57 protein-coding genes (1 of these 57 cut by a window edge) are annotated in these 56,616 nt (G+C 55.8%); 25 read left to right on the top strand and 32 right to left on the bottom strand.

The annotated features are described in order from the left end of the window. Positions 1-49: 49 nt before the first annotated feature. Positions 50-1,252, bottom strand: a complete 1,203-nt coding sequence (gene punC, locus NR302_RS08595; protein WP_258144994.1) for a purine nucleoside transporter PunC — start codon at positions 1,250-1,252, stop codon at positions 50-52. 110 nt (positions 1,253-1,362) lie between these two features. Here punC and punR point away from each other — a divergent pair, with 110 nt between their 5' ends. Continuing rightward, the gene (punR, locus tag NR302_RS08600) at positions 1,363-2,274 is read left to right on the top strand and encodes a DNA-binding transcriptional activator PunR (protein WP_008110311.1); all 912 of its coding nucleotides are present in this window, start codon (positions 1,363-1,365) and stop codon (positions 2,272-2,274) included. On the opposite strand, the gene purR is transcribed toward punR, so the two are convergent. After that, positions 2,271-3,296: an HTH-type transcriptional repressor PurR gene (gene purR / locus NR302_RS08605; RefSeq protein WP_008110309.1), complete on the bottom strand. Its 1,026-nt coding sequence runs from the start codon at positions 3,294-3,296 to the stop codon at positions 2,271-2,273. The two genes, punR and purR, sit on opposite strands and share 4 nt — an antisense overlap. 274 nt (positions 3,297-3,570) lie before the next feature. On the opposite strand from purR, the gene NR302_RS08610 reads away from it, so the two are divergent. Beyond that, positions 3,571-3,660 (top strand): YnhF family membrane protein, encoded by a 90-nt coding sequence (locus NR302_RS08610; RefSeq protein WP_007892756.1) that lies wholly within the window; start codon positions 3,571-3,573, stop codon positions 3,658-3,660. Positions 3,661-3,716: 56 nt separating this feature from the next. Here NR302_RS08610 and NR302_RS08615 read toward each other — a convergent pair whose 3' ends face one another. Next, positions 3,717-4,508, bottom strand: a complete 792-nt coding sequence (locus tag NR302_RS08615; protein WP_061716685.1) for a C40 family peptidase — start codon at positions 4,506-4,508, stop codon at positions 3,717-3,719. A gap of 364 nt (positions 4,509-4,872) precedes the next feature. On the opposite strand from NR302_RS08615, the gene NR302_RS08620 reads away from it, so the two are divergent. Beyond that, positions 4,873-5,208, top strand: a complete 336-nt coding sequence (locus NR302_RS08620) for a Grx4 family monothiol glutaredoxin (RefSeq protein ID WP_175501675.1) — start codon at positions 4,873-4,875, stop codon at positions 5,206-5,208. A gap of 35 nt (positions 5,209-5,243) precedes the next feature. Here the strand turns inward: NR302_RS08620 and rnt are convergent, their stop codons facing one another. From rnt to eptA, 5 genes are all read right to left on the bottom strand, one after another. Beyond that, positions 5,244-5,912: a ribonuclease T gene (gene rnt / locus NR302_RS08625; protein WP_154152440.1), complete on the bottom strand. Its 669-nt coding sequence runs from the start codon at positions 5,910-5,912 to the stop codon at positions 5,244-5,246. A 107-nt stretch (positions 5,913-6,019) separates the two neighbouring features. Continuing rightward, positions 6,020-6,427 carry a lactoylglutathione lyase gene (gloA, locus tag NR302_RS08630; RefSeq protein ID WP_007892766.1) on the bottom strand — a complete coding sequence of 136 codons (408 nt, stop codon included), beginning with the start codon at positions 6,425-6,427 and terminating at the stop codon, positions 6,020-6,022. A 101-nt stretch (positions 6,428-6,528) separates the two neighbouring features. Then, positions 6,529-7,626 (bottom strand): alkene reductase, encoded by a 1,098-nt coding sequence (locus NR302_RS08635; protein ID WP_258144995.1) that lies wholly within the window; start codon positions 7,624-7,626, stop codon positions 6,529-6,531. Between the two features lie 50 nt (positions 7,627-7,676). Further along, entirely contained in the window at positions 7,677-8,273 is a 597-nt protein-coding gene (locus NR302_RS08640; protein ID WP_258144996.1) for a TetR/AcrR family transcriptional regulator, read from the bottom strand. Positions 8,274-8,312: 39 nt separating this feature from the next. Then, on the bottom strand, positions 8,313-9,950 hold the full coding sequence (gene eptA, locus NR302_RS08645; protein WP_258144997.1) for a phosphoethanolamine transferase EptA: 1,638 nt from the start codon (positions 9,948-9,950) through the stop codon (positions 8,313-8,315). 228 nt (positions 9,951-10,178) lie between these two features. On the opposite strand from eptA, the gene NR302_RS08650 reads away from it, so the two are divergent. The 4 genes from NR302_RS08650 to NR302_RS08665 all read left to right on the top strand — a co-directional run bounded on the left by NR302_RS08650 (position 10,179) and on the right by NR302_RS08665 (position 12,584). After that, positions 10,179-10,418 carry a DUF1289 domain-containing protein gene (locus NR302_RS08650; RefSeq protein WP_008110296.1) on the top strand — a complete coding sequence of 80 codons (240 nt, stop codon included), beginning with the start codon at positions 10,179-10,181 and terminating at the stop codon, positions 10,416-10,418. 72 nt (positions 10,419-10,490) lie between these two features. Then, complete coding sequence (locus NR302_RS08655; protein ID WP_258144998.1) at positions 10,491-11,387, top strand: aldo/keto reductase family oxidoreductase; 897 nt, start codon at positions 10,491-10,493, stop codon at positions 11,385-11,387. An 80-nt stretch (positions 11,388-11,467) separates the two neighbouring features. Then, entirely contained in the window at positions 11,468-11,986 is a 519-nt protein-coding gene (sodC, locus tag NR302_RS08660) for a superoxide dismutase [Cu-Zn] SodC (protein ID WP_258144999.1), read from the top strand. A 130-nt stretch (positions 11,987-12,116) separates the two neighbouring features. Further along, positions 12,117-12,584, top strand: a complete 468-nt coding sequence (locus NR302_RS08665; protein WP_258145000.1) for a hypothetical protein — start codon at positions 12,117-12,119, stop codon at positions 12,582-12,584. Here the strand turns inward: NR302_RS08665 and NR302_RS08670 are convergent, their stop codons facing one another. From NR302_RS08670 to NR302_RS08680, 3 genes are read right to left on the bottom strand one after another with little or no spacing between them, the layout of a single operon-like run. Next, the gene (locus NR302_RS08670; RefSeq protein WP_258145001.1) at positions 12,585-14,585 is read right to left on the bottom strand and encodes an FUSC family protein; all 2,001 of its coding nucleotides are present in this window, start codon (positions 14,583-14,585) and stop codon (positions 12,585-12,587) included. Positions 14,586-14,592: 7 nt separating this feature from the next. Beyond that, positions 14,593-15,450, bottom strand: coding sequence for an HlyD family secretion protein (locus NR302_RS08675; RefSeq protein ID WP_258145002.1), 858 nt, complete (start codon positions 15,448-15,450; stop codon positions 14,593-14,595). A gap of 6 nt (positions 15,451-15,456) precedes the next feature. Continuing rightward, positions 15,457-15,693, bottom strand: coding sequence for a DUF1656 domain-containing protein (locus NR302_RS08680; protein ID WP_008110284.1), 237 nt, complete (start codon positions 15,691-15,693; stop codon positions 15,457-15,459). 151 nt (positions 15,694-15,844) lie between these two features. Here NR302_RS08680 and slyA point away from each other — a divergent pair, with 151 nt between their 5' ends. Beyond that, positions 15,845-16,282, top strand: coding sequence for a transcriptional regulator SlyA (slyA, locus tag NR302_RS08685; RefSeq protein ID WP_007892783.1), 438 nt, complete (start codon positions 15,845-15,847; stop codon positions 16,280-16,282). A 40-nt stretch (positions 16,283-16,322) separates the two neighbouring features. Here the strand turns inward: slyA and slyB are convergent, their stop codons facing one another. Further along, on the bottom strand, positions 16,323-16,790 hold the full coding sequence (slyB, locus tag NR302_RS08690) for an outer membrane lipoprotein SlyB (protein ID WP_007892784.1): 468 nt from the start codon (positions 16,788-16,790) through the stop codon (positions 16,323-16,325). 275 nt (positions 16,791-17,065) lie between these two features. Here slyB and anmK point away from each other — a divergent pair, with 275 nt between their 5' ends. The 5 genes from anmK (at position 17,066) to pdxY (ending at position 21,536) form a co-directional block, all read left to right on the top strand. Further along, positions 17,066-18,187 carry an anhydro-N-acetylmuramic acid kinase gene (gene anmK / locus NR302_RS08695; RefSeq protein ID WP_258145003.1) on the top strand — a complete coding sequence of 374 codons (1,122 nt, stop codon included), beginning with the start codon at positions 17,066-17,068 and terminating at the stop codon, positions 18,185-18,187. A 9-nt stretch (positions 18,188-18,196) separates the two neighbouring features. Beyond that, positions 18,197-18,526 (top strand): MliC family protein, encoded by a 330-nt coding sequence (locus NR302_RS08700; protein WP_179451100.1) that lies wholly within the window; start codon positions 18,197-18,199, stop codon positions 18,524-18,526. A gap of 22 nt (positions 18,527-18,548) precedes the next feature. Continuing rightward, positions 18,549-19,205 (top strand): pyridoxamine 5'-phosphate oxidase, encoded by a 657-nt coding sequence (gene pdxH, locus NR302_RS08705; RefSeq protein WP_258145004.1) that lies wholly within the window; start codon positions 18,549-18,551, stop codon positions 19,203-19,205. A 139-nt stretch (positions 19,206-19,344) separates the two neighbouring features. Further along, complete coding sequence (gene tyrS, locus NR302_RS08710) at positions 19,345-20,619, top strand: tyrosine--tRNA ligase (protein ID WP_154194163.1); 1,275 nt, start codon at positions 19,345-19,347, stop codon at positions 20,617-20,619. A gap of 56 nt (positions 20,620-20,675) precedes the next feature. Further along, complete coding sequence (pdxY, locus tag NR302_RS08715) at positions 20,676-21,536, top strand: pyridoxal kinase PdxY (protein WP_008110272.1); 861 nt, start codon at positions 20,676-20,678, stop codon at positions 21,534-21,536. A gap of 119 nt (positions 21,537-21,655) precedes the next feature. On the opposite strand, the gene gstA is transcribed toward pdxY, so the two are convergent. The 3 genes from gstA to dtpA form a co-directional block, all read right to left on the bottom strand. Continuing rightward, a complete protein-coding gene (gene gstA / locus NR302_RS08720; protein ID WP_179451782.1) occupies positions 21,656-22,261 on the bottom strand; it encodes a glutathione transferase GstA in 606 nt (201 codons plus the stop codon). A 99-nt stretch (positions 22,262-22,360) separates the two neighbouring features. Continuing rightward, positions 22,361-23,242: a LysR family transcriptional regulator gene (locus tag NR302_RS08725; RefSeq protein ID WP_258145005.1), complete on the bottom strand. Its 882-nt coding sequence runs from the start codon at positions 23,240-23,242 to the stop codon at positions 22,361-22,363. A 136-nt stretch (positions 23,243-23,378) separates the two neighbouring features. Beyond that, a complete protein-coding gene (gene dtpA, locus NR302_RS08730) occupies positions 23,379-24,884 on the bottom strand; it encodes a dipeptide/tripeptide permease DtpA (RefSeq protein ID WP_008110266.1) in 1,506 nt (501 codons plus the stop codon). Positions 24,885-25,536: 652 nt separating this feature from the next. Between dtpA and NR302_RS08735 the strand changes: the two genes are divergently transcribed. Beyond that, the gene (locus NR302_RS08735; protein WP_258145006.1) at positions 25,537-26,226 is read left to right on the top strand and encodes a CTP synthase; all 690 of its coding nucleotides are present in this window, start codon (positions 25,537-25,539) and stop codon (positions 26,224-26,226) included. A 32-nt stretch (positions 26,227-26,258) separates the two neighbouring features. Here the strand turns inward: NR302_RS08735 and NR302_RS08740 are convergent, their stop codons facing one another. From NR302_RS08740 to ydgT, 10 genes are all read right to left on the bottom strand, one after another. Then, positions 26,259-27,095, bottom strand: coding sequence for a zinc-dependent alcohol dehydrogenase family protein (locus NR302_RS08740; protein ID WP_258145174.1), 837 nt, complete (start codon positions 27,093-27,095; stop codon positions 26,259-26,261). A gap of 118 nt (positions 27,096-27,213) precedes the next feature. Beyond that, on the bottom strand, positions 27,214-27,849 hold the full coding sequence (nth, locus tag NR302_RS08745) for an endonuclease III (RefSeq protein WP_256696349.1): 636 nt from the start codon (positions 27,847-27,849) through the stop codon (positions 27,214-27,216). Next, positions 27,846-28,547 carry an electron transport complex subunit E gene (locus NR302_RS08750; protein WP_008110261.1) on the bottom strand — a complete coding sequence of 234 codons (702 nt, stop codon included), beginning with the start codon at positions 28,545-28,547 and terminating at the stop codon, positions 27,846-27,848. Before NR302_RS08750 ends, nth begins: the two co-directional genes overlap by 4 nt. After that, a complete protein-coding gene (gene rsxG, locus NR302_RS08755; protein WP_008110260.1) occupies positions 28,540-29,175 on the bottom strand; it encodes an electron transport complex subunit RsxG in 636 nt (211 codons plus the stop codon). The genes NR302_RS08750 and rsxG overlap by 8 nt, the downstream gene beginning before the upstream one ends. 2 nt (positions 29,176-29,177) lie before the next feature. Continuing rightward, complete coding sequence (gene rsxD / locus NR302_RS08760) at positions 29,178-30,236, bottom strand: electron transport complex subunit RsxD (RefSeq protein WP_258145007.1); 1,059 nt, start codon at positions 30,234-30,236, stop codon at positions 29,178-29,180. After that, complete coding sequence (gene rsxC / locus NR302_RS08765) at positions 30,237-32,426, bottom strand: electron transport complex subunit RsxC (RefSeq protein WP_258145008.1); 2,190 nt, start codon at positions 32,424-32,426, stop codon at positions 30,237-30,239. Beyond that, positions 32,419-33,000 (bottom strand): electron transport complex subunit RsxB, encoded by a 582-nt coding sequence (rsxB, locus tag NR302_RS08770; protein WP_008110257.1) that lies wholly within the window; start codon positions 32,998-33,000, stop codon positions 32,419-32,421. Before rsxB ends, rsxC begins: the two co-directional genes overlap by 8 nt. Further along, positions 33,000-33,581: an electron transport complex subunit RsxA gene (gene rsxA / locus NR302_RS08775; protein WP_008110256.1), complete on the bottom strand. Its 582-nt coding sequence runs from the start codon at positions 33,579-33,581 to the stop codon at positions 33,000-33,002. Before rsxA ends, rsxB begins: the two co-directional genes overlap by 1 nt. Before the next feature lie 123 nt (positions 33,582-33,704). Next, the gene (locus tag NR302_RS08780) at positions 33,705-34,148 is read right to left on the bottom strand and encodes a DUF2569 domain-containing protein (RefSeq protein ID WP_258145009.1); all 444 of its coding nucleotides are present in this window, start codon (positions 34,146-34,148) and stop codon (positions 33,705-33,707) included. 110 nt (positions 34,149-34,258) lie between these two features. After that, positions 34,259-34,474 carry a transcription modulator YdgT gene (gene ydgT / locus NR302_RS08785; protein WP_036650139.1) on the bottom strand — a complete coding sequence of 72 codons (216 nt, stop codon included), beginning with the start codon at positions 34,472-34,474 and terminating at the stop codon, positions 34,259-34,261. A 674-nt stretch (positions 34,475-35,148) separates the two neighbouring features. Here ydgT and ytfQ point away from each other — a divergent pair. Genes ytfQ through NR302_RS08810 form a run of 5 tightly spaced genes read left to right on the top strand, consistent with a single transcriptional unit; the run spans position 35,149 to position 39,912 of the window. After that, positions 35,149-36,105: a galactofuranose ABC transporter, galactofuranose-binding protein YtfQ gene (gene ytfQ / locus NR302_RS08790; protein ID WP_008110249.1), complete on the top strand. Its 957-nt coding sequence runs from the start codon at positions 35,149-35,151 to the stop codon at positions 36,103-36,105. A gap of 56 nt (positions 36,106-36,161) precedes the next feature. Then, positions 36,162-37,682 (top strand): sugar ABC transporter ATP-binding protein, encoded by a 1,521-nt coding sequence (locus NR302_RS08795; RefSeq protein ID WP_258145010.1) that lies wholly within the window; start codon positions 36,162-36,164, stop codon positions 37,680-37,682. After that, on the top strand, positions 37,675-38,691 hold the full coding sequence (gene ytfT / locus NR302_RS08800) for a galactofuranose ABC transporter, ATP-binding protein YtfT (RefSeq protein WP_008110246.1): 1,017 nt from the start codon (positions 37,675-37,677) through the stop codon (positions 38,689-38,691). Before NR302_RS08795 ends, ytfT begins: the two co-directional genes overlap by 8 nt. Beyond that, positions 38,688-39,674: a galactofuranose ABC transporter, permease protein YjfF gene (gene yjfF / locus NR302_RS08805; protein ID WP_154194186.1), complete on the top strand. Its 987-nt coding sequence runs from the start codon at positions 38,688-38,690 to the stop codon at positions 39,672-39,674. The genes ytfT and yjfF overlap by 4 nt, the downstream gene beginning before the upstream one ends. 19 nt (positions 39,675-39,693) lie before the next feature. Next, positions 39,694-39,912 (top strand): hypothetical protein, encoded by a 219-nt coding sequence (locus tag NR302_RS08810; RefSeq protein ID WP_258145011.1) that lies wholly within the window; start codon positions 39,694-39,696, stop codon positions 39,910-39,912. 72 nt (positions 39,913-39,984) lie between these two features. Here NR302_RS08810 and araA read toward each other — a convergent pair whose 3' ends face one another. Both araA and NR302_RS08820 read right to left on the bottom strand, forming a co-directional pair. Beyond that, on the bottom strand, positions 39,985-41,487 hold the full coding sequence (araA, locus tag NR302_RS08815) for an L-arabinose isomerase (protein ID WP_258145012.1): 1,503 nt from the start codon (positions 41,485-41,487) through the stop codon (positions 39,985-39,987). 12 nt (positions 41,488-41,499) lie between these two features. Continuing rightward, the gene (locus tag NR302_RS08820; protein ID WP_258145013.1) at positions 41,500-43,185 is read right to left on the bottom strand and encodes a ribulokinase; all 1,686 of its coding nucleotides are present in this window, start codon (positions 43,183-43,185) and stop codon (positions 41,500-41,502) included. Positions 43,186-43,550: 365 nt separating this feature from the next. Between NR302_RS08820 and NR302_RS08825 the strand changes: the two genes are divergently transcribed. The 5 genes from NR302_RS08825 to NR302_RS08845 all read left to right on the top strand — a co-directional run bounded on the left by NR302_RS08825 (position 43,551) and on the right by NR302_RS08845 (position 49,260). Continuing rightward, positions 43,551-44,534 (top strand): arabinose ABC transporter substrate-binding protein, encoded by a 984-nt coding sequence (locus tag NR302_RS08825; protein WP_061720153.1) that lies wholly within the window; start codon positions 43,551-43,553, stop codon positions 44,532-44,534. Between the two features lie 98 nt (positions 44,535-44,632). Next, positions 44,633-46,153 carry an L-arabinose ABC transporter ATP-binding protein AraG gene (araG, locus tag NR302_RS08830; protein ID WP_258145014.1) on the top strand — a complete coding sequence of 507 codons (1,521 nt, stop codon included), beginning with the start codon at positions 44,633-44,635 and terminating at the stop codon, positions 46,151-46,153. 17 nt (positions 46,154-46,170) lie between these two features. Then, positions 46,171-47,157, top strand: a complete 987-nt coding sequence (gene araH, locus NR302_RS08835) for an L-arabinose ABC transporter permease AraH (RefSeq protein WP_008110235.1) — start codon at positions 46,171-46,173, stop codon at positions 47,155-47,157. Positions 47,158-47,224: 67 nt separating this feature from the next. Next, a complete protein-coding gene (araC, locus tag NR302_RS08840) occupies positions 47,225-48,142 on the top strand; it encodes an arabinose operon transcriptional regulator AraC (protein WP_258145015.1) in 918 nt (305 codons plus the stop codon). Positions 48,143-48,219: 77 nt separating this feature from the next. Next, a complete protein-coding gene (locus NR302_RS08845; RefSeq protein WP_258145016.1) occupies positions 48,220-49,260 on the top strand; it encodes an oxidoreductase in 1,041 nt (346 codons plus the stop codon). Positions 49,261-49,326: 66 nt separating this feature from the next. On the opposite strand, the gene add is transcribed toward NR302_RS08845, so the two are convergent. From add to malX, 3 genes are all read right to left on the bottom strand, one after another. Further along, entirely contained in the window at positions 49,327-50,325 is a 999-nt protein-coding gene (gene add, locus NR302_RS08850) for an adenosine deaminase (protein WP_258145017.1), read from the bottom strand. 118 nt (positions 50,326-50,443) lie between these two features. Continuing rightward, positions 50,444-51,622, bottom strand: a complete 1,179-nt coding sequence (locus NR302_RS08855; protein ID WP_258145018.1) for a MalY/PatB family protein — start codon at positions 51,620-51,622, stop codon at positions 50,444-50,446. After that, a complete protein-coding gene (gene malX / locus NR302_RS08860) occupies positions 51,622-53,208 on the bottom strand; it encodes a maltose/glucose-specific PTS transporter subunit IIBC (protein WP_258145019.1) in 1,587 nt (528 codons plus the stop codon). The genes NR302_RS08855 and malX overlap by 1 nt, the downstream gene beginning before the upstream one ends. 174 nt (positions 53,209-53,382) lie before the next feature. On the opposite strand from malX, the gene malI reads away from it, so the two are divergent. Continuing rightward, positions 53,383-54,411: a Mal regulon transcriptional regulator MalI gene (malI, locus tag NR302_RS08865; protein WP_061720146.1), complete on the top strand. Its 1,029-nt coding sequence runs from the start codon at positions 53,383-53,385 to the stop codon at positions 54,409-54,411. Between the two features lie 26 nt (positions 54,412-54,437). Here malI and NR302_RS08870 read toward each other — a convergent pair whose 3' ends face one another. Together NR302_RS08870 and manA are read right to left on the bottom strand one after the other, a co-directional pair. Then, positions 54,438-55,937 (bottom strand): YdgA family protein, encoded by a 1,500-nt coding sequence (locus tag NR302_RS08870; RefSeq protein ID WP_008110227.1) that lies wholly within the window; start codon positions 55,935-55,937, stop codon positions 54,438-54,440. A 131-nt stretch (positions 55,938-56,068) separates the two neighbouring features. Then, positions 56,069-56,616, bottom strand: the 3' portion of a protein-coding gene (gene manA, locus NR302_RS08875; protein WP_258145020.1) for a mannose-6-phosphate isomerase. Its footprint extends 628 nt past the window's final position; 548 of the gene's 1,176 nt are visible here — the last part of the coding sequence; its start codon lies off the right edge, out of view — the gene reads right to left on this strand; the stop codon is at positions 56,069-56,071.

Raw genomic sequence — 56,616 nt, forward strand, 5'->3', positions numbered from 1 at the left:
GGTCAATATTCAACGGGTTATCGTTAGTTTGCTAACGAAAAGCGTTGGCTTAGAGATTATCTTCGCAGGGACGGGAAGTGTGGGCAATATCACTTTGTGCGTTTAGCGATCGCTGGCAGACAAAGCCCGCCCACGCCAGTACCACGGTAGCGACCATCACTAACGTGGTGTTGAACAACGCCTGCTCAAGACCGGCGGAGACCAGCAGGCTGGCAACAAAGCATAATCCTAACTGGAATAAGTTCTGTAATCCTGCGGCTTTACCGGTGGCGTGCGGGAAGGGCGCTAATGCGCTGGCAACCACAATCGGATAGATCGCACCATTGGCCAGCGCCATGCCGCAGAAGGGCATCAACAGCACAAACAGCGGCGCGGAAGGCATCAGGGCGATGACAAACAGACTCAGGATGCTCAGGCTATACAACACCAGCAACCACGGCAGCAGTTGCGCGCCCTGATAACGATTTAACAGCGTGCGGCAGCCAAAGCCGCCAATCAGAAACGCAATGGTCTGCGGAATATAGCTCAGGCCAATATCACCCGGCGTCAGGCCAGCAGCGGCGAGAATGAAAGGTGATCCCGTCAGCCAGGCAAAAAAGCTCGCTGAACACGCCGAGTAGATCAAGACGTTACCGCTATAAACGCGAGTACCCAGCAAGGTCAACCAGCCGGGTTGTTTTCCTGCCGCAACTTTCTCGCGCTTAGGCGAGGTTAACTGCAGCGTACCGATCAGCAACACCACGGCAACCAGCGTTAGCGTGATAAAGATGCTGCGCCAGTGGAAGTGGCCGATAAGCCAGGCGCCGAGTAGCGGTGCCAGCGCCGGAGACAGCGCAACCAGCGGCATAATCGTGGCAAACACTTTATTGGCTTTGGCTTTTGGATAGTGATCCACTACCAGCGCCTGCCAGCTCACCGCAGCCGCACACACACCAATCGCCTGCACAAAACGTAGCGCCAGCATCAGGCGGACATCGGTCACCCAAAGCATTCCCAGACAACCAAGGGCGAAGATGGCTAAACCGGCCAGCAAAATGGGTTTACGGCCGTAACGATCTGACAGCGGCCCCCAAAATACCTGTGCACAGGCGAAACCGCCGAGAAACAGACTCAGGCTGGCGCTAATGGTGCCAGGTGCGCTAGCGAAATCACGCTGCATATCGCCAAAGGCGGGTAAATACATATCCGTGGCAAGAAAGCCGAGCATGCTGAGCACGGCGAGATAAGGCATAAATGCTTTAGACGACAACATGGTGATTCTCATTTGGGCAGGTTGAACGCCGGGGAGTGTAAAAGGATGCAACGCGCTTTGTGAAACGCTAATATTTGCATAGTGCTGTTAAATTTTTTGAAGGCAAAATTATGTGGTCAGAATATGCGCTTGAAGTGGTAGATGCGGTGGCGCGCACCGGCAGTTTTAGTGCGGCAGCGCAGGAGCTGCATCGTGTGCCTTCTGCCGTCAGCTATACCGTGCGCCAGCTGGAAAGCTGGCTGGCGGTGCCGCTGTTTGAGCGTCAGCACCGCGAAGTGGTGATGACACCGGCGGGCGAGCATTTTGTACGTGAAGGGCGATCTGTTATCAAAAAAATGCTGGCAACCCGCCGACAGTGTCAGCAACTGGCGAATGGCTGGCGCGGGGAGCTAAGCATCGCGGTTGATTGCATTGTTAAACCGCAGCGTACGCGGCAGTTAGTGAAGGACTTTTATCGCCATTTTCCCGATATGGAGCTGATTATCAGCTACGAAGTGTTCAACGGCGTATGGGATGCATTGGCTGATGGCCGGGTTGATGTGGCGATTGGCGCAACCCAGGCGATTCCGGTGGGCGGACGTTTTGCCTTTCAGGATATGGGCGCACTGAACTGGCGTTGTGTAGTGAGTCCCGATCATCCGTTGGTTAACAGCAGGGAGCTGGATGATGAAACATTGCGGGCATGGCCATCGCTGGTGCTGGAAGATACCTCGCGTGCGTTGCCGCGCCGTATGACTTGGACGCTGGATAATCAGCGACGTCTGGTGGTGCCAGAGTGGGAAACCGGAATGGATTGTTTGCTGGCAGGATTGTGCGTTGGAATGGTGCCGGGCCATCTGGCACGTCCGCTGCTGGATAGCCATAAACTGGTCGAACTGGCACTGCCGCAAGCCTTTCCGGACAGTCCGTGCTGCGTTAGCTGGTCAGAACAGCGCGCGTCACCGGCGCTGGAATGGTTACTGGCTTATCTCGGGGATGCCGAAACGCTGAACCACGAATGGCTCAGCGAAGTGTCGGCTTAGCGGCGATAGTCGCGGAACGGACCGTACGCCACCGAACGGCGTTCAATCAGCGTTGGCTGAACTTCGATGGTTTGCGGATCTTCACGTTTGCTGGTGATGCGATCCAGCAGCATTTCCAGCGCTTTTTCACCCAGTTCGGCTTTTGGCTGATGCACGGTGGTCAGCGCTGGCGTGAAATAGCGCGCGTTGCGCACGTTATCGTAGCCGATGACCGAGATATCCTGCGGTACGCGCAAGCCCATCTCATCAGCAGCGCAAATCGCGCCCATCGCCATGATATCGCCACCGCAGAACACCGCAGTTGGGCGTTGTTTCTGATTTAAAATCTGCTGCATCGCCTGATAGCCCGATTCAGGTTCAAAGTCGCCCTGAACTACCCATTCCGGACGCACCGTAATGCCCGCTTCGTTCATCGCCTGCAGGAAGCCAGCGTGACGTCCGCCGCCGGTATTGCGCTCCATCTGGCCGGGAATGGCACCGATATCGCGATGGCCGCGTTCAATCAGATAACGCCCGGCGAGATAGCCGCCCTGAAACGCATTGTCTTGCACGGTATCGGTGAAATCACCGCGCGACGCACCCCAATCCATCACCACCATTGGAATGTTGCGGTTCTCTTCCAGCATCTGCAGCAAATCGTCTGGATACTCAGAACACATCACCAGCAAACCATCGACGCGCTTTTGCGCCATCATCGACAGGTAAGCACGCTGCTTTTGCAGATCGTTATGCGCGTTGCCGAGAATCAGCGTGTAGCCGCGTTCGAAACAACGGTTCTCCACCGCTTCGATAATTTCAGCGAAATAGGGCGCTTCGCTGGAGGTCGCCAGCAAACCTAAGGTTTTGGTGTGATTAACTTTGAGACTACGCGCCACGGCACTGGGCGAGTAGTGTAATTCTTTGATCGCTTCCCATACGGCGTTACGCGTCTCTTCCGCAACGAAACGCGTTTTGTTGATGACATGCGAAACCGTGGTGGTTGAGACACCCGCGCGTTTTGCGACATCTTTAATTGTTGCCATGAAAATGGTACTCCTGGGCTTATCGCAACTTACTGATAAGTATATTGTTAAACGTTTGCGTCTGCTAATGCTTTTATAGCCCAAAAAAGCGGGCAAAACGGTGTGTTTTAGCAGGCGAAATCACTTCATCACGCTGTAAATACAGCACGCGCAAAATCTGTTGCGCAACGAAAGGCGGCGATTCTAACAAGCTGGCGCGGATAACACGAGATTTTTGCCCATTGCTGTGCGAAAATCGCCTTAACCCTAATAATTGTGTGACTAAGGAGTTGTGATGAATACCGACCTGAAGCTGGCGCTAATGACCACCGTTGGCGCACTGTTGATGATTATCGCCTTCAGCTTTACCGCGATCATGCATTAACAAAAAAGCCGGAGCTGAGAACAGCATCCGGCTTTTTTATGATTGTTGCGCAACAGCTAGCGAATAGTTTTTGGCGTCATCATACGACGCGCGCCCACATAGTGTTTTTGCCAGTAATCCTCACCCAGTGCGCTAATCTGAATATCTTTGCCGGTACGCGGCGACTGAATGAATTTCCCGTTGCCGAGATACACGCCAACATGGTCGGCAGTGCCGCGATTATTGATGCGGAAGAACACCAGATCACCTTTCTCCAGCATTTCACGCTTAATCGGTGCCGCATCGCGCAGGTGATACATCTCATTGGCGGTGCGCGGGAATTTGAATTTCACCAGATCTTTATAGGCGTACCACACTAAGCCGCTGCAGTCGAAACCGGTGTGTGGCGAAGTGCCGCCCCACTGATAAGGTTTGCCGAGTTGGCCCATTAATTTGGTCATCGCCGTTTCACGCGCCTTTTGATAACGCTGGCGGTGCGCCTTACTCATTTTGATGCCGGTCAGGGCTAATGCTTCATCATCGACGGCGATCTCAGGTGTTTTCTTCGCTAAACGTTGATGACCGTATTTCTTAGCAGAGAGTTTCAGCGGGGATTTTTTGCTGGTGGTTTTGTGCAGCGCGGTTTCTGTTTTGGTCTGTTTTTTGAGTTTGAATTTTTGAACAGCAGTCAGGCGCGATTTTTTGGTGGTGGTTTTCACCGGGCGTCGTTTGCGGCGCTCGTCTTCACGTGCGCTCTTTTTCTCTGCTTTAAGCGAACTGGCATTAACGGGCGCATGCGGAGATGCAGCAGCCACATTAAAAAACAGTTGGGCGAAAGCCAGTATGAAAAGCGTAATTAGTAGACGCATAATCCGGTTACAGGTTAAGCAGGCTGAATGAAAGCAGACTGCGTTAAAGTGAGAGAAATCTGATCAAGCGATCAGCGCCGAGGCAATTCTAATCCACTTTTTTTCCAAAAGGTAAGGCCTTTTTCCATTAATATGTTACCAGATTGATTCTGTAGCAAAAATGAGCGATTTCAGCTGGTTAACGCAGCGAAGCTATTGCTAATTATTAATTTATTAATGCCAATTAATGATATGAAAATGTTATTTGTCATGCGTTAACTTAACAAACATGGCGATTAGCCAGTGCAAACGCAAAATCCCGTTTTCAGTCCGGGAGCGAAATCGCTACAATAAACAAACACGAAGTAGAAGATTAAGGAAGGCAATAATGAGTACTGTTGAAAAAATTCAGCGTCAGATCGCAGAAAACCCGATTCTGCTGTACATGAAAGGTTCTCCAAAGCTGCCAAGCTGCGGTTTCTCGGCGCAAGCCGTGCAGGCGCTTTCTGCGTGTGGCGAGCGTTTCGCATACGTGGACATTCTGCAGAACCCGGACATTCGCGCTGAAATGCCAAAATACGCTAACTGGCCAACCTTCCCGCAGCTGTGGGTCGATGGCGAACTGGTCGGCGGCTGCGACATCATCGTTGAGATGTTCCAGCGCGGTGAACTTCAGCCACTGCTGAAAGAGACCGCTGAGAAGTATAAAGAAGCGGAATAATGCAGAAGGCCGACAAATGTCGGCCTTTTCTTTGCTTACTCGGCAGACGCGTCGTCTGCGGATTCTTCACTGAAAGCCAGCGGCCAGCCGCCCAGGCGTTTCCAGCGGTTCACCAACTCACAAAACAGCGTCGCGGTTTGCTCGGTGTCATACAGCGCCGAATGCGCTTGCGTACTATCAAACTCCATTCCCGCCGCTTTACAGGCTTTCGCCAGCACGGTTTGCCCCAGCACTAAGCCGCTTAATGCTGCGGTATCAAAGGTAGCAAAAGGGTGGAACGGATTGCGCTTCAGGCTGGCGCGCTCTGCGGCCGCCATCACGAAGTTGAGATCGAAAGTGGCATTGTGCGCCACGATAATCGCGCGATTGCAGCCGCTATCTTTGGTGCCTTTGCGCACCATTTTAAAAATCGCATGCAGCGCTTCGTATTCACTTACCGCACCGCGCAGCGGGTTAGTGGGATCGATGCCGGTAAACGCCAGCGCCGCAGGATTTAGAATGGCGCCTTCAAACGGTTCCACATGGAAGTGCAGCGTTTCATCGCGGTGCAACCAGCCGTCTTCATCCATTTTCAGCGTTGTGGCTGCAATTTCCAGCAGTGCATCGGTTTGTGCATTGAAACCTGCGGTTTCAACGTCGATCACAACAGGATAAAAACCGCGGAAGCGTTGGTGGAGAGCGTTTAAAGCGTTCGATTCAGACATCAGGATCTCATGGCAATAAATAGGGCAGCGCGCATTATGGCAAAAATCGCAGGAGGGTGCAGCAGGAGAGGGAAGTCAGCCTGCAATTAGCAGGCTGACCAGCAACCTTAGTTGCCTAAGCCGTGACCGGCATGTTTGTTTTCAATCAGTTCGATCTTGTAGCCGTCGGGATCTTCAACAAACGCAATAATGGTAGAACCGCCTTTTACCGGGCCCGCTTCACGCGTCACGTTGCCGCCCGCGCTGCGAATGCGTTCGCAGGTGTCAGCCACATTGTCCACGCCGAGCGCGATATGGCCGTAAGCGTTGCCGAGATCGTATTTATCCACGCCCCAGTTGTAAGTCAGCTCAATCACCGCGCCTTCGCTCTCTTCGGTGTAGCCAACGAATGCCAGCGTGTATTTGTACTCGGTGTTTTCGCTCTGACGCAGCACGCGCATGCCGAGCACGCGGGTGTAAAAATCGATAGAACGTTGCAAATCGCCAACGCGTAACATGGTGTGAAGTAAACGCATAACATCCTCTTTTTTAAAACGTCATCAGTGAATGACAAGACAACTAAGTATACACACTGATGAAACAACGCTGCCGCCTATCCGACGCGGCAGCCATTTTCTTACAGGGTTGGATAATCGGTATAGCCTTCCGCGCCGCCGCCGTAGAAGCTCTCAGGACGCTGCGGATTAAGTGGCGCATCTTGCTGCAAACGAGCAACCAGATCCGGGTTAGCGATAAAGTCGCGACCAAACGCCACCGCGTCAATCAGGCCGCGTGCAATCAGATCATCTGCTTTCTCAACGGTGTAAGCACCGGCACCGATAATCACGCCCGGGAACAGCGCACGCACTTTCTCACGGAATGCATCGCTGTATGGCTGTCCGCCTGCCCAGTCTGGCTCAGAAAGGTGCAGATAGGCGATGCCGCGCTTGCCCAACTCGGCGATGTACCACAACGCTGCTTTCTCTTCTTCCGGGCCATTTTCCAGATTCTGGAAGGCACCGATTGGCGAAACGCGGATACCGATACGATCGGCAGACCAGTTAGCAATCGCCGCATCCACCACTTCCAGCGCGAAACGACCACGTTTCTCAATCGAACCGCCGTACTCATCGCTACGCTGATTTGAGCCGGGTGCGAGGAACTGATGCATCAGATAACCGTGCGCTGAGTGCAGCTCCAGCAGGTCGAAGTCGGCTTCGCGCGCATTGGCGGCGGCCTGACCAAAATCTTTAACAATTTGCTGAATTTCAGCCACTGACAGCTCGCGCGGTACTGAGGTGTCTTCACGGTAGACCGAACCATCCGCAGCGCGCAGGGAAGTGCGCGTACCTGCCGCCAGCGCGGTCGGTGCGACCGGCGCTTTGCCTTCTGGCTGCACGCTATTATGAGAGATGCGGCCGGTGTGCCACAGCTGCACGGCGCTGTGACCGTTAGCGGCATGAATGCCTTCGTTAATCATTTTCCACGCGGCAATTTGCTGCTGTGTGTGCAGACCCGGCGCACCGGCATAGCCTTTCGCCTGGAAAGTGATCTGGGTGGCTTCGGTGATGATCAAACCGGCACTGGCGCGCTGCTGATAATATTCAGCCATCAGCGGCGTCGGAATATCGCCCGGCTCAATGCTGCGCAGACGCGTCAACGGAGCCATGAAAATGCGGTTTGATACGGTAATCGCGCCCACTTTGAGTGGGGAGAACAGCTGCTTACTCGCCATATTGATTGCTCCAGGAAGACCGGTCGTCTAGTAACGACAATTTTTAAAAATCAGTGACTTATCAGCCACTGTTCGATGGTGTCGAGCGCCAGGCTAATCGGGCCCGGCTCTCGGGAAATCTTGCTCTGCAAACTGGCTCCCAACCACAACAAGTAGCAGCGCTGCGCCAGCTGCTGCGGCGTTTGACCAAACGGCAGCGGCTGCTCAGCTGCTACCTCAGTCAAACAGCGCGTGTAGGCAGCGATGATGGCATTGGCACCCTGTTGCAGGGCATCGCGCATGGGTTCGGAGAGATCGCACACTTCGGCTGACAATTTCACGCCAAGGCAGCCAACAATATGACCTTGCTCGATAAACAGCCTTTCGCCGTAGCGGAAATGCGCTAACAGGCGTTCGCTCGGCGGTAAACCGGGCAGATTCAGCTGCTGATCAATCTGTTGCTGGAAGTGGGCGAAGTAGCGCTCAATCAGCGCCACGCCAAAGGCCTCTTTCGAACCGAAATAGTGGTAGAACGAGCCTTTAGTGACTTCCGCCAGCGCCAGCATCTCGATCAAACCCATGCCGGTAAAGCCGCGCTGTAAGCAAACCTGCTCGCCAATAGCGAGCAGATGTTCACGGGTATCGTTGCGTTGCAGAGTCTTGTTCATGGGTCGCAGGTTATTAGACCAGTCAGTCTAGCGCAACCCTCAGGCGGCGGTTTGGCACGATCTGTTCATATCCAGCTGCGGTTGATACTGCTGCGTCTGGATATTGAACATACCTAAAAGCGTATGGAAAAGATTATCTTGCGACACCTTTGCATCGGCAGCTTGCTGACGCAAACAGGCCTCATTGATGTGATTCGCCGCCGCGTATCCCGGTGACATCCACATCAGCAGAGGAATGTGTGTTTGCTGCGAGGGCGCAAACATATAAGGCGCACCGTGCAGATACATCCCACGTTCGCCAAGCGATTCGCCGTGATCGGAGAGATAGACCAGCGCCACATTAAAGCGATCGCTCAGGCCTTTGAGCTTATCGATGGTGCGGCTCAGCATGGCGTCGGTATACAGCAGCGAGTTATCGTAGGTATTTACCAATGCCTGATGATCGCAATCCTGAATCTGTTTGCTGTCGCAGGTGGGCGTAAAACGGCGGAACTCAGCCGGATAACGCTGATAATAGGCTGGACCGTGGCTACCCATTTGATGCAGTACAATAATGCCGTCGTTGTGTAGGCTATCAACATAGTTATCAAGACGATGCAGCAAAACATCATCCTGGCAAAACCCATCGTGACAATATTGCGGCAGTTTCCACTGCGTCATATCGGTGTGCGGCACGCGGTCGCAGGCGCCTTTGCAACCACCATCGTTTTCGCGCCACAGCACGCTCACGCCGGCATGCGCCAGGATATCAAGCACGCCTTCCTGATGGTGCGCCAGATTTGCGTCGTAATGCACGCGAGGCATATTGGAGAACATGCAGGGCACCGATATGGCGGTTTCTGTGCCACAGGAAGTGGCGTTGGGATAGTAAATGACCTGCTGTTTTTTCAGCTCCGGATTGGTGTCACGCGCGTAGCCACCCAGCGAAAAATTCTCGGCGCGTGCGGTTTCACCCACCACTAACACCACCAGCGTTTTCTTGGTTGCTGCGAAGATTAATGGGCCTTTGTGGGCATCCTCGCCAATTTTTACCAATTCCTGACTACCTTGCAGATAGCGTTGATCGACATAGTGGCCAGTACCGCTAACCACGTTGGCCGGAGTAATCATCTTGATCAGGTTTTTATTGTTGCGAATCAGCGAGGCGTAATCTTTGTAAAACAGCGCCGCCATCAGCAATATGATTAATATTGCGCCCAGTGCGCCCGTCAGGCGTTGCAGCAGATTCCACCACCAGCGCGTGCCATTATTGATGCGCACGCCGCAAATCAGCACAACCGGCACCATTCCCATCAACAGCATCCAGAGTAGATAGCGACTGCTGATCAGCGCACCGGCTTCCTGCGGGTCGGATTCAAAGACGTTTTGAATCATATTGGTGTCGATCACCGTGCCAAAACTGTGCATGAAGTAATTGGCGGCGGCGCTAACCAATACCAGCGCAATTAGCAACGGTTTGCGCAGATAAGGCCAGGCGGCTAGCGAGAAGAGAAAATAGAAAGCCGAGGCGAGCACCAGCGGAATACTGGCGGCGAACAGATAATCGTGGACGTGATCGTAAGGGATCATTTCCCAGGCGCGCAGCAAGAAAAGGGCATTCAGGACTAATGCGAAAAACAGGGCGGCAATAAGATTAAATCCGTTGGTGCCGCACTGAAAGGTGATCGGGAATCTCATGAAAACTCAACGGTAAGAGGTAATGTGACAATCGTATGAAGACAAGATGAGGAAAACCTTAACGAAGATTAAACGTAAGCAATCCAAATCCTTTAAATGCTGGCATTTTGGTAAACAGGCGTAACGAAATGCCGCGATGGCTTGATTATGCGCAATGCCCGTATACTCTTTGCACAATGTCATTAAGCTGTTATCAATGTGATTTGAGATGTTAATTGCGGAGTGCATGTGGCCGAGCAACTAGAGTTCTTCCCCGTTCCTAGCCCGTGTCGTGGCATTTGCCAGAGTGACGCACGTGGCTATTGTCGTGGCTGTTTACGCAGCCGGGAAGAGCGCTTTAACTGGATGAAATTCAGCGATGCGCAAAAGCGTGATGTGCTGCGCTTGTGCCGGCAACGCTTTTTGCGTCTGCAGCGCCAGCAAAAAGTCGATGAAGATCATGATCCACAACAACCGGAACTGTTTTAAGAAAACGACGATTTGCCTTTCCGTTATACTCCCGCTTTCGTTATCTGGAATCGTGTTTAGGGGAGTTTAACCATGTTACAACCGCAGGCTATTGCACCGCAGGGACCGTCCTTTTCACCGCTGATTGCCGGTTACTGGCGTTTAATGGAGTGGGGCATGACGCCGCAGCAAGTGGTGCAGTTTATTGAGCACCATTTAGCGCTGGGCATCACCACCGTCGACCACGCCGATATCTACGGCGATTACCAGTGTGAAGCCGCCTTTGGTGCAGCACTGCGCCTCGCGCCGGGTTTGCGTGAAAAGCTGCAAATCGTCACTAAATGCGGCATTGCGACACGCGCCAAACCCGAACACCGCATTGGTCACTACATCACCGAAGCCAGCCACATTCTGCACAGCGCCGAAAATTCGCTGCGCCATTTCAATACCGATTACCTCGATTTGCTGCTGATTCATCGCCCGGATCCGTTGATGGACGCGGATGAAATTGCCGAAGCCTTTACGGCGTTGCATCAGAGCGGCAAAGTGCGCCATTTTGGCGTCTCTAACTTTACTGCGTCTCAGTTCACGCTGCTGCAATCGCGTTTGCCATTTAGTCTGGTCACTAATCAACTGGAAATCTCCCCGCTGGAGCAAACGTCGCTGCTGGATGGCTCGCTCGATCAGTGCCAGCAAAACCGCATCCGCCCAATGGCGTGGTCCTGCCTCGGTGGCGGCCGCGTGTTTAACGATCCGCACTATCAGCCGTTGCGTGATGAGCTGGAGCAGGTGAAGCAGGAGATTGGCGCCAGCAATATCGAGCAAGTGGTGTATGCATGGGTGATGAAGCTGCCAAGCCTTCCGCTGCCGATTATTGGATCAGGCAAAATTGAACGTGTGAAAGAAGCGGTTGGCGCCTGCCAGTTAACCCTCGATCGCCAGCAATGGTTCCGCATCCGCAAAGCCGCCATCGGCTACGATGTGCCCTAAAGCGTAAAGCTGCGTCAAATTACGGCAGCCTGGATGAAAGCAGTCCAGGCTTACAGGGAATCTAACCGTAAGGAGACGTTATGAAGAAAACCCTCATTGTTATGCTGGCTCTGGCCTGCGCCGCAGGCGCGCAGGCGGCGTCAGAAGAAGTCACGCTGCACGAAACCACCGCGCAGGGCATCGGAGCGGCAATCGGCAAAGTCACTATCAGCGAAACGCCGTACGGTGTGCAATTTACGCCAGCGTTAAGCGGCCTAAAGCCGGGCGTTCATGGTTTCCACGTGCATGCCAAAGGCAGCTGTGAACCGGGCGAATCGGACGGTAAAACGGTGGCGGCCGGTGCGGCGGGCGGACATCTCGACCCGCAAAAAACCGGCAAGCATCTTGGCCCGTACGCCGATGGTCACCTTGGCGACTTGCCTGCGCTGTTTGTAACCGAAGATGGCAAGGCGAATTATCCGGTGGTTGCGCCACGCATCAAATCCCTGAGTGAAATCAAAGGTAAAGCCTTGATGGTGCATGTGGGCGGCGATAATCATGCCGACCATCCGCAACCGCTCGGCGGCGGCGGGGCGCGTTTTGCCTGCGGTGTAATTTAACTTCGTGGGCGGCAGCAGCTTGTCGCCCTGATTTCCTTACTTTGAAAAAAATTGACCCATTTTCTTGCTACTCTCAGCGGTTTTTCCGTCCTATGATATTGATTCAGGAATAAAACCTTCAGGGGCAGGAATGAAACCGCGTGGGATGATGTTGTTATGTTTATTGCTGGTGGGATGCGATCAACCCAACGACACACAGCTGCGTTTAGATGCCAGTCGACAACTACAACGCACCATCGATACCAATCCACTGCGTGTTGAGTGTGAAAAAATTGCGCGCGGCCGTGAGTGGCTGACACAGCACACCCTTCATCGTCTTGAAGCCAAAGGCTGCGAAAACGTTCTGCGCAGCGCGACCGAAACTAACTTCACCCACAGCGAAACCTATCATCATGCGATGACGGTGGTATGCGGTGGCATTCAGGGTAAAAGTTTCACCGGCACCACCTTGTATCGACGTTTTATCTACTCTTCAGAAGAGAAGGCGCTGGTGATTGAACCGATGACCGATCAGGACAAAACCCGCTTCGAAGGACAGAAATCGCTGCAGCAGTTGCAGGATGATTTTAATCGCCAGACCACGCAATATTGTCAGTGATTAATCCGGCACCGCCTGCGCCAACTGGGCGAGTGAGCAGCGCAGGCGCCACAAAATACCCGCCAGCGTATTGGCTTCGCTCTCTGCTTGCTGCTGCAGCTGGTTAATCATGGTTTCCAGCTCATCCAGCGTGGCCTGCAACGCGGTGTGATGCACGCCACGCAGGCTCATAATCCGTTGTAGATCCTGCAGGCTGCTGTCGCGCATTTGCCCGAGCGTAGCCGACGTCGGCTGCCATTCGCGCAGCTGCCAGACAATGTGGGAACAGTTGAGTAGCACCACGCCCCAGCGCAGCAGCCAAACGCGCGCCTGCTCGTCACGACTGTTACTCAGCTGACTAATATGATGATAAATCTGCGATTCAAAGTGGCTTTCGCTCAGACGCGGCTGACGGCGTAGCTGATCGAGAAATGCATGGCGCAAGGCGCGAATATGCCGACGACTGCGGCGCGCATCGGAACTGGGACGTAGCACCTGAAACGCCAGCCACGCCAGCAGTACGCCGCACACCTTGGCGATATTGTCATTGAGGAAGCTTTGATAATCCCAGTCCGGTGGATTGGTGACGGCGATAAAGGATCCCATAAATACAATGAATTGCCCCCACATTCCCGCGCGTTTCTTCTGCTGCAGTTTGAACAACTGCAAGGTGAGTAACAGCGGGAACAGCACCAGCAAAAACTGCCACAGCGCGCTGATTTGCACCATCAAACCAAACTGCAGCACAAAACTAAACAGCGACAGCCACAGCAATGTTTTCAGTAATAGCGAGACGCTGCCGCTCGGCGAAGGCGCGGAAGAGTAAAGCACGCACGCGATGGCGGTGAGCGTCAGGGCGGCGGCACCGGAATCCCATTGCGTAGTGATCCAAAAGGCGCAGCCCAGCATGATGACGCTAAAAGTGCGCAGGGCGCTCCAGCCGGCTTCAGCACTGTCGCTTTCGCGCGCCAGCGATGGCGCATACGGTGGTTGAAAACGGGTATCGGCATCGGCGCGTTCAATCAGGCGAATCCAGCGATTGACGTTGAGATAGACCCAGCAGAAATAACGCAGGCGCTGAACGAAGGCGCGTTGGCGGTAATCACCGGTTGCTGATGGCGTGATGCCACGCAAAATCAGCGCCAAACGGTATTTGTCGCAGTGCGGCTGCGCCAATTCGTGCAGCAGTTTTGCCATGGCATCGTAAAGTTCAGGCGGCGCATCGGGCCAGTTCAGCAACATGCGGCGCAGACTGGAGAGCACGCTGGTCAGACGCAGCTGCTGATGCAGCACATAGTTCAGCACGTTGTTCTGACGGCGGAAGCGATAGTGGCTCCAGAACGCCTGAATGCGCAGCAGGTTCATGGTGAGAATCTGGCTAATGACATTTTCATGGGCGGTGCGCACGTTATCGGTGCTGCCTTGCTGCAGTAATAACACCGCATGATCCAGCAAACGCGCGTGCATCTGACGCAGTGAACTCATCAGTGCATTGCCATCCGAGGTGCTGGGCAGAATCATCATCATCAATCCGGCGCAAAGAATGCCGGAGATCACTTCGCAAACGCGCGCCTGGGCGATATCCCACAGCTGAGTGACATCGGTGATATTGACGCTGCTAAAGGCAATGATGGCGGCGGTATATCCCGCCAGCGAAAACGCGTAGGCCACGTTGTTTTGGTAGTGATTGGCGATCCAGGTGCAGAACGCCAGCCAACCGGCCATGAAAAAGGCAAACAGCCAGGGCTCGTTTAGCGTGTGTCCGGCAATCAGCAGCGCGGCGCTGGCACCGAGTAAACTGCCAACGATGCGCCCCAGACTTTTACTGATGGCACCGCCGACGGTGGGAAAACTCACCACCGCCGCCGATGTCATGGCCCAGTAGGGTTCATCGAGTTGCAGCGCATAAGCGATGGTCAAGGCGAGACACATCGCAATGCCATTACGCAGCGCGTAGCGCCACTCGCCCCAGCTTGCTTTTATCCACGGCAGATTTTGCCAGGCCAGCCACTGAAAATTCATCACAACCTCAGTGCGCGATCGAGATGGTGCAGGTGGTGCCCGCCACCAGCGGCACGCCTTCCGGCAACGCATCTAAGCGAATGCGCACCGGCACGCGCTGCGCCAGACGCACCCAGGGCACGTTAGGCTTGATATCCGGCACCAAACCGCCATCGCTGGCGACGCTTTGGTCGTAAATAGCGCGTCCGATACTCTCCACTTTGCCCTGCAAACGCGCACCGTTGCTGTACAACACAATCTGCGCCGCAGCGCCGGGTTGAATATGGCGCAGCTTAGTCTCTTCGAAATAACCCATCACGTAATAAGAGTGGCTGTCGACCAGCGCAAACAGCGGCGTACCGGCGCTGGCATAGTTGCCGGTACGAAGCGTCAGGTTGCTGATCCAGCCATCGGTGGGCGCGGTAATCGTAGTTTGATCGAGGTTCCAGCGTGCCTGATCGAGGCTGGCCTGCGCCGCTTTCGCCGTTGATGCGGCGGCATTGGCGGTTAAGCGCGCGGCGTCCATATCTTCCGCTGAAATGACGTTGCGCGGCAGGCTGGCGCGGCGATTGGCTTCGTGCTGTGCTTTTGCCAGATCGGCCTGCGCTTTGGCTAACTGCGCTTCGGCGTTGGACTGCGCAATTTGCCACGGCACCGGATCGAGCTTGAGCAGCACATCACCTTTATGCACGAACTGATTGTCACGCACCTCCAGGGCGATGATGCGCCCGGACACTTCCGGCGTGATATCCACCAGTTCGGCGCGCACTTTGCCATCACGCGTCCACGGCGATTGCATGTAGTAATTCCACATCCACCATCCGGCAAGCAGGGCCAGCGCAAAGATCACTAGGGTTGAAAAATACTTAAAAGGGTTGAATTTCATAGTGATTTATCCGAGGCTCAGTAACCACAATGCGCCAGCGACGCACAGTACAAACAGGGAAAGGTCCATTAAGGTGGGATGCCAGACATCGCCGGAGTAGATCCAGCCGCGTATCAGCGGGTGAATCAACAACCAGAAAAAGAATCCGAGTAACACCGCTTTAAACAGCGGCGGGAAAAACAGCGACGCACCGAACACCAGGTCGGTAAGCGGGGCGCTGGGGGAAAAAGCGGTTAGGGACACGTGTCATCATCCTTTTTGACCGGGAATCATCTAAATAGAGCGTAGACGGCAAGCGTATATGCAGGCCTGGTATTTGTAATTTGCCAGGTAAACTCGCAGAATAGTGTAAAATCTGGCTTAATAGCTAGCAAGCTAATTATAAGGAGATGCAATGGATACGCCCTTGGGAACCGATCTGTCTCGCCTGGTGCGCATTTGGCGCGCGTTAATCGATCAGCGTTTAAAACCGCTCGAGTTGACACAAACACACTGGGTGACGTTACACAACATTCATCAACTCCCGCCAGAGCAGTCTCAGATTCAGCTGGCAAAAGCCATCGGCATTGAGCAGCCTTCACTGGTGCGCACGCTGGATCAGCTGGAAGAGAAAGGCTTGATCACTCGCGCCACCTGCGCCAACGATCGCCGTGCCAAGCGCATCAAGCTGACCAAGCAAGCTGAGCCGATCATCGAGCAGGTTGAGAATGTGATTGATGCCACGCGTGATGACATTCTTTCCGGCATCAGCCTGGAAGAGATCAATCAGATGGTGACGCTGATTGCGCGGCTGGAAAAAAACATTCTCGAATTTCACAACCGCGAGAAATAAAAAAACCGACGCCAGGCGTCGGTTTTTTTTATCTCTACGCTTAACGTGGCGAAACGGTAACCTGGCTGCCGTTTGACGCCATCACGACGCGCTGGCCAACCGAGTAACGGGTGGCAGCTTGCTTCTGCACCACCATGATGGTGTTGCCATCATCCTTGCGGATTTCCAGCTCGACACCGTCAGATTTGTTAACCGCACCCTGCACGCCCTGACCGGCTACGCCACCGAGTACCGCGCCGCCTGCGGTTGCCAGACTGCGACCGCTGCCGCCGCCAATGGTGTTACCGAGGAAACCACCCAGCACCGCACCACCAATTGCGCCAATCACGTTGTTTTCATCGCCGCCCTGGATTTTCACCGGACGCACCGAAACCAGCGTGCCGTAGGAAACACTTTGTACTTGTTTAGCTTCGTTGGCGCTGTAAACGTCACCGGAAAGGGTGCTGTCGTTGGCACAACCTGCCAGAGTTAAGCCGGTCAACGCCACGGCTACAAAACGCTTAATCATCAGAACGCTCCTTAATGCAAAAAAACGCCATATTTCTCATCCTGTACTGCACAGAGTATAAGACAGAAAACTGGCAAATGACTCTAAGTCCGTATAATACGCGGCTGGGGCGAAGCATAGACCGTCTCCCATCAACAAAAATTCAATTACCTGCAGAAAATATTTCTGAGCTGGAACACAGTGCGCAGTGACGCTGAAAAGCGGAATTTTATCATAGAATTAGCCCCGGTAATTTGCCAGGCTTAAGCCAGATGATGTTAAGGGAGTGAACCGCTATGAAATCAGGACGCTATATTGGCGTGATGTCCGGCACCAGCCTTGATGGCGTGGACGTGGTACTGGCGGCCATTGATGGGCAAATGGTGGCGCAGCAGGCCAGCTATTGTCATCCCATCCCGCAGGAATTACGTCAGCAGGTGCTGGCCATTTGTCAGGGACAATCATTGACGCTATCGCAGCTCGGACAACTGGACACGCGGCTTGGCAAACTGTTCGCCGAGGCGGTATTGACCTTGATGCACCAGCAGTCGCTGGAAGCCAGCGACATTATGGCGATTGGCTGCCACGGACAAACGGTGTGGCATGAGCCGCAAAGTGATGCGCCGAATACGCTGCAAATTGGCGATAACAACCAGATTGCGGCGGCCACCGGCGTAACGGTGATCGGTGATTTTCGTCGCCGCGATATGGCGCTCGGCGGGCAGGGCGCGCCGCTGGTGCCGGCCTTCCATCAGGCGCTGTTAATGGACAGCGTCGAGCGCCGCATGGTGCTGAATATTGGCGGCATCGCCAATCTGTCGCTATTAATTCCCGGCCAGCCGGTGCGCGGTTTTGATACCGGACCGGGCAATATGCTGATCGATGCGTGGATTTGGCGCAATAAAGGTTTGCCATACGACAAAGATGCCGGCTGGGCGCGCAGCGGTCAGGTGGTTCCGGCGCTACTGGAGTTAATGCTAGGCGATCCGTGGTTTGCGCTGCCGCCGCCAAAAAGCACCGGACGCGAATATTTCAATCTCAGCTGGATTGAGCAGCAGTTGCAGCGTTTCCCGGCGCTGGCACCACAAGACGTGCAAGCCACGTTGACTGAGCTGACGGCGTTGACCATCGCGCAGCAGGTGCAGCTCAACGACGGTTGCGATCGCCTGTTGGTGTGCGGCGGAGGCAGCCGAAATCCGCTGCTGATGGCGCGCCTCGCCACGCATCTGTCGGGTACTGAAGTGGGTACCACCGACGAAGCAGGCATCAGCGGTGATGATATGGAAGCGCTGGCCTTTGCCTGGCTGGCGTTTCGCACATTAAATGGCTTACCGGGCAACCTGCCAGCGGTAACCGGCGCGCGGGAGATGAGTGTATTGGGCGCGATTTATCCGGCCAATCCCCGACCTATTCGTTAAGAGGTGAAGATGAAAAAAACAATTATGATGCTGAGTAGCGTGGCGATCTTGAGTGGCTGCGGCATGATGCATAAACAGGAAGAGACGCCACAACAGTTGCGCTACCAGTGCGGCACCCTGCCGCTGACGGTCACCCAGGATAATGCAAAGCAGCAGGTGAGCTTTATTCTGGATGGCAAGCCGCTGACGCTGGCACAAACGGTCTCGGCCTCCGGCGCGCGCTACAGTGACGGCACTTACGTCTTCTGGTCAAAAGGCAATGGCGCTTTTGTTGAACGTAATAACAAAATCGTGATTAATGATTGTGAATTGCAGAACGCGGATACCTCCGCTCAGTAAACGTTAGAGAAAGAGAAACAGCATGAGCGACAGTGACAGCTTGCAAAATATTGCCCATCTGCGTCGTGAATACACTCGCGGCGGGCTGCGACGTAAAGATCTGCCCGATAATCCCCTGGCACTGTTTGAGCAGTGGCTGCAGCAAGCCTGCACCGCTCAACTGCCGGATCCGACGGCGATGACGGTGGCTACCGTTGACAGCAGCGGCCAGCCTTATCAGCGCATCGTGCTGCTTAAGCACTACGACGAGCAAGGCATGGTGTTCTATACCAACCTCGGCAGCCGCAAGGCGCTGCAGCTGGCAGAAAATCCGCGTATTTCGCTACACTTCCCGTGGCATTTCCTGGAGCGTCAGGTGATGGTGCTGGGCGAAGTGGAAAAACTGTCGCCGCTCGAGGTGCTGAAGTACTTCAGCAGTCGCCCGCGTGATAGCCAGATTGGTGCGTGGGTGTCGAAGCAGTCGAGCCGCATTTCGGCGCGCGGCGTGCTGGAAGGCAAGTTCCTCGAACTTAAACAGAAATTCCAGCAGGGCGAAGTGCCGGTTCCGAGTTTTTGGGGCGGTTACCGCGTCAAATTCCACACCGTGGAGTTCTGGCAGGGCGGCGAACATCGCCTGCACGATCGCTTCCTCTACCAGCGTAATGACAATGGCTGGTCGATTGACCGTTTAGCCCCGTAAAACTGCGTTTTATCCCCTTTCAACGCTGGCGCAGTTGGCGTCAGCGCTTTATGCTATAGCCCTCTTTTTTTTCGTCTCCGCACGTCGGCGGAAAGCTGTGTACCAGCCTAGGTGCAGTCTGATCAATTTGGAGTCAGTGATGACCAGCAGTAACCTGATACAACAATTGCAAGAAAGGGGCTTAGTCGCCCAGGTAACGGATGAAGAAGCGTTAGCAGAGCGACTGGCGCAAGGGCCAATTGCACTCTATTGCGGCTTCGATCCTACCGCTGATAGCTTGCATTTGGGCCATCTGGTGCCGCTGCTCTGCCTGAAACGTTTTCAGGATGCCGGACACAAGCCGGTCGCGCTGGTGGGTGGTGCCACCGGTCTGATTGGCGATCCCAGCTTTAAAGCAGCAGAACGTAAACTTAACACCGCTGAAACCGTTGGCGAGTGGGTCGACAAGATCCGCAACCAAGTCGCGCCTTTCCTCAGCTTCGATTGCGGCGACAACAGCGCGATTGCCGCGAACAACTACGACTGGTTTGGCGGCATGAACGTGCTGACCTTCCTGCGCGATATCGGTAAGCACTTCTCAGTCAACCAGATGATCAACCGCGAAGCGGTGAAACAGCGTCTGAACCGTGAAGATCAGGGCATCTCCTACACCGAGTTCTCTTACAACCTGTTGCAGGGTTATGACTTTGCTGAGCTGAACAAGCGTCACGATGTGGTGCTGCAGATTGGCGGTTCCGATCAGTGGGGCAACATTACTTCTGGTATCGACCTGACGCGTCGTCTGCATCAGCAGCAGGCGTGGGGATTGACCGTACCGCTGATCACCAAATCTGACGGCACCAAATTCGGTAAAACCGAAGGTGGCGCGGTGTGGCTGGATGCGAAGAAAACCAGTCCGTACAAGTTCTACCAGTTCTGGATCAACACCGCAGATGCAGACGTGTATCGCTTCCTGAAGTTCTTCACCTTCATGAGTATTGAAGAGATCAATGCGCTGGAAGAAGAGGACAAAAACAGCGGCAAAGCGCCACGCGCGCAGTACGTGCTGGCTGAGCAGGTCACGCGTCTGGTGCACGGCGAAAGCGGCTTAACGGCGGCAAAACGCATCACTGAGAGCCTGTTCTCTGGCAGTTTGAGTGCGATGACCGAAGCCGACTTCGAGCAGCTGGCGCAGGACGGCATGCCAACCATCACGCTGACGGCAGAAGACGATCTGCAGCAGGCGCTGGTGGCGGCTGAGTTGGTGCCATCACGCGGCCAGGCGCGCACCATGATCGGTTCTAACGCGGTCTCGCTGAATGGCGAAAAACAGTCAGATGCGGAGTACCGTTTCAGCGACAGCGATAAACTGTTTGGACGTTTCACGTTGTTGCGTCGCGGTAAAAAACATTACTGCCTGATTAACTGGCAGTAAGCGTTCAGGGCCGGCTTCCGGCCCTTTTTTATGGCAAGACAGCAGTACAGGGCAAAATGAAAAATATTCTCGCAATTCAATCTCACGTTGTTTACGGACACGCCGGTAACAGCGCTGCCGAATTCCCGATGCGCCGCATGGGCGCAAACGTTTGGCCGCTGAATACCGTGCAATTTTCTAATCACACCCAGTATGGTCACTGGACCGGCACTGTGATGCCCGCCACGCATTTGACCGACATCGTTAAAGGCATTGCGGCAGTTGATCGCCTGAAGACCTGTGATGCGGTGCTGAGTGGCTATTTAGGATCGGCGGAGCAGGGCGAACAGATTCTGGAGATCGTGCGTCTGGTGAAAGAAGCCAACCCGAACGCATGGTTCTTCTGCGATCCGGTGATGGGCCATCCGGAAAAAGGCTGCATTGTGGCGCCGGGCGTGGCGGAGTTTCACTGCAAAATGGCGTTGCCCGCCAGCGACATCATCGCGCCGAACCTGCTGGAGCTGGAGATGCTCAGCGGGCATGAAGTGGCCAACGTGGAGCAAGCGGTGGTTGCGGCACGAGAACTGATTAGCAAAGGCCCGAAAGTGGTGCTGGTGAAACATCTGGCACGCGCCGGACGCCGCAGCGACCGCTTTGAGATGCTGCTGGTGACCGCCGATGAGTGCTGGCACATCAGCCGTCCGCTGGTGGACTTTGGCGTGCGTCAGCCGGTTGGCGTGGGCGATCTCACCAGCGGCCTGCTGCTGGTCGATCTGCTGCACGGTAAGTCGCTGCAGGATGCGCTGGAGCACATCACTGCGGCGGTGTATGAAGTGATGCTGAAAACCCACGAAATGGGCGAGTACGAGTTGCAGCTGGTGGCCGCGCAGGATGCGATTGCCAAACCGACGCAGCATTTCGCGGCAGAAAAGCTGTAAATTCCCGGAGGGTGCGCATTTATGCGCACCTGTAATTGAGGTCGCCATTAATGGCGACCCTACGTTATGGGGTGTGCGCATTAATAGCGAATAGCGATCCGTGGAAGAATGACGTCGAATTAAACCAAACCTTCCGCCTTCAACGCCGCCTGCACCGCCGGGCGCTCCGCAACCCGGCTAAACCAGGCTTCCAGCGCATCCAGTCCCGCTAAATCTAGCTTGATGGCTTTAGCCCAGCGCGTCACCACAAACAGATACACATCGGCAACGGTAAAACGCAATCCCAGCAGCCACTGTTTATCCTGCAACGCCTCATTCACCTGTTGGTACTTCTTCTCCAGTTGCGCACGCGCAATGGCTTTGTACTCTTCTGGCGTATCAGGACGGAACAGCGGGCTAAAACCCTTGTGCAGTTCGCTGCTGACATAACTCAGCCATTCCAGCGTGTGATAGCGCGTCAGGCTGCCGGTCGGGGCCAGCAGGTTGCGATCCGGCTTGAGATCCGCCAGATACTGCACAATCGCCACGCCTTCGGTCAGGATGCTGCCATCATCAAACTGCAGCGCCGGCACTTGTCCTTTCGGGTTAATCTGCCAGTAATCTTCTCCTTGCTCGGTCACTTTCTTCTGCAGGTCCACGTTCACCTGGGTAAAGTCCAGTCCGCATTCGAGCGCGACAATATGCGGTGATAGCGAACAGGCACCGGGCTTACAATAGAGTTTCATCATGGCTTCTCCTTGAGTGTTGTGGTGATCGAAGCAGCATAAGTCTGCCAGGGATTTTTGCCAGTGACAGCGATCAGGAATTGCGGTCACCGTTCAGGTTTATTCAGCAAAGCATGGCAGTAATGGCAGCTTTTCGAGCGCGAAATCCCAAAATTGCCGCACTTTAGGCGTCATATTCTTCACGCGCTGGGTGACTAACTGTACCGGCAACGGTGCCGGCTCCCATTCAGGCAGTAAACGCAGCAGTTTTCCGCTGTGGATATCGTCGAGAACCTGATACGACAGCAGCCGTCCAATGCCGTGTGCGCTGCGCAGCGCTTCCAGCTGGCTCTCCACATCATTAACCCGCAGACGCGGCGTGATGCGCACGCGCAGATCCTGGGCGAAGCGCCACTCGCGCGTATGGCGCAGGCTCGTCACTAGCGCATGTTGAGTCAGTTCAGTGGGATGAAGAGGCGTGCCAGCCTGTTGCAGATAGTCGGGGCAGGCAACCAGCGTTGAACGCACCGTGCCAACCTGACGCGCCACCATCGAAGAGTCCTGCAGTTCGCCAATGCGCAGCGCGATATCAAGACCGTTTTCGATCAGGTCCTGATAGGTGTCGCTGAGCACCACTTCAATCTGCATCTCCGCATGCTGTTGCAGGAAGGCATTCACCAAGGGCATAACGTGGCGACGACCAAACTGCACCGGCGCTGTTAAACGCAGCAAGCCATGCAGGCCGCTGTGGTGAGCGCTGTCGATGGCGCGCTGATAATCGCTCAACACCCGTTGCGCCTGCTCAAACAGCTGCCAGCCGGCTTCGGTGGGTGCCAATTGGCGCGTGGTGCGTTCAATCAGGGTGGTGGCGAGACGGGCTTCGAGGGTATTAAGAGTGCGAGTGATCACCGGTGGCGATCGCTGCAATAAACGCGCGGCGCCAGCCAAACTGCCTTGCTGGATAACCGCGACAAACACCTCAAGCTCATCAAACCTGTCCATGCTTCTTCCACTCTGATTTACAGTGAGCCGACATCATGAAGTTAAGTGAGCGAAAAGCGAAGTGTGAGCAGCAGAAATCGTTAAAGCAAATGTGAATAGCAGGCAGAAAAAAGCCGGGACAAGCCCGGCTTTCTCATTACTGATTGGCGCTAGCGCGTTTCAGTTCAGTTTGACTGTCATCCTGCGTCATGCGGTTCAGCAATGGCGCGGTGATCAACATCAGCAGGGCAATCACGCCGGTAGCAATACCAATCTGCTGGAACACATGGCTGTAAACTGCCAGCGAAGTATGCGGATCGGTCACATCACTCGGCACTGCCATCAGGTTGGCGACTTTACCCGCAATCATTGCTGCACCTGCGGTGGTCAGGAACCAGGAACCCATAATGAAGCCCATCAGACGCTGTGGCACCAGCTGTGCCACCATCGCCAGACCCAGACCGGAAATCATCAGCTCACCGATGCTCTGCAGCGCATAGCTGAGGATCAGCCAGTTCACCGAAACGATACCGGCTTCGTTGGCAAATTTGGCACCAAACGGCAGCACCAGGAAGGCCGCTGAACACAGCACCATACCGAAGGCGAATTTGTGTGGCATCGGCATTTTATCGCCGAGCTTGTTATACACCGCCGCCAGGATCGGGCTTGCCAGCATAATCCAGAACGGGTTCAGCGCCTGGAACTGCTCTGGCTCAAAGGTGATGCCGAGAATGGCATGCTCAACGTTACGAATAGCGAAGAAGTTGAGTGAGGTCGGCATCTGCATATAGAGCACGAAGAACACAATCGCTTCTACCATCAGCAGGAAGGCCACGATCATCTTACGACGTGCCGCACCTTTCAACGCGAAAGCTTCTTTGGCGAAGATCACCACGATACCTGCGGCGATGACGCCCAGCGTCATGCGTGCGATGCTCTGGTGATGCAGCAGCCAAGCCGCCAGCGCAATCAGCGCTACCACGCCAACCAGCGTCATCAGCAGTTTACCCATCTGCAGCGGGGCAAAATCCGGCTTGGAGCCGTAGTTTTTCACCACACGCTGGAAGAACAGGAAGTTCAGCAGCGTAATGACCAGACCGACAACCGACAGCGAGAACGCCGCGCCCCAGCCATATTTCGCAGCCAGCCACGGCGTCAGCATCATCGAGAACAGCGAACCGATGTTGATCGACATGTAGAACATGGTGAAGGCACCGTCGAGGCGCGCGTCATCTTTCTCATAGCAGGTCGACAGCAGGGAAGACGGGTTAGCTTTAAACAAGCCGCTACCCACCGCGATGGTCGCCATACCGATGTACACCATTGAGGTGTCATGACCGGAGAAGGCAATCAGCGCATAACCCAGCGCCAGTACCATCACGCCGAGTACGATAACGCGTTTGGTACCCAGCACTTTATCGCCGAGCCAGCCGCCGATGGCGACTAAACCATAAACCAGCGCGCTAAACGAGGTGAACAGCGTAATGGAGTCCGCTTCGGACATGCCCAGCTGTTTAACCAGGTAAACCGCCATGATGGCTTGCAGACCGTAGTAACCAAAACGTTCCCACAGTTCGATGGAGAAGATCAGATAAAACGCTTTCGGTTGCTTAAAAGCGTTGAGGCTTGGCGCCCCGTCAGTGTGTTTGTTTGCAGTTGACACGTGTACCTCAGTTTTAACATAGCCTGTTTTGCGACAGGAATTAAGTCTGCGTCGGGCTGGGTAATCCCGCGCAACATTGTTATTAGAAAGGAAAAACGGCGACTAATTTGGCTGAATCAGTCCAACAGGGCAAGCATTTTCTACACGCTGAAATACTTGCAATAGGTAGGGGTAATGCCGTTATACAAAGTTGTAAATCAGTGTTAAATCTCGCTGCGTGGCATTGTATCAGGATAAACAGGTGAAATGCAGATCTGGAAGATCATTTTCCTGATATAAACTGCTCAGAGAGACATTGTTGGAATATAACGCTAAAGTTCATAAATTATACAGAGATTATTATTGCTGTTGTGCAGAATATAAGCACAACAGCTTGATTGGTGAGCGTAATAAGCAGTCAAAAGATTCCAGAACGCTAATTAGTTGATCCTGCGCACAAAACCGTGAATTAATTAGCAAGGTAAAAGAAGAAAACGTTTGCGTAGCTGATATCTGACGAATATTAGCGCGATTGTGTCCATTATTTGCCAGATAAACAGGTCGCCATAAGCGCAATGCGTAGAAACGAAAGGCGCAAAAAACGGCATTTAAGGCGTTTAGACAGCGCGTTAACTTTGCTGTAACCTCCTTTTTTCCCTGAAAGGACGTAGTCATGATGAAGTCGATTCGTGTTGCCCTGATTGGCGATTACCGTGCTGATGCCGTTGCGCATCAAGCCATTCCTCCCGCCGTACAACTCGCTGCAAAAACCCTTTCCCTTAACGTTAGCGCCGGCTGGATTGCCACTCTCGAGCTCGACCAGCACAACCTCAATGATTACCAGGCGATTTGGCTGGTACCGGGCAGTCCTTATCTCAATGACGCGGGCGTGTTTGCCACTCTTCGCTGGGCGCGGGAAAGCGGTAAGCCATTTTTAGGTTCGTGTGGCGGATTCCAGTACGCCATCGTGGAGTACGCGCGCAATGTGCTGGGCTGGGAAGATGCGGCGCATGCGGAAACCGATCCCAGCGGTCGTTGGGTGATTGCGCCGCTGGCCTGTTCACTGGTGGAACAGCGCGGAAGCGTCACCTTCCAGCCGGGTTCACGTATTGCAAAGGCTTACGGCGCATTGCAGAGCGATGAGGGTTACCACTGCAACTTTGGCGTCAACCCTGAGTTCAGCGAAGCGCTAGCGACACAGAATCTGCAGATCACTTCCTGGGATTTGGACGGCGACGTGCGCGGCATTGAATTGACCGATCACCCGTTCTTTGTGGCTACCTTGTTCCAGTCCGAACGTGCAGCGTTACAAAACCGGCTTTCGCCGCTGGTAGTCGCGTGGCTGCAGGCCGCCGCAGTTTAAATACGTAGGGTCGCCATTCATGGCGACCGCTTTCAACTGATTTGCAACAACGGCTTACGCTCCCGCCCCGATTGGTGATAGCACTGAATAGCATCCCGCCAGTTCGCCAGCGGGAAAATCTCCACCTCGCCACACTCACTGGCACGCAACAGCGGCCAGAGCTCACTGAACAACCGTTGCCAATCCTGATGCGCTAAATCCTCCAGCGTATGCCGAACGTGGAACCAGTGCAGCGCCGGACGTGGCGCATTAACTCGCACCGGCTTGCCGCTCAGCACGCCATAAGCAATGAATTCAGCGTCGGGAGATAATGATTGCCAAATCAACTGGCCGATTTCGCCGCCCACGGCATCAAATACCAGATCGCACTGCTGCGCTGCAGCAGCAATTTCGGCCCGCTGCGTTTCAGCCAGCGCAACGATGCTCAATTGCTGCAAGCGTGCGCCATGCTGCGGCGCACGATGAATCGCGGCGATGCTGCTCGCGCCCATCTGTCGCGCCCACTGCGCCAGTAACAGGGCACAAGCGGAACCGCCTGCGGTGATCAACACGCGTTTACCGGCTGGCGACCACTGTTTGAGCATCAGCAAGGCCGCCAGTGGATTGATATAAGCGCGCGCCGCCAGCGTAGTGCTGATGTCGGGCGGAACCGGCACCGCAATCAGCGGATCGCAATCGACATAACGTTGCCAGGTGCCCGCGCCTCGCAGCGGCAGCACGCGCTGACCGAGCAAATGGCTAAACGCAGGCGGAGCAGCCATCACCGTACCGACGCCCTCATAGCCAGCGATGACCGGCGGCGAGACGCGATGGCGATAGGCGCCGGTAATCGGAATCAGATCGGAAGCATTAATAGGAGCAAACTGCATCGCCACGCGCAGCAGGCCAGCCGTGCAGGGCGCTAAAGTAGAGGATTCGAGCGTAAGTACGCTGGCAGGATCGCCAAACTGCCGATAAGCGAGGGCGAGATTGCTTATCGGCAGCGACTCAGAGTTCGGTTTTGGCGTCGAATTCACACAAATCTTCGATCAGACAGGATCCGCAGCGCGGTTTGCGCGCCACGCAGGTATAGCGACCGTGCAGAATCAGCCAGTGATGGCAATCGACTTTAAACGCCGCCGGCACCACTTTCAGCAGTTTGTCTTCCACTTCTTCTACATTCTTACCCGGCGCGAAGCGGGTGCGATTGCTGACGCGGAAAATATGCGTATCGACAGCAATCGTCGGCCAGCCAAAAGCGGTATTAAGCACCACGTTGGCGGTTTTGCGCCCGACGCCCGGCAGCGCTTCCAGTGCCGCACGATCTTCCGGCACTTCGCCGCTGTGCTGTTCCAACAGAATGCGGCAGGTCTTGATGACATTCTCCGCCTTGCTGTTAAACAGCCCGATGGTTTTGATGTACTCCTTCACGCCATCCACGCCGAGCGCCAGAATGGTTGCTGGCGTATTCGCCACCGGATAGAGCTTCGCGGTGGCTTTGTTGACGCTAACGTCGGTGGCTTGCGCGGAGAGTAACACCGCAATCAGCAGCTCAAACGGCGAGCTGAAATTCAGTTCTGTGGTTGGATGCGGATTCTCATCACGCAGGCGCGTCAGGATTTGCGCGCGTTTCTCTTTATTCACACCGCTTTCCCGGTTGCGCCTTGCGGCTCGGCTTCAGGCGCCGCCGCACGTGTGGCCGCACGCTGTTTCATCTTCTGATCGATCAGGTATTTCGCCGCCAGCAGCATGCCGAGGCCGATAAAGGCGCCCGGTGGCAGCATCGCCAGCAGCATGGGGGAATCAAAATGCACCACTTCAATACGCAGCGCTTTGGCCCACGGCCCCAGCAACTGATCCGCACCGTTAAACAGTGTGCCGCTGCCAATCAGTTCACGAATCGAACCCAGCGTCACCATCGCGCAGGTTGCGCCCATACCGATGGCAAAACCATCCAGCGCGGAGAGCGGAATGCTGCTCTTCGAGGCGACCGCTTCGGCGCGACCCACCACGATGCAGTTGGTGACGATCAGCGGGATAAAGATGCCGAGCGACTGATACAAACCATATGCGTAGGCGTTGATCAGCATCTGCACGCAGCTCACCACCGAGGCGATGATCATCACGTAAATCGGGATACGGATTTCAGCCGGCACCCAACGACGTGAAGCAGAAATTGCGCTGTTGGTGATGGTCAGCACCAGCGTGGTCGCCAGGCCTAAGCCGAGGGCATTCGTGGCGGTTGAGGTGACCGCCAGCAGCGGACACAGGCCGAGCAGCTGCACCAGCGCGGAGTTATTTTTCCACAGGCCGCCGACCAGTAAATTCTTGGCTTCACTCATTTGCATCTCCACATTCAGGCAGCGAAGATAACTTCGCTGGCAGTGTTTCAATCAGCAGCGCGGTGCGCTTAGTGGCATTTACCACCGCACGTGGCGTAATGGTTGCGCCGGTAAATTGGTCGAATTCACCGCCGTCTTTTTTCACTGCAAAATTTTTGTCATCAGCGCCGTGGATCACTTTGCCATTGAAGCTGTTGATCCAGTCTGAAATACGCAGTTCGATTTTATCGCCAAGGCCCGGCGTTTCATGATGCTCAACCACGCGCACGCCCAGCACTTTGCCGTGGAAATCGGCCCCGACCAACATCTGAATCGCCCCAGAATAGCCGTCTGGCGCGGTGGTCTCAAGCGCCGCCGCAACTGGCTGATCGCCTTTACGCGCTAAATAGAGATGATGCGGTTTACCATTGCCCAGCGCCACCGCATCGGTCACCAGATAACACTCTTGCTGGATGTGATTGTCGTACAGATCGGTCGGCACCACCTGATCTAACAGATTTTTCTGTTGCAGTGCGGTCTGATGCTCCACCGTCGGTTTGGTGACATAGTTAACCACCGCCGTCACGCCGGTAGTGATCACCGCAAACGCCGCCAGCGTCACCGCATTTTTACGAATAGCTTCGATCATCTTCAGTCCTTGCGATGGCCGTAAACGCGCGGCTGGGTGTAGTAATCAATCAGCGGCACACAAATATTGGCCAGCAATACCGCGAAGGCGACGCCGTCTGGATAGCCGCCAAAGCTGCGAATCAGCCACACCAGCAAACCAATCAGCGCACCGTAAATCAGGCGTCCGCGATTGGTGGTCGATGCCGTTACCGGATCGGTGGCAATAAAGAACGCGCCAAGCATGGTGGCACCGGAGAACAGGTGAATCAGCGGTGAGTTAAGCGACTCCGGCGAGAACAGCCAGCCCAGCGTGGCGCAGAATGCCAGCGAGACGAGGAAACTGACCGGAATGTGCCAGCGGATGGCATTTTTCGCCAGCAGCAGCGCGCCGCCCAGCAGATAACCGAGGTTAATCCACTGCCAGCCGAGACCGGCTAACACGCCGCTGTAAATCGGCTGCGCCAGCAACTGATCGGCGGAGTGTCCGGCACGCAGACCGGTTTTAAAGGTATCGAGCGGCGTTGCCTGGCTGACGCCATCAACGCCGAGTTGCAGCTGCTGCATGGTTTCACCGGCCAGCGTGTGATGGGTGAAGATCATGCTGAGCGAATCCAGCAGGCCAGGTTTGATCGCCTGCAAACTATCGGGCGGCAGCCAGCTGGTCATCTGCACTGGGAAAGAGATCAGCAGCACCACGTAACCCACCATCGCCGGGTTAAACGGGTTTTGCCCCAAACCGCCGTACAGCTGTTTGGCGATGACGATGGCGAAAATGGTACCCAATACCACCAACCACCACGGCGCAAGCGGCGGCAGGCTAATGCCGAGCAACAAGGCGGTGAGCAGGGCGGAGTTATCGGATAACGTCGGAACCACCGGCGTTTTGCGCAGGCGCAGAATCGCCCCTTCGGTGGCCCACGCGGTGGCGGTTGCCAGCAAAACCTGAATTAAAAAACCCACGCCAAAGAAATACCATTGTGCTGCCATGCCCGGCAGCGCGGCCAACACCACCAGCAGCATGATATTGCCGGTGCTGCGGCGGTTGTGGGTATAGGGAGAACTTGCGATACGAAAAGCCATTTAATCCTCAGTCGTAGAAGGCTGCTGCTGCGCTTTACGCGCTTTGGCACGGGCGACCGCAGCGGCAATTGCCGCTTTGCGTGGGTCGGCGGAGTCAGGAGAGGCAGCAGCCTCCACTTCAGGAGATGTGGCTTCAGTCTGCTGCGCAGCCGCCGCAGCGGCTTTTTTGGCTTTAGCGCGCGCTATTGCCGCTTCAACGGCAGCTTTGCGCGGATCGACTTCAGCAGCAGGAGCGTCAGCTGGCGGCTCGACTGGCGCTGGTTCAGCAGGTTGTGCGGCAGCGGCGGCTTTCTTCGCTTTCGCGCGGGCAATCGCTGCTTCAACGGCAGCTTTGCGTGGATCGATTTCAGCAGCAGGCGCGTCAGCTGGCGGCTCGGCAGGTGCAGGTTCAGCGGCAGCGGCGGCTTTCTTCGCTTTCGCACGAGCAATCGCCGCTTCAACGGCAGCTTTGCGCGGATCGACTTCAGCTACCGGTTCAGCGGCAGGCGCTACCTCAGCCGCAGGTGCGCCGGCTTTCTTCGCCTTCGCACGCGCAATTGCCGCTTCCACCGCCGCTTTACGCGGATCGCCAGACTGGCGACTCAGCGCCTGAGTTTCAGCTTGCTTCTCGGCCTGCTGCGCTAAGGCTTGCGCGTGACGCGCTTCGCGCTCTGCAGCATCCTGCTCCGGCGTTTTTTCCTGACGCGCTTTCACACGTGCCACGGCAGCGTCCCGTTCACCCTGGTCGCTGCGCGCCACGCGCTGTTTGGCGTTTTCATGACGCGCTTCACGCGCCTGTTTTTCGCGCTCCAGACGTGCCAGACGCGCTTCAAAACGCGCTTTCGCTTCGGCGGTGCGTTTCGCTTCGAGGTCGATGGCGCGCAGTTCAGCCTTCTCCTGGCGATAATATTGCACCAGCGGAATGTTACTTGGGCAAACGTAAGCGCAGGCACCACACTCAATGCAGTCATCAATATTGTGCGCGCGCGCTTTTTCGTGATCGCCACCCTGGCTGTACCAGAACAGCTGCTGCGGCAGCAGCTTGGCCGGACAAGCATCAGCGCAGGCGCTGCAGCGGATACAGGATTGTTCTTCCTGATCGTTGCCCATTTCGCTGGCGGACGGCGCCAGAATACAGTTGGAGATTTTCACCAGCGGCACGTTGAGCGACGGCAGGGTAAAGCCCATCAGCGGACCGCCCATGATCACCATCTGGCGCGATCCCGGCGTAAAACCGGCATGCTGCAGCAGGTGACTCACCGGCGTACCGAGACGTCCCCAGACATTGCGTGGGCGCGCCAGCGCTTCGCCGGTCAGCGTCACCACGCGTTCGGTGATTGGTTCGCCGTCAACGATGGCGCGTTTTACCGCCCATGCAGTGCCGACGTTCTGCATCAACACACCGATATCGGTGGAGCGTCCGCCGTGTGGCACTTCGAGACCGGTAAGAATCTGCGTCAGCTGCTTCGCGCCGCCAGAAGGATACTTGGTGGGGATGACGCGAATCTGCAATTCACGATCGCCACCCAATGCCTGCTTCAGCGCAGCAATGGCTTCAGGTTTGTTATCTTCAACGCCGATCAGCACGCGTTCCGCCTGCAACACCCACGCCAGAATGCGGCAGCCTTCCAGCACTTCGGCGGCACAATCCTGCATTAAACGGTCATCGGCGGTGATGTAAGGCTCGCACTCGGCGGCGTTGATGATCAGGGTTTTGACGCCGCGCAGGCCGCCGCGCAGTTTGGTGGCGGTCGGGAAGCCCGCGCCGCCTAAACCGGCAATGCCGGCATCGTGAATGCGTTTTACGGCCTCTTCACGCGACAGGGCGCGGTAATCGGGCTGCGGATCGAGTGTCGTCCAGCGATCTTCGCCGTCGGCACGCAGGAAAATGCACAGCTCTGAGAGGCCAGAAGGGTGCGCCGTCATGTGTGGCGCAATCTCTTCGATAGTGCCGGATGTCGGAGCGTGTACCGGCAGCATGCGTCCGCCGCCAAAGGTCAGCGGCTGACCGCGTAACACTTTGTCGCCGGGCGCCACGCAAATCTCGCCTTCATGGCCGATATGCTGTTTTAACGGAATGATAAAGCGCTCAGGCAGCGGTAACTGACTCAGCGGCGTGCCGTTGGACTGTGTTTTCATTTCCGGCGGATGAATGCCGCCCTGAAAATCCCACAGCTTCTCTTTGCGGAACAGGTTGAACAAATTAAGCATGGGTTGTTTCTACCGGGATCACCCGTACAGGAATGGTGTCGAGATTCCACTTCCAGTTGGCCGTGGTGGTGGCAACCGGGCGCATCTCAATGCAGTCGGTCGGGCAAGGCGCAACGCAGAGATCGCAGCCGGTGCAGACGTCGCTCAGCACGGTGTGCATGGCGCGCGTGGCACCGACGATGGCGTCCACCGGGCAAGCCTGAATACATTTGGTGCAGCCGATGCAGTTCTCTTCATCGATCCACGCCACGGTACGTATCGGCTCCAGCACTTCTGCGCCGCCGTCGAGCGGTTGCGGTTCAACGTTGAGCAGCGCGGCCAGTTTGAGCATGGTCTGCTCGCCGCCAGGCGCGCATTTATTGATGGCTTCGCCGTTATTACCTACCGCATCGGCATACGGACGACAGCCGGGATAGCCGCACTGCCCACACTGGCTCTGCGGTAAAATCTCATCGATCTGTTCAACAATCGGATCTTCTTCCACCTCGAAGCGACGCGAGGCGTAACCGAGCAGGGCACCAAACACCAGGCCCAAAGCAGCAAGCGCGACAATCGCAATCCAAATCGCGGTCATTAGAATTTCACCAGCCCGGTGAAGCCCATAAAGGCCAGCGCCATCAAACCAGCGGTGATCAGCGCAATCGAGTTGCCTTTAAACGGTGCAGGAACATTCGCCAGCACCAGACGCTCGCGCATACCCGCAAACAGCACCATCACCAGCGAGAAGCCAAGTGACGCGCTGAAGCCGTACAGCGCCGCTTGCAGGAAGGTGTGATTCAAATTAACGCTTAAGAGTGGCACGCCCAGCACCGCACAGTTGGTGGTGATCAGCGGCAAAAAGATACCCAGCAGGCGATAAAGTGATGGACTGGTTTTGCGCACCACCATTTCGGTGAACTGCACGACAACAGCAATCACCAGGATGTAGGCGAGGGTACGCAGGTAAACCAGATCGAGCGGCACCAGAATCAGGTGGTTCACCAGCCAGGCGCAGATCGCCGCCAGCGTGATCACGAAAGTGGTGGCAAGTCCCATGCCGATGGCCGTTTCCAGTTTTTTTGACACGCCCATAAAGGGACAAAGGCCGAGGAATTTGACCAACACGAAGTTGTTCACCAGCACTGTGCCAATAAAGAGAAGTAAGTAATCGGTCATTTTTTAACCTGGGAAGCCGAAAGGCGTCTATTATCCGGAATTGAGAGGTGCATCTCAACCTTCACCGGGTTTGTGTGGTCGTTGAGAGCACTCAGAATTAAATTGCTGACGAAACTCACATCATTATGGCTGGATAAACGTCTGTTTAACGCGTTGAGAGCGTTTGAAATAGGGCACAAACACCGCCGCAGCCAACAGCGACAGCAGCAACGTCTGAATCGCCTTGCCGTCGGCAACGGGCGTGAAGGCAAAGGTTTTTAACGCCAGCAAAATCGTCATCAACAGCCACAGAATGTAGTGGCGCGGTAAGCGACGCGAACGTTTACAGAAAATCCAGCACACCCACATGCTGTAAAGCCAAACCACTGCGGCGGTCAGCAGTGAGATCGACCATTGCGTGAGCAAAATGCCGCCGTCTGAAAACAGCGTAGTACGCAATTCGGGATTGAACAGCGGGCTCAAATACATCGCCACTACCAGCGCGCTGGTCAGCATGGTCATGATCAGCCACGCCAGCGGCAGCAATAACCAGCCAGCGATACGCGGCGGGAACACCTGTTCGGTCATCGGGAAGATCCTGTTTGCAGAAAAGAGGGCGATGCAGAGCGTATCATGTCCAAACGGGGCACGCCCGACCTGGACAACGCAAGAGCGCAGATAAAGAGGGGATAAATCAATTAGATCACGTAACGCCAGACGGTTTTAGGCACGCGGCCCATGTCGAACAGACGTCCGCCAGAGACCAGTTCAGCACGTCGATGGTCGGCAGCGCGATACATATTGATGATCTCATTATCATCAGTCAGCGAATAATTAAGATGGTCGTAGAGTTTTTCCAGACTATCGAGATTATTCACTTTGCGGAATTTCAGCAGGTAATCTAACGCAGTCATGATTGCCATTTAAATATAAAGTACTCGGAAGTGCCCAAGTATAGGGAGCACGCAGCGAGAGTCCATACGCGACTTGTAAAAAAATACAAAATTCAGACAACATGCGCTAATTCGCTCATGAAACGACACTTTTTTGCCTTTTAAACGTTTTAAACGCGTATTTGAAAAGCGATTTAAGGCAAATTCAGGCCGGTAATTAGCGGGTATGTGAGAAAATCTCACACTAATTAATCCATACTGGTTAGCCATTATTTATCCGTCTCTATAATAGTTATTTCCGATCGTGCTGCTGACGAATCCGCTAATTATTCGCGACTGGTCGGCAAATTTATGCACACGCCATGAAACCAGCACTCACAATCTGTGCGAGCAGTCACAAAACCAATAATTGATTGTCCGGACAGTCAATAACCATTCTTTACGTACCCGCTGTAATCGTTTCCAGTAGTGAGAAACATAACCGATTCTGTTTATTACATTTATTTAACCACCTGCGCAATAATTAGCAGGCATTTTGTCCATAACGGCACTCTCCTTAAAGCCTTGCTCGTTCGCGTAACTCCTTTAATTCACTCTGATTTGTGAAGTAAGTCGCGCTTGTTTACGCGCTTTTCAGCCAGGCTTAATTCGCGTTTTGTACCCCTACAACACACTCCCTTCAGAGGAATGAAATTATGTGGAAACGTTTACTCTTGACCGCCATGGTGAGCTCGGCACTGAGTACGTCGGTGTTGGCTGCTGATATGACGGTAGGCTTCTCACAGGTTGGCTCGGAATCTGGCTGGCGTTCAGCAGAAACCAATGTGGCAAAAAGTGAAGCGCAAAAGCGCGGCATCACACTGAAAATCGCCGATGGCCAACAGAAACAAGAGAACCAAATCAAAGCGGTGCGCTCGTTCATTGCGCAGGGCGTTGATGCCATCTTCATTGCGCCGGTGGTGCAAACGGGATGGGAGCCGGTACTGGAAGAAGCCAAAGATGCCAAAATTCCGGTGTTCTTACTCGACCGCGCCATCGTGGTGAAAGACAAATCGCTGTACATGGCGGTGGTCACTGCTGACAACGTGCTGGAAGGCAAGTTGATTGGTGACTGGCTGGTGAAAACTGTTGCGGACAAAAAATGTAACGTCGTCGAGCTGCAAGGCACCGTTGGCGCCAGCGTAGCGATTGACCGTAAGAAAGGCTTCGCCGAAGCCATCGCGGGACACGACAACATCAAAGTGATTCGCTCGCAGTCCGGTGACTTTACCCGCAGCAAAGGTAAAGAGGTGATGGAGAGTTTCATCAAGGCGGAAAACAACGGCAAGAACATCTGCATGGTTTACGCGCATAACGATGATATGGCGATCGGTGCCATTCAGGCGATCAAAGAAGCCGGCCTCAAACCAGGTAAAGATATCCTGACCGGTTCGATTGACGGCGTGCCCGATATCTACAAAGCGATGCTGGCCGGTGAAGCCAATGCCAACGTGGAGCTGACGCCAAACATGGCGGGGCCGGCATTTGACGCGCTGGAGAAATTCAAGAAAGACGGCACGATGCCGCCGAAAATCATCAAAACAGAATCGAAACTGTATCTGCCGGACTCCGCGCAGGCACAGCTCGATACCAAAAAAGGCATGGGTTACTGATCCCCGCAACCGCCCTTCGGGGCGGTTTTTGATGACGTAAGGCGAGGTAGAACCCGATGAGCACCTCCGATGAAACCGCACTGCTGACCATCAGCGGCGTCAGTAAAGGCTTTCCCGGCGTGAAGGCGCTGGATAATGTTTCGTTCAGCATCCGCAAGGGCGAGATCATGGCGCTGCTGGGCGAAAATGGCGCGGGCAAATCTACGCTGATTAAAGTCCTGACCGGCGTTTACACCCGCGATGCCGGCACCGTAACCCTGAATGGCAAGGCGATTACGCCGCACAATACTGCTGATGCGCAGGAGATGGGCATTGGCACCGTTTATCAGGAAGTGAATCTGCTGCCGAATATGTCGGTGGCGGATAATTTGTACATTGGCCGCGAGCCGCGTCGCTTTGGCATGATCGATCGCAAGCGCATGGTGCGCGATGCAGATGCGCTGATGCGCAATTACGGCTTCGTGCTCGACGTGACGCGTCCGCTGGGCCATTACTCGGTGGCGATGCAGCAGATCATTGCGATTTGCCGCGCGGTCGATCTCTCCGCGCAGGTGCTAATCCTCGATGAACCGACCGCCAGCCTTGATGCCAACGAAGTCGAGATGCTGTTTACCCTGATGGCGCAGCTGAAAGCCAAAGGGATGAGCCTGATTTTTGTGACCCACTTTCTCGACCAGGTTTACCGCATTACCGATCGCATCACCGTGCTGCGTAACGGCCAGTTTATTGCCACGCGCGATACCGCCACGTTGCCGCAGATTGAACTGATTAAGCTGATGTTGGGACGCGAGTTGCTGGAAACCGCTTTGCAGCGTCAGGGCAGCACGCTGCGCAGCAATCAGCCGGTGGTGTCGTTTGAAGATTACGGCAAGAAGGGCACCATTGAACCGTTCAACCTGCAGGTGCGTCCGGGGGAAGTGGTAGGCCTGGCCGGATTGCTCGGTTCCGGTCGTACCGAAACCGCCGAAGTGCTGTTTGGTATCCGCCGCGCCGATCGCGGGACTGCAACTATCAAGGGCAAAGTGCAGAACATCCGCACGCCCGCGAAGGCCTCGCGCCTTGGTATGGGGTTCTGTCCGGAAGATCGTAAAACCGACGGCATCATTGGTGGCGCATCGGTACGCGAAAATATCATTCTGGCATTGCAGGCACAGCGCGGCTGGCTGCGACCGATTAAGCGTCGTGAGCAGCAGGAGATCGCCGAGCGCTTTATCAAGAGCCTTGGCATTCGCACGCCGCATGCCGATCAGCCGGTTGAGCTGTTGTCCGGCGGCAACCAGCAAAAGGTGCTGCTGTCGCGCTGGCTGGTGACCAAACCACAATTCCTGATCCTCGACGAGCCAACGCGCGGCATCGATGTGGGCGCGCACGCCGAGATCATTCGCTTAATTGAAACCCTGTGCGCCGACGGATTGGCGCTGCTGGTTATCTCCTCTGAACTCGAAGAACTGGTGGGCTATGCCGATCGCGTGTTGATTATGCGCGATTTGAAGCAGGTGGCCGAAATCCCGCTGGAGCAGCTGTCGGTGGCCGCGATCGTCAACGCCATCGCTGACGGAGGAGCACAATATGCTTGAATCCCCTATGACACATGACAAACCCGAACGGCGTAAGCCGAAGCTGCCGCCGGGCATGCCGCAGATTGTGGCGCTGATTCTGGTGCTGCTGGTGGATAGCCTGGTGGCGAATAACTTTTTTGCCATTCACATTCAGGATGGCCGTTTGTTCGGCAGTCCGATTGATATTCTCAATCGCGCCGCTCCGGTGGCGCTGCTGGCGATCGGCATGACGCTGGTGATTGCCACCGGCGGCATCGATCTGTCGGTGGGCGCGGTGATGGCAATTGCAGGCGCGACGGCGGCAACGTTGACGGTGGCGGGACACAGTTTGCCGTTCATCATTCTGGTGACGCTCGGTACCGGTCTGGCCTGCGGTTTGTGGAATGGCATTTTGGTGGCGCTACTAAAAATTCAGCCGTTTGTCGCCACCTTGATCTTGATGGTGGCGGGACGTGGCGTGGCGCAGTTGATTACGCAGGGGCAAATCGTCACCTTCAACAGCGATAGCCTGGCGTGGTTTGGTAGCGGTTCGCTGTGGCTGTTGCCGGTGCCGGTATGGATTACGCTGCTGGTGGCGTTAGTGGTGTGGTTGTTGACGCGCAAAACCGCGCTCGGACTGTTTATCGAAGCGGTGGGTATCAACCTGCGCGCGGCGCGCAATGCCGGTGTGAATGGCTGGCTGGTGGTGATGTCGACCTATGTGATTAGCGGCATGTGTGCGGCGGTGGCGGGCATGATCGTCGCGGCAGATATCCGTGGGGCCGATGCCAATAACGCCGGTTTGTGGCTCGAGCTGGATGCGATTCTGGCGGTGGTGATTGGCGGTGCCTCGCTGATGGGCGGACGCTTTAATCTGGTGCTGTCGCTGATTGGCGCGTTGATTATTCAGTCGATGAATACCGGCATTTTGCTGTCCGGCTTCCAGCCTGAACTCAATCAGGTAGTGAAAGCGGTGGTGGTGATGTGCGTGCTGCTGCTGCAGTCGCCACGCTTTATTGCCATGTTGAAACGGAGACGCCCGAAATGATTAAACGTCATCTGCCCTTGATGATCACGCTGCTGGTGTTTGTGGCGGGTTATCTGTTTTGCCTGAGTCAATTTCCCGGCTTCGCCTCAACGCGCGTGATCTGCAATATCCTTACCGATAATGCCTTCCTCGGCATTATTGCCGTGGGAATGACGTTCGTGATTTTGTCCGGCGGGATTGATCTGTCGGTGGGCGCGGTGATCGCCTTTAGCGGTGTGTTCCTCGCGCGGGTTATTGGCGATTATCATCTCGATCCAATTCTGGCGTTTGCGCTGGTGCTGGCGATGGGCGCGCTGTTTGGCGCGATGATGGGCTGGTTGATCGATGCGCTGAAAATCCCGGCCTTTATCATTACGCTGGCGGGGATGTTTTTCCTGCGCGGCTGCAGCTATCTGGTGTCGGAGAATTCGATTCCTATCGATCATCCGCTCTATACCACGCTGTCGAGTCTGGCGTGGAAGATCCCCGGCGGCGGGCGTTTGAGCTTGCTGGCGCTGATTATGCTGGTGGTGGTGCTGGGCGGCATTATTCTGGCGCACCGCACGCGTTTTGGTAATCAGGTATATGCGATTGGCGGCAGCCTGACTTCGGCGCAGCTGATGGGCGTGTCCACGCGTGCGACCACCATTAAGATTTATATGTTGTCGACCACGCTGGCGACGCTGGCGGGCATTGTGTTCTCGATTTATACCTCGGCGGGTTATGCGCTGGCGGGATTGGGTGTGGAACTGGACGCGATTGCCTCGGTGGTGATTGGCGGGACGTTGTTGTCCGGCGGCGTCGGCACGGTGTTGGGCACGCTGTTCGGCGTGTTGATTCAGGGATTGATTCAGACCTGGATTAACTTCGACGGTACCTTGAGTTCATGGTGGACCAAGATCGCCATCGGCATTCTGCTGTTCGCCTTTATCGCGCTGCAACGCCTGTTAACGGTTATGTGGGATCGCCAGCAGAACGCACCTGTCAAAAGATTAACCTCGTAGTTTTGTAGGGTGGCCATTTATGGCCACCTGGTTTGCTTTGTGGCTTTTGGATCGGCGCAAAGGCCAGAAAAGGCCAGCCCGATCGCAAAGAAACCCTGCATCCCTGCAGATCGGCCTCGCCATCCATGGCTCGGACGCTTTGCTCTTCGGGCTGGCCTTTCCTGACCTCGTGGATAATTTCATCGCTGCTTTATCCCAGGTGCGCATGAATGCGCACCCTACGAAGATTCACTTGTAGGGGCGCCATTCATGGCGACCACTGCCAATAAAAAAGCCGCGATAAGCGCGGCTTTTTTAGCTTCAATCAATTTCAACGTGCCAGGCGGTAATACGCCTCATTCCAGCGCAGCGCATCTTTAAATGCCGGTAAGCGCGTCTCCTCATCAATCACCAGCACTTCAATGCCGTTCAGCTCGCCGTACAGATACATATCATCCAGATCCAGCGCCTGGCTGAACACCGTGTGGTGCGCGCCGCCGGCCAGAATCCAGGCTTCGGAGGCCGTTGCCAGCGACGGCTGGGCACGCCACAGCGCCCGCGCCACCGGTAGTTTTGGCAGCGGTTTGGGCTGTTCGATGGCGTCCACCACATTCACCAGTAAACGGAATCGATCGCCCATATCGATAACGCTGGCATTCACCGCGCGCCCGGCTGGCGTGGAGAAGATCATGCGCGCTGGATCGGCTTTGTCACCAATGCCGAGGAACTGCACATCAATCAGCGGCTTCTCCTCTTTGGCGATGGACGGGCACACTTCCAGCATGTGCGAGCCCAGCACCAAATCGTTGCCCGGTGAGAAGTGATAGGTGTAATCCTCCATAAAGGAAGTGCCGCCTGCACGCGTGCCCGCTTGTACTTTGAGGATGTGCAGCAGCGCGGCGGTTTTCCAGTCGCCTTCACCGGCGAAGCCGTAGCCCTGGCCCATCAAGCGTTGCACCGCCAAACCGGGCAGTTGCGTCATGCCGTGCAAGGTCTGGAAGTTGGTGGTGAAGGCTTTGCAGCCTTCAGCTTCGAGGAAACGCTTCAGACCCAGCTCAATGCGTGCCGCATCCAGGACGTTTTGACGCTTTTCGCCGTTAACCGCTGCTACATCGGTAAAGCGATATTGGCTTTCATATTCGTCGATCAGCGCATTGACGTCGCCATCGCTAACGCTGTTGACCACCTCGACCAGATCGCCCACGCCCCAGCCATTCACGGAGTAACCAAACTGAATCTGTGCCGCAACTTTATCGCCTTCAGTTACCGCCACTTCGCGCATGTTGTCGCCGAAGCGCGCCACTTTCAGCTGCTGACTGGCCTGTTTTGCCAGCGCGGCATTGATCCAGCGTCCGATGCGCTGCTGGCTGGCTTTATCCTGCCAGTGACCCGTCACCACGCTGTGCTGCAAACCCATGCGCGCGCCGATAAAGCCGAACTCGCGGCCGCCGTGAGCGGTTTGGTTGAGGTTCATAAAGTCCATATCCATGCTGTCCCACGGAATCTCCGCGTTGAACTGGGTATGGAATTGCAGCAGCGGCTTATTGAGGATGCTCAGGCCACCAATCCACATCTTGGCTGGCGAGAAGGTGTGCAGCCAGGTAATGATGCCGACGCACTGATTGTCGTGGTTGGCATCGCGGCACAGAGCCAGCGCTTCGTCCGGTGATTTCACCAGCGGCTTCAGCACCAGCGACACCGGCAAAGTGCCAGCTTGATTCAAGCCCTCCATTACCTGGCGAGCGTGCTGTTCAACCTGACGCAAGGTTTCCGCGCCGTAAAGGTGCTGCGTACCAATTACAAACCACACCTGTTGTGCGTTGTGCTGTTCCATTAAATCTCTCCTTTACTCAGCGGATGCGGTGCGTGCGGCATACTGCGGTTCAGCGGCCTGGCACCAGTTTTGATAACGTTGATAAAGTTGCTGATAAACCACCACGCGCTCGGCGTTGGGTTGCAGCGTGACATCAATCGGACTGGCCATCACGTGCTGGGCGGCAGGCACATCGGCATACACGCCCGCAGCGACGGCGGCAAAAATGGCGGCGCCGAGCGCGCAGCACTCGTCAGAGGCGACGATATCCAGCGGACGGTTCATTACGTCGCAGCACGCCTGCATGATGGCGGGGGATTTGCGGGCGATGCCGCCGAGCGTCAGGATGCTCTGCACCGGAATTTGCTGCTGTTCGAAACACTCCATAATGGCGCGTGCGCCAAACGCGGTCGCGGCGATCAGGCCACCAAACAGCGCGGGCGCATCGGTGCCAAGGTTAAGATCGGTGATCACGCCTTTTAAGCGCTGATTAGCATCCGGCGTGCGGCGGCCGTTGAACCAGTCGAGCACCACCGGCAGGTGATCGAGCTGCGGATTGGCCGCCCAGGCTTCGGTGAGATTACGGATCAGATCCTTTTGCAGCGCGGCTAACTGCGGTTGCAGCTCGGGATGTTGCTGCGCCGCCTGCTGCAATGGCCAGCCGAGCAAACGGCTGAACCAGGCATAAATATCGCCAAACGCCGACTGACCGGCTTCGCAGCCAATCGCGCCCGGCACCACGCTGCCATCCACCTGGCCGCAGATGCCTTTAATGGCGCGGTCGCCAACGGTGTCGCTGTCGGCAATCAGAATGTCGCAGGTTGAGGTGCCAATCACTTTCACCAGCGTATAAGGCTGCGCACCGGCACCGACCGCGCCCATGTGGCAGTCAAACGCGCCGCCCGAAAGTATTACCTTTTCTGATAAGCCAAGGCGCTGCGCCCATTCGCTGCTGAGCGTGCCAACCGGCACATCGGCGGTCCAGGTTTCTGCGAACAGGGGAGAATCAAGCTGCTCGACCAGCAGAGGATCGAGCGCGCGGAAGAAGTCAGCCGGCGGCAAGCCTTGCCACTCCGGATGCCACAGTGATTTGTGCCCGGCGGCACAGCGTCCACGACGCAATTGCGCGGGTGCGGTGGTGCCGCTGAGCAACGCGGGCACCCAATCGCACAGTTCCACCCAAGACACTGCCGCGTCACGTACCGCAGCATCTGCGCGTGACACGTGCAGTATCTTGGCCCAGAACCACTCCGACGAATACACGCCGCCAATATAGCGGGTGTAATCGTTGAAACGACCGCTTCGACACAGCTGATTGATCTCTTCGGCTTCTTCAATCGCGGTGTGATCTTTCCACAGCACAAACATCGCGTTGGGGTTATTGGCGAATTCCGGGCGCAGCGCCAACACGTTGCCATTACGATCGATGGGCGCGGGCGTCGAGCCGGTAGAATCCACGCCAATTCCGACCACGGCGGCGCGCTGTTCAGGCGTTAAGGCGTTAACCACGGTGACAATCGCCTGTTCTAACGCATCAATATAGTCCTGCGGATGGTGACGAAAGCGGTTGGCGTGCGCGTCGCAGAATTCGCCGTTGGCCCAGCGTGCATAGTTGACCACCGCTTTTTCCAGCTCTTTGCCACTGTGACAGTCCACGGCCAGCGCACGCACCGAGTCACTGCCGAAATCCAGCCCAATTGTTATGGTGCCAGCACCCATTGGGATTCTCCTGTGTGAGTTATCTGGCTCTATCCTGGAATGGGGCGGCAGAAGCGGTTAGTCATCAGTCGCTGAGAATATGCACTTTTCTGCCATCGGCGAGGATGTGTGATCCATAGCAAAAGTTAACGACCGGTTAAATTTGCTGAATATATGGAGGATTTTGTCATCGTTTTGGGATGTGATACCGCTCTACATTTTTCATCTCCATTCCCGCTACAACTAGCCCAGCGTTTGCGCAGCCTTTGTACAACCTTTGTGCTAACGCGCTGATTTTTAGCTGTACCCAACAGAATTATTTGATTGGTAGCGTTTACACCGATTGGTTAATAACAGCCTAAAACAACATTGTGCCGGAGAGCATCATGCATAAATTCACTAAAACGCTGGCGGCGGTTGGTCTCGCTGCGGTTATGTCACAATCCGCTATCGCCGAGACCATGAAACTCGGTTTCCTTGTCAAACAACCGGAAGAGCCCTGGTTCCAAACCGAATGGAAATTCGCGGATAAAGCCGGCAAGGATCTCGGTTTCGAAGTGATCAAAATTGCGGTGCCTGACGGCGAGAAAACCCTCAACGCTATCGATAGCCTGGCCGCCAGCGGTGCGAAAGGCTTCGTTATCTGTACGCCGGATCCCAAACTCGGCTCGGCGATTGTCGCCAAAGCGCGCGGTTACGGCTTGAAAGTGATCGCCGTCGATGACCAGTTCGTCACCGCCAAAGGCAAGCCGATGGATACCGTGCCATTAGTGATGATGGCCGCGACCAAGATCGGCGAGCGTCAGGGACAAGAACTGTATAAAGAGATGCAGAAACGCGGTTGGGATGTGAAAGAGACCGGCGTGATGGCCATCACCGCCAACGAGCTCGACACCGCCCGCCGTCGCACCAGCGGTTCGATGGACGCGCTGAAAGCTGCCGGTTTCCCGGAGAAGCAGATCTATCAGGTACCAACCAAATCCAACGATATTCCTGGCGCGTTTGACGCCGGTAACTCGCTGCTGGTGCAGCATCCGGAAGTTAAACATTGGCTGATTCTCGGCATGAACGATAACACCGTGCTGGGCGGCGTACGCGCCACCGAAGGTCAGGGCTTCAAGGCGCCCGATGTGATTGGTATCGGCATCAACGGTGTTGATGCGGTAAGTGAGCTGTCGAAAGGTTCCGCCACCGGTTTCTACGGTTCGCTGCTGCCAAGCCCGGACGTGCACGGTTATAAGAGCAGCCAGATGCTCTACAACTGGGTAACCAAAGATCAGGAGCCGCCGAAGTTCACCGAAGTCACCGATGTGGTGCTGATTACCCGCGATAACTTCAAAGCCGAGCTGGATAAGAAAGGGCTGAAGTAAGGATCAGCGGTTTTGGAAGGTCGCCATAAATGGCGACCCTACGATGCGGTTTTGTAGGGTGCGCATTCATGCGCAGGGCCAATGACTTAGGAGTTTCCATGAACACTGATCAAGCCTTTCTGTCGTTTCATGGCATCAGCAAAACCTTTCCTGGCGTGAAAGCGCTGCAGGATATCTCATTCAGCTGCCGTGCCGGTGAAGTGCACGCGCTGATGGGGGAAAACGGTGCTGGTAAATCGACGCTGTTGAAGATCCTCAGCGGCAGCTATCAGCCGAGCGGCGGCGAGATTCGCATTAAAGGCCAGCCGAAGAGTTTCAACACCACCGTAGATGCGCTGGACGCGGGCGTGGCGATCATTTACCAGGAACTGCACTTGGTGCCGGAGATGAGCGTGGCGGAGAACATCTATCTCGGCCAGTTGCCGCACAAGCGCGGTTTGGTGAATCGCAAACTGCTGCGCTATGAAGCCGGTTTGCAGTTGCAAAATCTCGGCATGGACATCGATCCGGATATGCCGCTGAAATACCTGTCGCTCGGCCAGTGGCAAATGGTGGAGATCGCCAAAGCGCTGGCGCGTAACGCGCGCATCATCGCCTTTGACGAACCGACCAGCTCGCTGTCGGCGCGCGAGATTGAACACTTGTTCCGCGTCATCCGTCAGCTGCGCGAGCAGGGGCGCACCGTGCTGTATGTCTCGCACCGCATGGAAGAGATTTTTGCGCTCAGCGACGCCATCACCGTGTTTAAAGATGGTCGCTACGTGCGCACCTTCACCGACATGAAAAACACCCATCACGACGATCTGGTGCAGGCGATGGTGGGACGTAATCTTGGGGATATTTATGGTTACGCGCCGCGTGAACTTGGCCCGGTGCGTCTGCAGCTGGACGCGGTGGAGGCGAAGGGCGTGCGCACGCCGATTTCGTTAACGGTGCGCGCCGGTGAAATCGTGGGTCTGTTTGGTCTGGTTGGCGCGGGACGCAGCGAACTGATGAAAGGGCTGTTCGGTGCCACCAAACTGCGCGGCGGCACCGTGACGCTGGATGGCAAAAAGCTCAACATTCGCCAGCCGATCGACGCTATCCGCGCCGGCATCATGCTGTGTCCGGAAGATCGCAAATCTGAGGGCATCATTCCAGTGCATTCGGTGCGCGATAACATCAACATCAGCGCGCGTCGCCACAATCTCACCGCCGGTTGTCTGATCAAACCGAGCTGGGAGGCGAAAAACGCCGATATCCACATTCGTTCACTCAACATCAAAACGCCGGGTCCGCAGCAGCTGATCATGAACCTTTCGGGCGGCAACCAGCAGAAGGCAATTCTGGGCCGCTGGTTGTCGGAAGAGATGAACGTGATTCTGCTCGATGAGCCAACGCGCGGCATTGACGTCGGTGCCAAACACGAAATCTACAACCTGATTTATGCCCTGGCGAAAAAAGGCATTGCGGTGCTGTTTGCCTCCAGCGACTTGCCGGAAGTGATGGGATTAGCCGATCGCATTCTGGTGATGCGTGAAGGTGAAATTGCCGGTGAACTGTCCCACGACACGGCCACAGAGCAGCTGACGCTGAGCCTGGCGATGCCGAAAACCACTCAAGCGGCCGCCGTGGCCTGATGTAAAGGAGAGCAATAATGGCTTCATCTACCACTTCCAACACGCCACCGGTGCAGCGCAACGGGCTGCAACTCGGGCGGATTTGGGACAACTTCGGCATGCTGGTGGTGTTCGCACTGCTGTTTATCGTTTGTGCCATTTTCGTGCCGAATTTTGGCTCCATCATCAATATGAAAGGGCTTGGTCTGGCGATGTCGATGTCCGGCATGGTGGCGTGCGGCATGCTGTTCTGCCTCGCCTCAGGCGACTTTGATCTCTCCGTGGCGTCGGTGATCGCCTGCGCCGGTGTGGTCACCGCAGTGGTGATCAACATGACCGAAAGCCTGTGGATTGGCGTCGCGGCCGGTTTACTGCTTGGCATGGCCACTGGCTTTATTAACGGCTTTGTTATCGCGCGGTTGAAAATCAACGCCTTAATCACCACGCTGGCCACCATGCAGATTGTGCGCGGCCTGGCTTATATCTTCTCCGACGGCAAAGCGGTGGGCATTGAAGATGAGCGCTTCTTTACCCTCGGCTACGCCAACTGGCTCGGCGTGCCGGCGCCAATCTGGCTGACCATTGCCACCATGGTGCTGTTCGGCTTCCTGCTGAACAAAACCACCTTTGGTCGCAATACGCTGGCAATTGGCGGCAACGAAGAAGCCGCGCGACTGGCCGGTGTGCCGGTGGTGCGAACGCGCATCATCATCTTCATCTTGTCGGGTTTAGTGTCGGCGGCGGCGGGCATCATTCTGGCGTCGCGCATGACCAGCGGCCAGCCAATGACCTCGCTCGGTTACGAGCTGATTGTGATTTCGGCTTGCGTGCTGGGCGGCGTTTCGCTGAAAGGCGGCATCGGCAAAATTTCGTACGTGGTAGCGGGCGTGCTGATTCTGGGCACGGTTGAGAATGCGATGAATTTATTGAATATCTCGCCATTCTCACAGTATGTGGTGCGCGGTTTGATACTGTTAGCGGCGGTGATTTTTGACCGCTACAAACAGAAAAGTAAAGCCGCCTGATAACCAAGGCTGAGCGCGCCGGATAGCGGGCGCGCTCGCCGCATTTCACGCGATAAGTGAGGCCACTATGTACCATCGTGAACCCCCGAGTGAGCAGCAGAATCCCTTATTGCCGGGCTATGCGTTCAATGCCTGGCTGGTGGCAGGATTGACGCCGATTAACGCCAATGACGCGCTCGATTTCTTTATCGATCGTCCGCACGGCATGAAAGGCTACATCCTTAATCTGACCATTAAAGGTCAGGGCCGCGTGTTTGATGGTGAATCCGCCTTCGACTGCGAGCCGGGCGATTTGCTGCTGTTTCAACCGAAAACCCCGCACTATTATGGCCGCGCACCCGATAGTCCGTGCTGGTTCCATCGCTGGGTCTATTTCCGTCCGCGCGCCTACTGGACTGATTGGCTGCAATGGCAGGATGAAAGCCAGGGCGTGGGGCGTTTGCATTTGTCAGAAGCGCAGCGCGCCGAGTTTGATCGCCTGTTCGCCAGCATCGAACAAACCCACAACTCCGGACGTCGCTTCGCTGAAGAGCTGGCGATGAACCTGCTGGAGCGCCTGCTGCTGCGCGCGGTGGAAGAGGACCCGCGCAGCCATCAACAGATTCGCGATCCACGCGTGATTGAAGCTTGCCAGTACGTCACCAATCATCTGGCGGGTGAAGTGAAGATTGAAGAAGTGGCGCGCCATGTTTGCCTGTCGCCGTCACGGCTGGCGCATCTGTTCCGCGAGCAAATGGGTATTAATCTGCTGCGCTGGCGCGAAGATCAGCGGGTTATCCGCGCCAAACTGCTACTACAAACCACTCAGGAACCGATTGCTTCTGTTGGCCGCGAAGTGGGCTACGATGACCAGCTCTACTTCTCGCGCGTGTTCCGTAAACGCGTTGGCGTCAGCCCCAGCGACTTCCGCCGCCGCAGCCATGATGCGCAGGATGCTTTGGTGGCTCACGAGAGCTGGCAATCCGCACGGAGTGCTATTTCCTGAGTTTTCAGGTGATTCCGCCTTGTTCTTATAGACCGATTCGTCTTAAATCAGTCTGGTAACGAACAAGAGGAATGAGAATGAGCGATAAATTACGTGTCGGCCTAATCGGCTACGGTTTTGCCAGCAAAACCTTTCATGCACCCTTGATCGCCGGTACGCCGGATGTTGAGCTGGCGGCGATCTCGAGCAGCGATGCCAGCAAAGTGCATGCTGACTGGCCGTCAGTGCAGGTGGTTTCCGATCCACAGGCGCTGCTGGATGACCCGACACTGCAACTGATTGTTATTCCGACCCCGAATGACACCCATTTTCCCTTAGCTAAAGCCGCACTTAACGCCGGTAAACACGTGGTGGTCGATAAGCCATTTACCGTGACGTTGTCACAGGCGCGTGAACTGGATGCGCTGGCGAAAGCTAAAGGTTTGCTGCTGTCGGTGTTCCATAACCGCCGCTGGGACAGCGATTTCCTGACGCTGAAATCGCTGCTGAACGACGGCACCTTGGGCGAAGTGCGTTACTTCGAATCCCACTTTGACCGTTTCCGCCCTGAAGTGCGTCAGCGCTGGCGTGAAATGAAAGGCGCGGGCAGTGGCATTTGGTTCGATCTCGGACCGCACGTGCTAGACCAGGCGCTGCAGCTGTTTGGCACGCCGGTCGCCATCAATGTCGATATGGCAGAGCTGCGTCCAGGCGCACAAACCACCGATTATTTCCATGCCGTGTTGACCTATCCAACGCGCCGCGTGGTGCTGCACGCCAGCATGCTGGTGGCGGCGGAATCAGCACGCTTTGTGGTGCACGGCGCGCGCGGCAGCTACGTGAAATACGGCCTCGATCCTCAGGAAGATCGTCTGAAAGCGGGTGAACGTCCGCCGCAGGAAGATTGGGGCTACGACATGCGCAACGGTACGCTGACGCTGGCGGAAGGCGATGTGATGGTGGAGAAAGAGCTTCTGACTTTGCCAGGCAACTATCCGGCGTACTACGCAGGTATTCGTGATGCAATTGCGGGCACAGGTGCAAATCCGGTACAGGCAGAAGAAGCGATTCAGGTGATGGAGTTAATCGAGCTGGGCTTGCAGTCCGCCGAGAAGCGCCAGACTATGTCGTTGCGTTAATTTTGTGAAAAGGTCGCCAAAAATGGCGACCCTACAATGTAAGGTGCGCGTTATGCGCACCTTTTTTTATCCCGCCACGCGTGCGCGCAGCGCGGCTTTCTCGGCATCACTCAGGAACGCGATGGTTACGCCATTATCCTGCGCCTGACGCATCTCTTCCGCCGTCAATCCCGCTTGCGGTGCCGCCACTTCATACTCATGTGCCAACTCAACGCCCTGAACCGCCGGATCGTCAGTGTTAATGGTGGCGAGAATGCCATGCTGCAGGAAGGTTTTCAGCGGATGGCTGCTCAGCGACGATACGGTGCTGGTCTGAATATTCGAGGTCAGGCAAGACTCGATACCAATACGCTGCTCGGCAAGGAAATCCATCAGTGCACGATCTTCAATCGCCTTCACGCCGTGACCAATACGCTCTGCGCCCAGCTCGCGAATCGCTTGCCAGATGCTTTCCGGGCCTGCGGCTTCACCGGCGTGAACGGTAATGCGGAAACCGGCATCACGCGCACGATTAAAGTGACTGAGGAATTCGCTGCCTGGGAAGCCCAACTCGTCACCGGCCAAATCGACGGCGGTGATGCCATCGCGATGTGCCAGCAAACCTTCCAGCTCGCGCAGGCAGGCTTCGTCACCAAAGGTACGGCTCATAATGCCGGTCAGGCGCACATCGACGCCGTATTGCTGAATACCGGCGCGCACGCCATCAATCACCGCTTCGACCACGCCGGCAATCGGCAGCTTGTGGGTCATCGCCATATAGCCCGGTGAGAAGCGCAGTTCCGCATAGTGAATGCCGGCGCGCGCCGCATCTTCGACGTTTTCCAGCGCGATACGACGGCAGGCATCAAGATCGCCCAGCACTTTCACGCCCCAGTCGAGTTTCTGCAGGAAGCTCACCAGGTCCGGTTCATTCGCGGTGACCTGCACATGCGGACGCAATGTATCAAGTGTATCAGCGGGCAGCGCAAGATTATGCTGGCGACCTAAATCGAGAATGGTTTGTGCGCGGATATTGCCATCAAGGTGGCGGTGAATGTCGGTGAGGGGGAGTTTTAGATCAATCATGGCGCACTCGCTTAAGTTTCATAAAGTGCAGAGGATTATAAAAACATCTTGCGCAACAGCGCCAGCGATTTGCGCAAACAGGAAAACGGATGCTGAATTAATCAGCATCCGTCGCATTTCAGAACGATTTTAACGCGGCGATCAGACGATCAAGCCCATCATCCAGCTTGCTGCGCGGGCAACCGGCGTTGAGACGCACATAACCGCGGCTGGCTGCACCGTAAGTCGAACCGGGCATGATTGCCACTTTGTGTTGATGAATCAGACGCTGTTGCAGCACCTGTTCGTCAATGCCAAGCGGATTAAGATCGATCCACGCCAGGTAAGTGGCGGCTGGCGGCTGCCAGTTAAGCTGCGGAAATGCCGTATTCAGGCGCTGCGCGATGTGCTGCATATTGCCACGTAAATGGGCACGCAGCGCATCCAGCCACGGCGCGCCATCGCGATACGCGGCGATGGTGGCGGCAAGCGCCATTACTGCCGGCGAGGATAAACCATCCTGCTGCTTCAGCGCGTGGAACCACGCCTGACGATCGCGCTCGTCCGGAATGATGCCCCACGCGCCGGTCAGCGCCGGAATATTGAAGCTCTTGGAGGCCGAGGTGAACAGCGCCCAATCTGACTGCGCAACCTGGCTCCACGGCGTATGCCGCGCATCACTCAGCACCATATCCATATGGATTTCATCGCTGATCACCTTCACGCCATGCTTTTCGCATAGCGCGGCCATCTGGCGCAGCTCGTCTTCGCGCCACACTTTGCCGGTAGGATTATGCGGACTGCACAGCAGCATCACTTTACAGCGCGGACGCGCCAATAAAGTTTCCAGCTCCGCCATGTCACACAGCCATTCACTTCCATGGCGCTGCAGCGGCAGCTCCAGCACGCGCCGCTGATTGCCATTGATGGTGTTGTAAAACGCATCGTAAGCGGGCGTGTGAATCAGCACTTCTTCGTCCGGCTGCGTCCAGTGGCGCAACAGCTGCGCCACCATGTAAATCACCGACGGGCCATAAACCAGCGATTCTGCCGCGACTTCAGTAGCGAAACGGCTGCGCATCCAATGTTGAATGGCAGAAAGAAAATCGTCATGCTGCCAGCGGCTGTAACCAAACACCCCGTGCGTGAGGCGCTGTTGCAGCGCCTCGATGATGCAAGGCGCGGTGGCGAAATCCATGTCGGAGATGGTGAAGGGCAGCAAGTTCGCCACGCCGAAACGATCGGCCACGAAATCCCACTGCGTACACCAGCTGCCGTGGCGATCTACCACCTGATTGAAATCAAAACCTTGCATCATTACACCGTCGCGCTCATCAGGTGTGCCATCTCATCTTTGACGGATTGCACCTGCGGGCCCATTACCACTTGCAGATTGGTGGCATTGACATGCACCACGCCAATCGCACCGTTGGCTTTCAGCGTTGCATCATCCACTTTGCTCATATCAACCACGGTAATGCGCAGACGCGTCAGGCAGTTATCCAGTGAAGCGATGTTTTCCACGCCGCCCAGCGCCGACAGAATCGCTGGCGTGTTGAAGCCGGATTTACCGACAGCTGCGCGATTAACCTGCTGCTCCACGCTGTTGGTTTCCACTTCGCGACCTGGCGTTTTGATATTGAAGTGACTGATGGCAAAACGGAAGATGACGTAATAAGACACGAACCACACCGCAGCAATCACCGGCACCCAATACCACTTGGTGGAGAGGCCGTGCAGCACGCCGAAGACGAAGAAGTCGATCACGTTGCCATCGGTGTTACCGATAGTCACGCCCAGCATCGCCATCACGGTGAAGCCTAAACCGGTCAGCAGTGCGTGGATCAGATACAGCACCGGCGCGACAAACAGGAACAGGAATTCCAGCGGTTCTGTGGTGCCGCCCACGACGCAAGCCACCACGCCGGAAATCAGCAGGCCTTTAATTTTATGACGGTTTTCCGGACGGGCGCAGTGATACATCGCCAACGCTGCACCCGGCAAACCGCCGAGGAAGGCCGGCATTTTACCCTGCGACAGGAAGCGCGTGGCGCTCTCGGCAAAGCCGTGCGTATCCGCACAAGCCAGCTGCGCCTGGAAGATGGTCAACGCACCGCTGACACTTTTACCGCACACATCCATGGTGCCGCCCGCATCGGTAAAGCGGATGATCGCCACCAGAATGTGCTGCAAACCAAACGGTAAAAGCAGACGTTCGCCGGTACCAAAAATCATCGGGCCAAATTCACCGGCGCTGTTAATCACCCAGCCGAGGCCGGTAATCGCACGGGCGAAGAATGGCCAGATATGCGGAACTACTAAGCCCAGCACGCCCATCGCCATCGCGGTGACGATCGGCACAAAGCGCGTACCGCCAAAGAATGCCAGCGCATCCGGCAGGCGAATGTTGTGGAAACGCTCATGCAGCCAGAACACCACGATACCCACGATCACCGCGCCGAGAATACCGGTGTCGATGGACTGAATGCCGAGAATATTTTGTACGTTATTGGCTTTCAGTACCGCCGCATCGGTGGTTGGCAGAATGCCGTTGATGTTGAGCCAGAAGTTGATGCTCAGGTTCAGCACCGCATAGCCAACAAAACCGGCAAACGCTGCCACGCCTTTGTTCTCGCGCGCCATACCGAGCGGAATGGCAATGGCAAACATCACTGGCAGATAGCTAAAGGCAAAGGAACCGATTTTCGCCAGCCAGATAAACATATATTGCAGGAAAGGCTGATCGAGCGCGGGGATGAGCGTGAGCACATCGCCGCTGCTGAGCGAACTGCCGATGCCGAGCAGGATGCCGCAGAACGAGAGCAGTGCGACGGGCAACATAAAGGTTTTGCCCAGACTTTGGAAAAACTCCCAAAGTGACATTTTGGGACGACTGGCGGACATAGACTCTCCTGGCAATAAAAGTTAAAGGCTTCAATGTGGTCAAGGATGATAAAACGTTTTACCACTTATTTTTGTGGCTATAATCACAAAGAGTGACTAATTGCAGACTTTATTTTTGGTGCAATCAGTGTAACGTTTTACCTCTTTGAATTTGGACGTTGGTAACGGAACGCTATGTCCCAGCAGAAAACCACTATTCATGATGTGGCGTTGGTCGCCGGGGTGTCGGTCTCTACCGTGTCGTTGGTGCTCTCCGGCAAAGGGCGCATTTCGCCCGCTACGGCCACACGTGTCAATCAGGCGATTGAGCAGCTTGGCTACGTGCGTAATCGTTCGGCCTCAATCTTGCGCGGCGGCGAAAGCGGCGTGATTGGCTTGATCGTGCGCGATCTCAGCCAGCCATTTTATGCCGCGATGACGGCCGGACTCAGCGAAGTGCTGGAGCAGCAGGGCAAAGTGCTGGTGCTGACACAAAGCGGTCAGCACGGCCAACATCTTAAACGCTGTTTTGACACGCTGGTGGCGCAGGGCGCGGAAGGGATTGTGCTCGGCGGTGCGGTGGCGCAGGCGGAAACGCTGGTGCCGCAGGCGCAGGAACAGAACATCGCCTTAGTCTGTGCCTCGCGCGCCAGCAGCCTGGATAATGTCGACTCATTGCGCCCTGATAACAGCCAGGCGGCGCGTATGGCGACGGAGTATCTGATTCGTCAGGGCCATCAGCGCATCGCCTGGATGGGCGGTTTGGGATCGTCTCTGACGCGCGCCGAGCGGATTGGCGGCTATTGCGCCACTTTGTTGCAATACGGTTTGCCGTTTCGATCCGACTGGATTATTGAGTGTGACGATCGCCAGCAAAGCGTGTCGGCGTTGACGCTGCAGTTGTTGCGCCAACATCCCGGCATTACGGCGATTTTGGCGCATAACGGTAGCACCGCGCTCGGCTGCTATTTCGGCGCGTTACGTTGCGGGCGAACCTTTGGTGAAGGCGCGGTGGATAGCTACTACACGCAGCAACTGGCGCTGGTGGGCTTTAATGACGATCCGCAGCGGGAGTTGCACGATCCCACCATGACCTTTGTCAGTAGCGAAGCGCGTGATGTAGGAAGAAGGGCGGCGGAACGGATGTTGCAGCGGCTGGCGCAGCCGGAAGCGGAGATTCAAAGCTTGATTGTGCCGCCGCAGCTGATGCGCGGGGAAGTTTAAGGGCGGCCAATTGGCCGCCCCTCGATTTACTCTGGCATGCCTTCGCTGGTCGGTGCGCCCAGCATATAACGTGACAAGAACTGCTCCAGCGTCATCTTGTCGCCGTTCATGGTGACCTGACCGTTGCCGTATTGCAGGCTGGTGACGATGTTGTCATCCTGCTGCTGCGTCAGGCGGAACATCTGGCCCATCGCCGCTAAACCTTTCACCTGCTGATCCGCCAGCTTCTGCGCATCATCACCCTGATAACCTTCCGCCAGACCGACATGACGCATGGTTTCTGTCGCCATCGGCATATTGATCGCCAGCTTGCCGTCGAGGGTTTTCAGCACGCGATCCACTGCGGCACCCAAACTCTGCGCTTCGCCGGTGACGGTGGCCGGATCGTTAAAGCCGACGTTCAGGTTAAAGGTGCTTTCCCCTTTGTCATTTTTCCAGCTCAACGGCGCGATGCTCAGCGTTGGCGAGCCTTTCAACAGCGTTGGCAGGTTATTGCGCAGGATGGTTTGCACGCTGGCCTGATAGCGAATTGGATCTTCCGCCACGCCCGGCTGGTTCAGCAGATCCTGCATCTGCGCGTTGTAAGTATCGGAGAAGGCTTTCACCGCCTGCGCATCGAACTGGGCAAACTTCATCGCCAGCTTAGCTTCGCCAAATGGCTGCTTCTGCAGGGTGATCTTGTCAACGTTGACGTCCAGCTGCCCGCCAATCTTGCCCTCTTTATTGTCGAAGGAAGAGGTGGTTTTCAGCTTCTCCAGTGACAAACCTTCCTGACCGTTGATGCTGGCATCGAGTTTATCCAGAGAGATCGACTGATCGCCAACGCGCACGCCTTCCGGGCTGAGGTGGGTATCGCCGCTCAGCTTCAGGCCATTGAGCGTGAACAGCACTGGCTGTTCCACCTGATTTTTGCTGGTGACCGCGATGCTGGAGAAGTCGCCGTCGAGGCTGACTTTGTCGCCTTTGCTGTCGGCGCTGATGTTCAGCGTGCCGCCGTTGGTGGCCAGACGATCGCCGGTCTGCGGATTGTTGTAATCCACCGCCAGCAGGTTGAGATCGGTATTGGTCGCACCGCTGTAACCGACGCGGGTATCAGCATTAACCAGCGATTTGCCGTTGGTCAGTTCAAACAGTTTCTTCACCGCATCGGTGTTTTCCAGCTCGGTGTGCACCGACGCCATGCTTGGGATCAGGCTGCCGCGCTTCAACTGGGCGAACGGGAAAGGACCGTGATCGATAGTCTCGTTCAGCACGATGCTTTGACCTGGCTTCAACAGCGGGTTGTCATTGGTTTGCGAGCTAGCCTGCACTACCAATTTGGTTTTGCTGCTAAACACGCCGCGCTGATAATCCTGATAGCTCAGCGTCAGTCGGCTGTTCGGTGCGTAAGCATTCAGCTGCGCGTTGGCATTCTGCAACATCTGATCCATGTGGCTTTCCAGTTGTTTACCGGTAAACCATGCAGCACCAGTCCAAATCACGCCGAGCGCCACAATTACACCTACGGCAACCTGGGTCTTTTTCATCGCTGTGTCGTCCTTATCCTTGCGTCCGCACGCCGCTGGTCGGTGCGCGACGGGTGAAGAAAAACGCCCGCAGGCGTTTTAAATTAATAGTTTGAAAGAATAGCAGTTAATGCTGGCAGCGTCACCGGAACTCAGTTGAGCGTATTAAATACGCGCGCCAGACGACCGGTGCCCGCCACGTTGACCGGCGACTCATTGGCAGCGACAAAGCAGGATTCACCCGGCTTCAGCACCAACTGTTGACCGGACTTCTCAATCACCGCCTGGCCTTCAATGCAGAACAGCAGGGCAGCGCTGTTTTGTGCCAGCGCTTGCGGCGCAGCGGAAAGCCCATGAATCGCAAAGGCAAAGTCTTCAACCGGAATCGGGAAGTTCAGGGTTTCGCCGTCGTGCTGCGGCTGAGTCAACAGCGTCGCAGCCGGTTTTGCCTGGAATTTCAGGTTAGCCAGCAGTTCCGGGATATCGATAAACTTCGGCGTCAGACCGGCGCGCAGTACGTTATCGGAGTTCGCCATCACTTCCAGCGCCACGCCTTTCAGATACGCGTGCGGCGTTTCGGCAAACAGGAACATCGCTTCGCCCGGCTGCAGGGTGATGACATTGAGCAGCAGCGGCGAAAACAGCCCGCTGTCGTCCGGATAATCGGTGGCGATGGATTTGATCGTCTGCCACGGTTCGC

The organism is Pantoea sp. SOD02, from assembly GCF_024707505.1.
GTDB lineage: Bacteria > Pseudomonadota > Gammaproteobacteria > Enterobacterales > Enterobacteriaceae > Pantoea > Pantoea symbiotica.

Excerpts from the sequence above, each read along its gene's own strand:
- eptA (WP_258144997.1), bottom strand. The coding sequence starts at position 9,950 with ATGAGATTCCCGATCACCTTTCAGTGCGGCACCAACGGATTTAATCTT.
- punR (WP_008110311.1), top strand. The coding sequence starts at position 1,363 with ATGTGGTCAGAATATGCGCTTGAAGTGGTAGATGCGGTGGCGCGCACC.
- rsxC (WP_258145008.1), bottom strand. The coding sequence starts at position 32,426 with ATGCTTAATTTGTTCAACCTGTTCCGCAAAGAGAAGCTGTGGGATTTT.
- NR302_RS08870 (WP_008110227.1), bottom strand. The coding sequence starts at position 55,937 with ATGAAAAAGACCCAGGTTGCCGTAGGTGTAATTGTGGCGCTCGGCGTG.
- pdxY (WP_008110272.1), top strand. The coding sequence starts at position 20,676 with ATGAAAAATATTCTCGCAATTCAATCTCACGTTGTTTACGGACACGCC.
- NR302_RS08610 (WP_007892756.1), top strand. The coding sequence starts at position 3,571 with ATGAATACCGACCTGAAGCTGGCGCTAATGACCACCGTTGGCGCACTG.
- NR302_RS08820 (WP_258145013.1), bottom strand. The coding sequence starts at position 43,185 with ATGGGTGCTGGCACCATAACAATTGGGCTGGATTTCGGCAGTGACTCG.
- malI (WP_061720146.1), top strand. The coding sequence starts at position 53,383 with ATGTCCCAGCAGAAAACCACTATTCATGATGTGGCGTTGGTCGCCGGG.
- gloA (WP_007892766.1), bottom strand. The coding sequence starts at position 6,427 with ATGCGTTTACTTCACACCATGTTACGCGTTGGCGATTTGCAACGTTCT.
- araC (WP_258145015.1), top strand. The coding sequence starts at position 47,225 with ATGTACCATCGTGAACCCCCGAGTGAGCAGCAGAATCCCTTATTGCCG.
- NR302_RS08725 (WP_258145005.1), bottom strand. The coding sequence starts at position 23,242 with ATGGACAGGTTTGATGAGCTTGAGGTGTTTGTCGCGGTTATCCAGCAA.
- NR302_RS08855 (WP_258145018.1), bottom strand. The coding sequence starts at position 51,622 with ATGATGCAAGGTTTTGATTTCAATCAGGTGGTAGATCGCCACGGCAGC.
- NR302_RS08635 (WP_258144995.1), bottom strand. The coding sequence starts at position 7,626 with ATGGCGAGTAAGCAGCTGTTCTCCCCACTCAAAGTGGGCGCGATTACC.
- gstA (WP_179451782.1), bottom strand. The coding sequence starts at position 22,261 with ATGAAACTCTATTGTAAGCCCGGTGCCTGTTCGCTATCACCGCATATT.
- rsxA (WP_008110256.1), bottom strand. The coding sequence starts at position 33,581 with ATGACCGATTACTTACTTCTCTTTATTGGCACAGTGCTGGTGAACAAC.
- araA (WP_258145012.1), bottom strand. The coding sequence starts at position 41,487 with ATGGAACAGCACAACGCACAACAGGTGTGGTTTGTAATTGGTACGCAG.
- araH (WP_008110235.1), top strand. The coding sequence starts at position 46,171 with ATGGCTTCATCTACCACTTCCAACACGCCACCGGTGCAGCGCAACGGG.
- NR302_RS08825 (WP_061720153.1), top strand. The coding sequence starts at position 43,551 with ATGCATAAATTCACTAAAACGCTGGCGGCGGTTGGTCTCGCTGCGGTT.
- NR302_RS08665 (WP_258145000.1), top strand. The coding sequence starts at position 12,117 with ATGAAACCGCGTGGGATGATGTTGTTATGTTTATTGCTGGTGGGATGC.
- NR302_RS08780 (WP_258145009.1), bottom strand. The coding sequence starts at position 34,148 with ATGACCGAACAGGTGTTCCCGCCGCGTATCGCTGGCTGGTTATTGCTG.
- add (WP_258145017.1), bottom strand. The coding sequence starts at position 50,325 with ATGATTGATCTAAAACTCCCCCTCACCGACATTCACCGCCACCTTGAT.
- NR302_RS08750 (WP_008110261.1), bottom strand. The coding sequence starts at position 28,547 with ATGAGTGAAGCCAAGAATTTACTGGTCGGCGGCCTGTGGAAAAATAAC.
- punC (WP_258144994.1), bottom strand. The coding sequence starts at position 1,252 with ATGTTGTCGTCTAAAGCATTTATGCCTTATCTCGCCGTGCTCAGCATG.
- rsxG (WP_008110260.1), bottom strand. The coding sequence starts at position 29,175 with ATGATCGAAGCTATTCGTAAAAATGCGGTGACGCTGGCGGCGTTTGCG.
- NR302_RS08735 (WP_258145006.1), top strand. The coding sequence starts at position 25,537 with ATGATGAAGTCGATTCGTGTTGCCCTGATTGGCGATTACCGTGCTGAT.
- NR302_RS08740 (WP_258145174.1), bottom strand. The coding sequence starts at position 27,095 with ATGCAGTTTGCTCCTATTAATGCTTCCGATCTGATTCCGATTACCGGC.
- araG (WP_258145014.1), top strand. The coding sequence starts at position 44,633 with ATGAACACTGATCAAGCCTTTCTGTCGTTTCATGGCATCAGCAAAACC.
- yjfF (WP_154194186.1), top strand. The coding sequence starts at position 38,688 with ATGATTAAACGTCATCTGCCCTTGATGATCACGCTGCTGGTGTTTGTG.
- NR302_RS08810 (WP_258145011.1), top strand. The coding sequence starts at position 39,694 with ATGGCCACCTGGTTTGCTTTGTGGCTTTTGGATCGGCGCAAAGGCCAG.
- slyB (WP_007892784.1), bottom strand. The coding sequence starts at position 16,790 with ATGATTAAGCGTTTTGTAGCCGTGGCGTTGACCGGCTTAACTCTGGCA.
- purR (WP_008110309.1), bottom strand. The coding sequence starts at position 3,296 with ATGGCAACAATTAAAGATGTCGCAAAACGCGCGGGTGTCTCAACCACC.
- NR302_RS08700 (WP_179451100.1), top strand. The coding sequence starts at position 18,197 with ATGAAAAAAACAATTATGATGCTGAGTAGCGTGGCGATCTTGAGTGGC.
- NR302_RS08675 (WP_258145002.1), bottom strand. The coding sequence starts at position 15,450 with ATGAAATTCAACCCTTTTAAGTATTTTTCAACCCTAGTGATCTTTGCG.
- NR302_RS08670 (WP_258145001.1), bottom strand. The coding sequence starts at position 14,585 with ATGAATTTTCAGTGGCTGGCCTGGCAAAATCTGCCGTGGATAAAAGCA.
- NR302_RS08845 (WP_258145016.1), top strand. The coding sequence starts at position 48,220 with ATGAGCGATAAATTACGTGTCGGCCTAATCGGCTACGGTTTTGCCAGC.
- rsxB (WP_008110257.1), bottom strand. The coding sequence starts at position 33,000 with ATGACCGCGATTTGGATTGCGATTGTCGCGCTTGCTGCTTTGGGCCTG.
- malX (WP_258145019.1), bottom strand. The coding sequence starts at position 53,208 with ATGTCCGCCAGTCGTCCCAAAATGTCACTTTGGGAGTTTTTCCAAAGT.
- slyA (WP_007892783.1), top strand. The coding sequence starts at position 15,845 with ATGGATACGCCCTTGGGAACCGATCTGTCTCGCCTGGTGCGCATTTGG.
- NR302_RS08795 (WP_258145010.1), top strand. The coding sequence starts at position 36,162 with ATGAGCACCTCCGATGAAACCGCACTGCTGACCATCAGCGGCGTCAGT.
- pdxH (WP_258145004.1), top strand. The coding sequence starts at position 18,549 with ATGAGCGACAGTGACAGCTTGCAAAATATTGCCCATCTGCGTCGTGAA.
- tyrS (WP_154194163.1), top strand. The coding sequence starts at position 19,345 with ATGACCAGCAGTAACCTGATACAACAATTGCAAGAAAGGGGCTTAGTC.
- NR302_RS08655 (WP_258144998.1), top strand. The coding sequence starts at position 10,491 with ATGTTACAACCGCAGGCTATTGCACCGCAGGGACCGTCCTTTTCACCG.
- rnt (WP_154152440.1), bottom strand. The coding sequence starts at position 5,912 with ATGTCTGAATCGAACGCTTTAAACGCTCTCCACCAACGCTTCCGCGGT.
- NR302_RS08640 (WP_258144996.1), bottom strand. The coding sequence starts at position 8,273 with ATGAACAAGACTCTGCAACGCAACGATACCCGTGAACATCTGCTCGCT.
- ydgT (WP_036650139.1), bottom strand. The coding sequence starts at position 34,474 with ATGACTGCGTTAGATTACCTGCTGAAATTCCGCAAAGTGAATAATCTC.
- ytfT (WP_008110246.1), top strand. The coding sequence starts at position 37,675 with ATGCTTGAATCCCCTATGACACATGACAAACCCGAACGGCGTAAGCCG.
- rsxD (WP_258145007.1), bottom strand. The coding sequence starts at position 30,236 with ATGGCTTTTCGTATCGCAAGTTCTCCCTATACCCACAACCGCCGCAGC.
- ytfQ (WP_008110249.1), top strand. The coding sequence starts at position 35,149 with ATGTGGAAACGTTTACTCTTGACCGCCATGGTGAGCTCGGCACTGAGT.
- NR302_RS08615 (WP_061716685.1), bottom strand. The coding sequence starts at position 4,508 with ATGCGTCTACTAATTACGCTTTTCATACTGGCTTTCGCCCAACTGTTT.
- anmK (WP_258145003.1), top strand. The coding sequence starts at position 17,066 with ATGAAATCAGGACGCTATATTGGCGTGATGTCCGGCACCAGCCTTGAT.
- sodC (WP_258144999.1), top strand. The coding sequence starts at position 11,468 with ATGAAGAAAACCCTCATTGTTATGCTGGCTCTGGCCTGCGCCGCAGGC.